Annotated in this window: 28 protein-coding genes and 6 pseudogenes; 30 read left to right on the top strand and 4 right to left on the bottom strand. The window is 60.5% G+C overall.

Annotated features, from left to right (window positions below):
• Positions 1-266: 266 nt before the first annotated feature.
• The 19 genes and pseudogenes from AWB81_RS25785 to AWB81_RS25875 all read left to right on the top strand — a co-directional run bounded on the left by AWB81_RS25785 (position 267) and on the right by AWB81_RS25875 (position 25614).
• On the top strand, positions 267-1142 hold the full coding sequence (locus tag AWB81_RS25785; protein WP_062639378.1) for a tyrosine-type recombinase/integrase: 876 nt from the start codon (positions 267-269) through the stop codon (positions 1140-1142).
• A gap of 9 nt (positions 1143-1151) precedes the next feature.
• Positions 1152-1343, top strand: a pseudogene (locus AWB81_RS25790) (transposase zinc-binding domain-containing protein); the annotation flags it as partial.
• Positions 1344-1512: 169 nt separating this feature from the next.
• Positions 1513-2760, top strand: coding sequence for a site-specific integrase (locus AWB81_RS25795; RefSeq protein ID WP_200821844.1), 1248 nt, complete (start codon positions 1513-1515; stop codon positions 2758-2760).
• Positions 2757-3665 carry a tyrosine-type recombinase/integrase gene (locus AWB81_RS25800; RefSeq protein ID WP_062639379.1) on the top strand — a complete coding sequence of 303 codons (909 nt, stop codon included), beginning with the start codon at positions 2757-2759 and terminating at the stop codon, positions 3663-3665. The genes AWB81_RS25795 and AWB81_RS25800 overlap by 4 nt, the downstream gene beginning before the upstream one ends.
• Entirely contained in the window at positions 3662-4651 is a 990-nt protein-coding gene (locus AWB81_RS25805) for a tyrosine-type recombinase/integrase (RefSeq protein ID WP_062639380.1), read from the top strand. Before AWB81_RS25800 ends, AWB81_RS25805 begins: the two co-directional genes overlap by 4 nt.
• Positions 4652-4743: 92 nt before the next feature.
• A pseudogene (locus AWB81_RS25810) lies at positions 4744-5757 on the top strand (IS91 family transposase); the annotation flags it as partial.
• 765 nt (positions 5758-6522) lie between these two features.
• Positions 6523-6851: pseudogene (locus AWB81_RS49150) on the top strand (transposase); the annotation flags it as partial.
• 33 nt (positions 6852-6884) lie between these two features.
• Positions 6885-7127, top strand: a pseudogene (locus tag AWB81_RS25820) (DUF6429 family protein).
• A gap of 497 nt (positions 7128-7624) precedes the next feature.
• Positions 7625-9244, top strand: a complete 1620-nt coding sequence (locus AWB81_RS25825) for an LssY C-terminal domain-containing protein (RefSeq protein ID WP_144444183.1) — start codon at positions 7625-7627, stop codon at positions 9242-9244.
• A gap of 190 nt (positions 9245-9434) precedes the next feature.
• A complete protein-coding gene (locus AWB81_RS25830; RefSeq protein WP_062639382.1) occupies positions 9435-10124 on the top strand; it encodes a response regulator transcription factor in 690 nt (229 codons plus the stop codon).
• Positions 10108-11415, top strand: coding sequence for a sensor histidine kinase (locus tag AWB81_RS25835; protein WP_062639383.1), 1308 nt, complete (start codon positions 10108-10110; stop codon positions 11413-11415). The genes AWB81_RS25830 and AWB81_RS25835 overlap by 17 nt, the downstream gene beginning before the upstream one ends.
• A 93-nt stretch (positions 11416-11508) precedes the next feature.
• On the top strand, positions 11509-12900 hold the full coding sequence (locus AWB81_RS25840; RefSeq protein WP_062639384.1) for a TolC family protein: 1392 nt from the start codon (positions 11509-11511) through the stop codon (positions 12898-12900).
• Entirely contained in the window at positions 12897-13961 is a 1065-nt protein-coding gene (locus AWB81_RS25845; protein ID WP_062639385.1) for a permuted SH3 domain-containing protein, read from the top strand. The genes AWB81_RS25840 and AWB81_RS25845 overlap by 4 nt, the downstream gene beginning before the upstream one ends.
• Before the next feature lie 66 nt (positions 13962-14027).
• Positions 14028-17137: pseudogene (locus AWB81_RS25850) on the top strand (efflux RND transporter permease subunit).
• Positions 17138-17392: 255 nt separating this feature from the next.
• Complete coding sequence (locus AWB81_RS25855) at positions 17393-21070, top strand: HAD-IC family P-type ATPase (RefSeq protein WP_235025919.1); 3678 nt, start codon at positions 17393-17395, stop codon at positions 21068-21070.
• Positions 21067-21300 carry a hypothetical protein gene (locus AWB81_RS25860; RefSeq protein WP_062639386.1) on the top strand — a complete coding sequence of 78 codons (234 nt, stop codon included), beginning with the start codon at positions 21067-21069 and terminating at the stop codon, positions 21298-21300. The genes AWB81_RS25855 and AWB81_RS25860 overlap by 4 nt, the downstream gene beginning before the upstream one ends.
• Positions 21301-21570: 270 nt before the next feature.
• Positions 21571-22776, top strand: coding sequence for an MFS transporter (locus tag AWB81_RS25865; protein ID WP_062639387.1), 1206 nt, complete (start codon positions 21571-21573; stop codon positions 22774-22776).
• Positions 22777-22803: 27 nt separating this feature from the next.
• Positions 22804-23404, top strand: a pseudogene (locus AWB81_RS25870) (phosphatase PAP2 family protein).
• 1118 nt (positions 23405-24522) lie between these two features.
• Entirely contained in the window at positions 24523-25614 is a 1092-nt protein-coding gene (locus AWB81_RS25875; RefSeq protein WP_062639388.1) for an ArsO family NAD(P)H-dependent flavin-containing monooxygenase, read from the top strand.
• Between the two features lie 103 nt (positions 25615-25717).
• Here the strand turns inward: AWB81_RS25875 and AWB81_RS25880 are convergent, their stop codons facing one another.
• A complete protein-coding gene (locus tag AWB81_RS25880) occupies positions 25718-28195 on the bottom strand; it encodes an arsenate reductase (azurin) large subunit (protein ID WP_062639389.1) in 2478 nt (825 codons plus the stop codon).
• A gap of 16 nt (positions 28196-28211) precedes the next feature.
• Positions 28212-28736, bottom strand: coding sequence for an arsenate reductase (azurin) small subunit (locus tag AWB81_RS25885; RefSeq protein ID WP_062639390.1), 525 nt, complete (start codon positions 28734-28736; stop codon positions 28212-28214).
• Between the two features lie 176 nt (positions 28737-28912).
• Here AWB81_RS25885 and AWB81_RS25890 point away from each other — a divergent pair, with 176 nt between their 5' ends.
• The 4 genes from AWB81_RS25890 to pstS (AWB81_RS25905) all read left to right on the top strand — a co-directional run bounded on the left by AWB81_RS25890 (position 28913) and on the right by pstS (AWB81_RS25905) (position 34040).
• Complete coding sequence (locus AWB81_RS25890) at positions 28913-29791, top strand: substrate-binding domain-containing protein (protein ID WP_062639391.1); 879 nt, start codon at positions 28913-28915, stop codon at positions 29789-29791.
• A gap of 10 nt (positions 29792-29801) precedes the next feature.
• Positions 29802-31259 (top strand): sensor histidine kinase, encoded by a 1458-nt coding sequence (locus tag AWB81_RS25895; protein WP_062639392.1) that lies wholly within the window; start codon positions 29802-29804, stop codon positions 31257-31259.
• A 14-nt stretch (positions 31260-31273) separates the two neighbouring features.
• Positions 31274-32611, top strand: a complete 1338-nt coding sequence (locus AWB81_RS25900) for a sigma-54-dependent transcriptional regulator (RefSeq protein WP_062639393.1) — start codon at positions 31274-31276, stop codon at positions 32609-32611.
• Between the two features lie 409 nt (positions 32612-33020).
• Positions 33021-34040 carry a phosphate ABC transporter substrate-binding protein PstS gene (gene pstS / locus AWB81_RS25905; RefSeq protein WP_062639394.1) on the top strand — a complete coding sequence of 340 codons (1020 nt, stop codon included), beginning with the start codon at positions 33021-33023 and terminating at the stop codon, positions 34038-34040.
• 253 nt (positions 34041-34293) lie between these two features.
• Here the strand turns inward: pstS (AWB81_RS25905) and arsB are convergent, their stop codons facing one another.
• Together arsB and AWB81_RS25915 are read right to left on the bottom strand one after the other, a co-directional pair.
• Positions 34294-35364: an ACR3 family arsenite efflux transporter gene (gene arsB / locus AWB81_RS25910; protein ID WP_062639395.1), complete on the bottom strand. Its 1071-nt coding sequence runs from the start codon at positions 35362-35364 to the stop codon at positions 34294-34296.
• Between the two features lie 2 nt (positions 35365-35366).
• Entirely contained in the window at positions 35367-35882 is a 516-nt protein-coding gene (locus tag AWB81_RS25915) for an arsenate reductase ArsC (protein WP_062639396.1), read from the bottom strand.
• A 249-nt stretch (positions 35883-36131) separates the two neighbouring features.
• On the opposite strand from AWB81_RS25915, the gene pstS (AWB81_RS25920) reads away from it, so the two are divergent.
• From pstS (AWB81_RS25920) to AWB81_RS25950, 7 genes are all read left to right on the top strand, one after another.
• The gene (gene pstS / locus AWB81_RS25920; protein ID WP_062639397.1) at positions 36132-37151 is read left to right on the top strand and encodes a phosphate ABC transporter substrate-binding protein PstS; all 1020 of its coding nucleotides are present in this window, start codon (positions 36132-36134) and stop codon (positions 37149-37151) included.
• Positions 37152-37214: 63 nt separating this feature from the next.
• Positions 37215-38246: a phosphate ABC transporter permease subunit PstC gene (gene pstC / locus AWB81_RS25925; protein ID WP_235025918.1), complete on the top strand. Its 1032-nt coding sequence runs from the start codon at positions 37215-37217 to the stop codon at positions 38244-38246.
• On the top strand, positions 38246-39103 hold the full coding sequence (gene pstA / locus AWB81_RS25930; protein WP_062639398.1) for a phosphate ABC transporter permease PstA: 858 nt from the start codon (positions 38246-38248) through the stop codon (positions 39101-39103). Before pstC ends, pstA begins: the two co-directional genes overlap by 1 nt.
• Positions 39090-39878 carry a phosphate ABC transporter ATP-binding protein PstB gene (pstB, locus tag AWB81_RS25935; RefSeq protein WP_087135197.1) on the top strand — a complete coding sequence of 263 codons (789 nt, stop codon included), beginning with the start codon at positions 39090-39092 and terminating at the stop codon, positions 39876-39878. The genes pstA and pstB overlap by 14 nt, the downstream gene beginning before the upstream one ends.
• Positions 39879-39887: 9 nt before the next feature.
• Positions 39888-40601, top strand: a complete 714-nt coding sequence (gene phoU / locus AWB81_RS25940) for a phosphate signaling complex protein PhoU (RefSeq protein ID WP_062639400.1) — start codon at positions 39888-39890, stop codon at positions 40599-40601.
• Positions 40602-40612: 11 nt separating this feature from the next.
• Positions 40613-41338 carry a phosphate regulon transcriptional regulator PhoB gene (gene phoB / locus AWB81_RS25945; RefSeq protein WP_062639401.1) on the top strand — a complete coding sequence of 242 codons (726 nt, stop codon included), beginning with the start codon at positions 40613-40615 and terminating at the stop codon, positions 41336-41338.
• Between the two features lie 453 nt (positions 41339-41791).
• Positions 41792-42133, top strand: coding sequence for an ArsR/SmtB family transcription factor (locus AWB81_RS25950; RefSeq protein WP_062639402.1), 342 nt, complete (start codon positions 41792-41794; stop codon positions 42131-42133).
• Positions 42134-42229 lie beyond the last annotated feature (96 nt).

The following is a 42229-nucleotide window of genomic DNA, read 5'->3' on the forward strand; positions in this document are numbered from 1 at the left end:
GAAGGCAAGACCAACGAGCAGGTAAGCAACCTGATGGGCTTGTCGAGCCACCGCACCGCTACGCGTCTGCGTCAAACAGTTGATGAAAAGGAGATATCGGACGCACAAGTTTAATGGCGGCCGTGCGGCCGGCTTCGGCCAGTGGACTAAACCGCTCGCGCGGTATGCACTTCGTTTGAACGTGGTGGTTCTTCATAGGAAACCCGTCCGGTTTCCTATGTTGAGTAATGAGGCGATCCGCCTCGTCACTCAACCGGAGCCCAGCCATGACCACTCCCAGCCCAAGCATCAGCCCGCTACGCCAGCGCATGATGGACGACATGCGCATGCGCCGCCTCGCGCCCACCACGCAAGCCAACTATCTTCGTGTGGTGCGAGAGTTCAGCGTCTTTCTCGAACGCTCGCCTGACACGGCCACCGTCGAGGACTTGCGGCGCTACCAGTTGCATCTCGTTGATCGCGGCGTGTCGCCGGTTTCCCTGAACGCCGCGATCACCGGGCTGAAGTTCTTCTTCGCCATCACCCTCGGTCAGGAGGCGTTGATGGCGAAGATGCGTCCGATTTATCTTCCGCGTACCTTGCCCGTCATACTCAGTCGCGATGAAGTGGGCAGACTGATCGCGGCAGCCAGTCACCTCAAGCATCAGACGGCACTCGCCGTTGCCTACGGCACAGGGTTACGGGCCAGTGAAGTGGTGGCCTTGAAGGTCGGTGACATCGACAGCCAGCGTATGACGCTGCGCGTTGAACAGGGTAAAGGTCAGAAGGACCGATACGCCATGCTCTCTCCGATCCTGCTTGAGCGGCTACGGGTCTGGTGGCGAGTCGCGCGGGCTCAAGGCAGGATGCTCGATGGCGGCTGGCTCTTTCCCGGACTCAACCCCATCGAGTCGCTCAGCACCCGTCAACTCAACCGGGCGATCCATGCGGCCGCCCTGGCCGCCGGAATCGACAAGCGCGTGTCCATGCACACCTTGCGCCACAGCTTTGCCACCCATTTGCTGGAACAGAAGGTCGATATCCGCGTGATTCAGGTCATGCTCGGGCACAAGAAGCTCGAGACCACAGCGCTCTATGCCCAGGTCGCCACCGACATCCTGCGTGAGGTGGTCAGCCCTCTCGAGAGCCTGCATCCCGCGTAGATAGCCGTCGTGGCGCATTGCGCGCTCGAGGTGGCGGACGTCTTTCGTTCTCTTGGCCCAACGTGGCGTCAATCCGCCAACCTGAGCCTCGGGCAACTGAAGGTCATGTCCGCGATCGAACAGTGCCGCAGCGCGGCGCTGGGAGGGCATGTGCTGCGCTGCGAAGGTTGCGCGCAGATCCAAGTCGCCTATAACTCGTGCCTTATGGGAAGTTCTGTCTAACGGGGAGTTGCAGATCAGATTCGACACGAATGCGACTGGCCGCGTCGGTTTGGTGCCTGGTTGGTCGCCGGTCAACTCCCCATAAAATCTCGATTCTCCTTTGCTATGGTTGTCTGGCCTTCCCCGGCAACCCTCATAGGAGGACGTGATGCTAGACACATACCTGGTAGCACCCAAAACCCTGAAACGCCTGCGCTCGGGGCCCAGCGGAGCCTTCATTGATGACTTTGCTGACGCGCTGGAACGGGACGGATACTCCGCGGCCAGCGCGATACGTTATCTGCGTGCCGCCGACCATCTGGGCCGCTTCATGCAGGCGCACGGCGGCACCCTGGCCGATGCGGATCCACAGACTCCAGAAATCTTCTATCGTCATCTGCTTACCTGCACCTGTTCGGAAGCAAAAGGAGGTAAAGCCAACCACCATCTGTATTTCGGTGCCAAGCGCTTTCGCGAATACCTGATTGAGATCGGCGTCTGCCAGGACAACAAGCCCTCGATTGCCGAGAATCGAGAGCCGGCAATCGTGAGCGGTTTCCGGCGATGGTTGCACACGCACCGAGGCGCAAAAATGTCGACCATTCGGCTCTACTGTCGTGATGCCGCAGCGATGGTGGAGGTGCTTGGTAGCGACGCGACCCAGTGGGACGCAAAGCACGTGCGCACGTTCCTGTTGAACAGTGCCTGCAACTGTGGCATCGGTACCGCAGAGAAGCGGGTCACGAGCACGCGAGCCTTCCTGCGTTATCTCGGTGTTCAGGGTTTATGTCGAGCCGGACTCGATCAAGCGGTTCCGGCGTTGGCGCACTGGCGCCTGGCGACACTGCCACGGTGTCTGAGCGCTGACGAAGTTGACCGTCTGATTGCCGCATGCGATGGCAATTTACACGGGCGCCTTCGCGATCGCGCGATTGTCCTGTTGCTGGTGCGACTCGGGGTTCGCGCTGGTGACCTGGCGAACCTTCGCATGAGCGATATCGAGTGGGAAACCGGGACGCTGCGCGTCTCGGGAAAGGGGCGCTATGAAGTTCGTCTGCCGCTGCCGCAGGATGCTGGTGAGGCACTTCTGCGGTACATCGAGTCGCGACCTCAAGTTGCCTGCAGCGACCACGTCTTTGTTCGAAACATCGCCCCCTTCAAGCCGTTTATCTCAGGCGATTGCATATCCTCGGTAGTGAAGCGTGCACTGAAACGTGCCGGGGTGAGTTCGCCCGCCAAAGGCGCCCATCTGCTGCGACACACAGCGGCGACCGAGATGTTACGTCATGGGCTTCCCCTCGACCAGATAGGCCAGGTCCTGAGGCATCGCGGCATCGACACCACGGCCTATTACGCCAAGGTCGACGGCGCGTTGCTCAGGCAAGTCGCGCAGCCATGGCCCGAGGTGACGAAATGATGCCGGCCGTTGAGTCCTATCTTGCCGCGCGGCGTGCGGCCGGCTTCAAACTACTGAATGCAGACTATCTGTTGCACAGCTTCGCGTGCTTTGCCGTCAAGCGCGGTGAAACGCACGTTCGCGCGCAAACCGCAATCGACTGGGCCGCTGAGGCTGGGTCGGTAGCCCAGCGTGACGCGAGGCTAAAGACGGTGTGTCGGTTCGCCCAGTATATGCGTACCGAAGATCAAAGTCATGAGTTGCCGCCCGCCCGATACTTTGGCTATCGAAAGACACGCCGTGTCCCGTTCATCTACTCGCGCGCCGATATCGAGCGCCTGGTCAACGCAGCCTTGCAATCAGGTCCTCGCGGCATGTTGCAACCACAAACGTATGCGACATTAATCGCCCTACTGTCAGCCACGGGCATGCGGATCTCTGAGGCCCTGAACCTGCGGCGTGCCGACATTACTCCCGAAGGATTACTCATTCGAAAGAGCAAATTCCAGAAGACGCGTCTGGTTCCACTGCACGAGACGGCGGCGGAGGGTTTGCAGAGGTACTTGACCCTGCGGCGGCAGTCCCGTCCGGGCGACGACCATGTGTTCGTTGATGACGATGGTCGCCCGCTCAGATATACGGTCGTTTACTGGATGTTCCAGAAGCTGTTGAAGATCGCCGGCATCGGCACCACCCACAACGGTCACCGTCCCCGCCTGCATGAGCTCAGGCACACGTTCGCCGTCAGGGCACTGGAGGCGAGCCCGGAAGGCCGGGACCGCGTTGGGCGGCACATGTTGGCCCTTGCGACCTACATGGGTCACGTCAACATCAACGCCACCTATTGGTATCTGGAGGCTACTCCCGAGCTTCTGAATGACATTGCTGTCGCCGCAGAGGGGTTTCTCACTGGAGAACAGAAATGATCCCGATCGCACCGCACATTGTGGCATTTCTTCGTCAAAACCTTGCTCATGAGAGAGGCGCCAGCCAACACACCTGCGACTCCTATGCTTGCACCTTTCAGCTCCTGTTCGAGTTCGCCGCCGGTCGACTCAGGATGACGCCGTCGTCGCTAGCGCTGGAGCAACTCGATGCGAGACTGATCAGCGACTTCCTGGAATATCTGGAAGATACGCGCCAGAACTCGCCTGGGACTCGCAATGTCCGGCTAGCTGCAATCAGGTCATTCTTCCACTTCCTTGAGTATCGCGAGCCCGCGATCCTCGAACAGGCGCGACGAATCCTGGGCATTCCCTACAAGAAAACTGATTCACGGTTAGTGCCGTATCTGGGCGAGGAAGAGGTTCGGGCTCTGCTCGATGCGCCTGATCCGTCAACGCGCGAGGGGATCCGGGACCGGGCGATGCTGCATCTGGCCATCTGCGCTGGACTGCGTGTATCGGAACTGACGGGTTTGCAAGCCGCCGATGTTGTGTTCCCGTCAATGAGCATCCGTGTTCACGGCAAGGGTCGGCGGGAGCGCGCGTTGCCCCTGTGGAAAACGACCGCTAATGCATTGCGTGCCTGGATAGTGGTACGGGGAACTGTTGCAGTACCGGAATTGTTCGTCAATGCTCGCGGTGAAGCAATGAGTCGCTGGGGTTTCGCGTACATCCTTAAATGCCACGCTGAGACCGCTCGTCATGCGTGTCCTTCGCTATCGAAGAAGCAGGTATCACCACACGTGTTGAGGCACACCTGCGCAATGATAGTACTACGAGGCACACAGGATATCCGGAAAGTGTCCTTATGGCTCGGGCATAGCGATCTGGCAACCACTGAAATCTACACTCGCGCTGATCCCACTGAGAAGCTCGAAGCCCTCAACGCGATCGTCCCACCGCATCTGCGCAGAGGTTCGTTTCGGCCGTCCGATAAGGTAATCGCCATGCTCAGGGCCAAGCTTTAATGGAGAGTTAAACGGGCGCGGAGTCCGCTCCGTGCTCGCTGCGAGACATCTTCTCCCCATAGGGAACCACTTCCCATAAGGCACGTAACGGAGTGCACTCCGTTACCTGCCGCAACCGGCATTGCCCGAAGTGCCAGGCTGCTGCTGCGCGCCGGTGGCTTGAAGCACGCGAGGCCGATCTCCTACCCGTCGAGTACTACCACGTCGTCTTCACGCTGCCGGCTGCGATTAGCGCGATTGCGTATTACAACAAGGCCGTCATCTATGGGCTGCTGTTCGATATCGCGGCCGAGACCTTGCGTACCATCGCCGCCGATTCGAAGCATCTCGGGGCACAGATTGGTGCCACGCTCGTCCTGCATACCTGGGGCTCCGCGCTGACGCATCATCCTCATGTGCATGGCATCGTTCCCGGTGGTGGGCTGTCGCTCGATCGCGCCCGATGGGTGGCGTGCAAGCCCGGCTTTTTTCTACCCGTGCGAGTCCTCTCCCGGCTGTTTCGCCGACGCTTCCTCGAAGAACTGGTGGCAGCCCATCGCCGGGGTCAGTTGCGCTTCTTCGGCGAGTACGCCCGGCTCAACGACGCCACCGCCTTCGCTGAGTGGCTGGAACCGATGCGAGCGTGTGAGTGGGTGGTGTATGCCAAGCGCCCCTTTGCGGGACCCAAGGCCGTGCTCGCCTATCTGTCGCGGTACACGCATCGGGTCGCGATCTCCAACCAACGTCTGGTCGCGTTCGACGAACACGGCGTCACCTTCCGCTGGAAGGACTACCGCGTGCACGGACGCGAACGCAACAAGACCATGACACTCACCGCGGATGAGTTCGTGCGCCGGTTCCTACTACACGTGCTGCCTGGCGGCTTCCACCGCATCCGTCATTACGGTCTGCTGGCAAATCCGTCGCGGCGCGCGAATCTCACGAAGCTACGCGAGTTGCTGAGCGTCGTGCCTGCCCGTTTCAAATCCGATGCCATTGTCGTAGCCACCGCCGCAGTGCCGCTAACCTTTGTTTGCCGACACTGTGGTTCGCCGATGATCATCATCGACATACTCCAACGCAGCAGACTGATCCGGGCGCCACCGGTTGAGCGAGCCTACGCATGACCACCATCGTGTCAGGGTCCATCGATCGACTGTCGGCTCTTCGGCAACGAGAGCCCATGGGAGACCCCTGCGCGCATCGTTCCAAACGGGCAGTTTGGTGCTCGCCAAACCCACCACATAGCGATCCGTCGAACTGCCGCTGCCACGATCCTGCCAATCCAGGTTCGGCATCACCCGCATTCCCATCCACTGCGTGCGTGATACAACCTGATAAATCCCCATAGCGGTGAAATGTTCCGGTCACATCGGAACACTCCGCGGTTTCCTCCCTTGGGGCTTGTAGGACGCCTGCCCGCCAGCTCCTGCGGGAATTCGCGTGCGCGCGGATCAGGGCAGGCGTCCTACAACCCTAAACATAAACGGTCATGAGCGAACAACAGCGACAAGACATCTGGCAGGCAGCTCGACCGCCGAAAGCGGACGGCCGTGCACTGCTGGACCGCTTGCTTCTTGTCGCTATAAGCCGGAGTCCTGCGCGCCGCGACGTAGAACGCATTAAAGATGTCAACGTTGCGACTATAAAGTCGTCAACTCGGGATTTCGGAGCGCCCGGTAGCGTGGCGAGCCTTACTCAGCATGCCTTTGCCGGAAGCGAAATAAAGTCGTCAACTTCCCCCTTGAGATGCGGACTTCGACGCACCGCGCCGACCGTGTTCAAGGAATATTGCCGCCGACGTATGCCAACCGCATCGGGCTGCACGCGGCCATCCACCGTCATTCGCATGCGCCGTCGCGCGGACGTTCGAACGTCGGGTTCGCCCACGACAGGCCTGTGGCAGGCGCGTGGCCAGCCTCGACCGCGAAGTCGAGACGGCCGCGCACGCGAGCGCAGTTTGGCCGGTTATCGAGGCGTTGATGGCGCTGCGCGGCATTGGTCTGCTCGCGGCTGTAAGGTGGTCGCGGAACTCGGCGATCTCGCACGGTTTTCCGGCGCGCCGCAACTGATGGCGTATCCGGGCTTGGTGCCTAGCGAACACTTCAGCAGCAAGCGCGAGCGTCGCGGCGGCATCATTAAGACCGGCAACGGCCACGTCCGGCGGGTACTCATTGAAGCAGCGTGGACCTATCGTTCTGGCCAGCCTCGAACGGTTTTGTGTGCGGGTCCGCAAGGCTGCGGCAGGAGGATCATGAATATCAATACCGACGCAATTGATGAAGTTTCCCCGGCGCTTCTCTACCTGACCCTGCATGACCGATACTCTGCATGAAAGGGCTTCGACTGGGATGTGCTGAACCGACTCCATGAACGAGGCTTCCTCGAAGATCCTGTCAACAAGACGAAGTGCGTGATCTTTACTGAAGAAGGACTGCGCGAGTCCAAGCGACTTTTCAATCAGCACTTTGTCATTCCGGAAAGAGCAGGGAATTGATCAAACGAACGTCTAACTCACGACACTCTAGGAACAGACGAAATGATTGGTAGTGCCAGTTTTTCAAGCACTGGTGGAATGCAGCTTATGCTGTTGACTGGGTGCATGACGGCAAAGCGGCGACTGATGCGTTGAAGAGCAAAGAGCATGTGCCGTCGTGTTAAATAGAACTCAATCTGCCAAGCGGGACGGTATCGATGTCCTTCTCTGAAGGGGACGGCTCTGGGTATTTTAACTTGATGAGCGGCTCGGCAATGCTGATATAGAGTGTCGTAGTTGGGAACTTCGGGACCGGGCGACGTTTTACAGGGGCGCAGCTTTTGCGTGTTCGCATCGTGCGTACTTGGTTTCGGCGACAAAGGACCGTAAGGGCACTTCTAGCGAAGGGAGGCCGCCTCGGATTAACTTGGGCTCGCCGCTCGGAGGGCATCGCAGGGGCGCGGGTGCGAGCCGCGACCTGGTCCGGTGTCGCGCCCAAATTCATCATTAGGGCATTTATGCTCCCCGCATTCGTCTTTTATACGTTCTTGTTCCTCGCGCTGGTCGTCGTCCCGGCAGGTTTGATTCTTGTCGCTCTGCTTTTTCTGGAGCACGAACGTCGGCTATGGCGACGCATCACACCGGCGATCGGACCGATTGGCCGGATGCTTGCACGAAGTTCTGCTGTTACTGGCTTCGGCGCGCGTTTCCCGCGCATTCTTGGATTCTTGGCTCATCGCCTCGACCCACGCGACTCTTGGGGACTGCCAGCGACACTCGCCGGCGCTGTCATCTTCGCGGGTGTATGGTTTTTCCTCGGCGTGCTGCAGGACATCGTGGCGAAAGACCCGCTCGTAATACTTGATATTCGACTCCACAACTCGGTCCCGCTTTTCCGGACGCCGGGGATGACTCGGTTCATGTTGTTGCTCACGGAACTGGGCGGCGCCACGGTTTTATCGCTTGTGGTCTTGGGCATTGCACTGCTCGCGCTTGCGCGGGGACGACGGAGGCTCGCAGCCACGTTTGTGCTCGCCCTAGCGGGTACCGGTCTCATCTCGACGATGTTCAAGGCGCTTGTCGGAAATGCACGGCCGATTGATGCAATCATCAGCGCGCACGAAGCGAGCTTTCCGTCAGGGCATATGCTTTCAGGAACGGTTGTTTACGGTTTGCTCGCCGCGCTCCTGTTGGGTAGCCAGGCACGCGACGGGGTACGCGCGTTTGGCACCACGCTGCTGCTCCTGGTCATGGTCGGCATCGGCCTGTCGCGCTTGTACCTTGGCGTGCACTGGCCATCTGACCTGTTGGGAAGTCTCGCGCTGGCGCTTATCGTTCTCGGAGCGCTGCTTTTCTTCCTGTACTACAACCGACCGATTCGCTGGATTGACTCCTTCAGACTCCCGCTTAGCGTTCGTGCCACGCGTATTGCAGGGGCCACCGCGTTAATTGCGGCCGTTGGACTCGCTGTTATGCTTTCCGGACGGGCTAAGATAGTCCAAGTCGAGCCGCCGGTGGCCACACACGCGCTGGATATGGAAGCGCTGCGAGCATCGCTGCCTCATGACCTGCCTCGCTGGTCCGAGGACCTTATCGGCGGCCGGATGGAACCTATCTCACTCGTTCTTATTGGTTCGCTCAACGAGATCGTGGACGTTTTCACCCGTGCGGGCTGGACGCGAGCCGACCTCCCAACACCCGTTCGAGTTTTGCAAGAGGGTATCGACGCAATACGTGATCTTCCCGAACCGGCGGCTCCAGCGACGCCTGCCTTCTTTATGGACCGCCCACAGAGCCTTACGTTTGAGAAACCCGAAACGGGTTCCCCGAGCATTCGCCGACGGCATCACACGCGGCTTTGGCAGACCCCGCATTGCCTCGCGCCCGACTGTCGTCCGATGTGGGTCGCGACTGCCAGTTTTGATGTCGGAATAGAGTTCGTACAGGGGCTATACCTTGTGACCCACCGCATTGACCCAGCCCTCGATGACGAGCGAACCCTCATCGTCGCAGACCTCACGAGGGTTGGGGCGACACATGCGGGCATCATTATGGTGTCACCACCACTGCACGCCAAGAACGCCGCCGGAGACCCGTTTTCGACGGACGGTCGCGCGGTTGTGCTCGTCATGCCTTAAAGCTGTGTGGGCCCCCGCATCTGCCACTCGGCGATCCGGCCTCGCTATTAGTTTTGGCGAGGCCGTCGTCAGGTATGCAAGTACGGGCGCGCTTCTCGACCCCGCATCACAGCTTGGCGGTACCATGTCGTCGTTTCCGCACCGCGATGATTATCTTGCGACACTGCCCACCCGCTTGGAAAGGCACTCGATGAAGGTATTGATTATCGAAGACGACACAGCCATCGCGACCAACCTGTACGACTACCTGGAAAGCGGCGGCTATGAGGTGGACCTTGCATCAGACGGCATGATGGGGCTGCATCTCGCTGTCTCGCAGCACTGGGACGCGATCTTGCTCGACCTGTCGTTACCGGGCATGGATGGCCTGACGATCTGCCGCAAGCTGCGCGAAGAGGCGCGTCGCGATACGCCGATTTTGATGCTGACCGCACGTGATACGCTCGATGACAAGCTGCAGGGGTTCGGGCGCGGCGCGGACGACTACCTCATCAAGCCGTTCTCACTCAAAGAGGTGGACGCACGACTCGGTGCCCTGATCAAGCGCTACAAAGGGCAGGTGACGCAGGCGACCCTGTCTTGCGCCGACATCCGTTACGATCCAGCGACGCTCGCCGTCGAGCGCGCCGGGCGGCCGCTCAAGTTGCCGCCAAAATGCCTGCATCTGTTGCGCATCCTGATGCAGGCGCCAAATCGCGTCCTCGGCCGCGCCGAGCTGGAAACCGAAATTTGGGGCGAGCAGTTGCCAGACAGCGATACGCTGCGCGCGCACATCTATACGTTGCGCCGCGCGCTGACCGCCAACGGCGAAGACGATCTGATCGAAACGGTCCACGGGCTCGGCTACCGGCTCGTGGTGGACGATGCGCACCCGCTCTAGCCTGCGCCTCAAAGTCGCGCTGGTTTTTTCCGCGCTGACTCTCCTCTTGCTCGTGGGGCAGGCTCTCGGCGTAAAGGCGCTCGCGGAAGCACAGGAAGAACGGCTCATCAGCGCGCTGATCGCCGACGACATGGCGAGCCTCCTTCAGAGCTGGCGATCGGAGCCAACGCTTGTGCCGCCGTTCGATCCGCGACTCGGCGCCCACGTATGGACAGGCGGTCGCGCAAGCTTACCGCTGCCCGCGTCGATCAGGGATTTGAGCGACGGCACCCACGAAATCATCGTGGACGGCCGCGAAATCCACGTGGCGGTCGCCCGGTTCGGCGATGCACGCGTTTATCGAATCTACGATTTCAGTGCGTATGAGCAGCGTTTTAAACAGGTGATTGACGCCCTGATGATCGGCACCGGTATATTTGGGCTACTAGGTTTCTGGCTCGCGTTCGGGCTTTCCGGCCTGCTAGTCCGGCAGGTTGCCGGTCTCGCCCGCCAGGTCAAGGCACTGAGACTCGGTGCATCGACCGTACTCGATGCAGGCAGGTACGATGAAGCGGAGGTCGTGGAGCTAGTCGAAGCGTTCAACGACTATCACCGGCGGATGGCGCAGATGATTGAGCGCGAAACGGAATTCACCGGTAACGTCAGTCACGAGTTGCGCACCCCGCTCACAGCGATCAAGACCAGCTGCGAGCTTCTCGACCACGACGCGTCGATCAGCGCGAAGTCGAGGGCGCGTCTGCAGCAGATCGATCGCGCGGCCGACAACATGATAGATCTGGTCAACGCGCTGCTGCTGCTTGCGCGTGAAGAGTCGGACGCCGATGTCGGCTCAGTGCGTCTTGTCAGCGCCATCGAGGACGCGCTTGATCCGATTACCGACACGCTGAAAGCCAAGGGGATCCAGACCCGGATTGACGTCAACGACCGCCTGCACGTCGAAGCAAACCGGTCCGCGCTCGCGCTCGTGCTGTCGAATCTGATCGACAACGCTGCACGGTACACCGACAGCGGTTATGTCAGCTGCACCTATGCGGACGGCTGGCTGCGAATCGAGGACACTGGACGCGGCATTCCGCCCGACGCGCTGCCGCGCGTGTTCGAGCGGTTCTACCAGGCCGACGCTGCACCCGCCGGCGCGCAGGGCTTCGGCATCGGCCTGTCGATCGTCAGGAAGATCTGCGACCGGTACGGGTGGTCGATCCAGCTCGACAGCGAGCCGGGCAAAGGCACCCGGGTCTCGCTCCGGTTGATGGCCGCGACCCGGATTTCCGCCGAGTTCACAACGAATTGACGTCTTCTTGACGAAAACTTCACAACCCCTTGCGTAGCATCCACGTCTGTCGCCGTCTCAACAGGCGGCCAACAAACCCATGGATGCTGTGCTATGCGCCGACCGTTGCTGCTCGCCTGCGTCATGTTGACGGGATGCGCGGCCTATCACCCGCGGCCCATCGCGCCGACGCAACTGGCCCGACACTTCGAGGACCGTACGCTTGCGAGCGCCGAACTGCACGCGTACCTCGCGCGGCAGTCCGGGCACGATATCGACTCTTGGCCTCTGCCACACTGGAACCGAGAGATGCTCACCCTCGCGGCTTATTACTACAGCCCGGCACTTGATATCGCACGAGCCCAGTGGGGCACCGCGAAAGCGGGCATCGATGTCGCGGGCGCGATTCCGAACCCGGTGCTGCAACTGTCTTTCCAGTACGCGACGCCGAACCCGGGACCGGGTGCGCCATGGATCGCGGGCCCCGCGCTCGACATTCCGATCGAGACCGCGCACAAGCGCGGCTATCGGATCGACCAGGCCTCACACCTGTCGGAAGCCGCGCGCCTCGCCCTCGGCAATGAGGCGTGGAAGGTACGCACACAGGTGCGTGACGCACTAATTTTGCTCTACGCCGCCCAACAGCGCGCTGCATTCCTGTCGCGCAAAGCCGAGGCCCGACGACAGGTCGTCGCAATGGTGACGAAGCGCCGCACGGTCGGCGAAAACTCCGGACCCGATGTCGACGCGGCAGTGCTCGCGTCCTCCCAGGCACAGGCCGATCTTGCCGCCGCGCACAATGCCCAACAGGACGCGCGCGCGCAATTGGCCACGGCGATCGGCGTGCCGGTGGCCGCGCTCGACGTCGTCCAGCTCGATCTCGACGCATTCGGCACCGCCCCACCTGCACCACCCGCCTCTGACGCGCGGCGCGAGGCGGTTTTCCATCGCGCCGATCTGCTGGCGTCGCTCGCCGAGTACGCGGCCGCCGAATCGGCGTTGCAGCTTGAGGTCGCGAAGCAATATCCGGACATCCATTTCGGCCCCGGCTACACGTACGACACGGGTACGAACAAGATCGGGTTCGGGCTGGCGGGCATCACGCTGCCGGTTTTCGACCAGAACCAGGGCGGCATCGCACAGGCCGAGGCGAAACGCAAGGAGGCGGCCGCGCGCACCGCGGCCTTGCAGGACACGATGTTCAACGACCTTGACCACGCGCTCGCCCACTACCAGGCGAGCCTTGATGCCGTGCAACTCTCTGTCGCACATCTCGCCACCGCGCGAAAGCAACTGGACAGCCAGTTCGCGAGCTTCGCAGCCGGCACCACTGACCGTCTCATGTTCACGCAAGCCAGGGCGGACTACCAGGCGAGCGAGATCGCCCATCTGGACGCTGTGGTCGCCGCGCAGCAGGCAGCCGGCACGCTCGAGGACGCGATGCAGCACGCCCTCGCGCTGGAGACCGTCAATCCTACCGTGACCCAAACAGAGATATCGCGATGAAACGCCCATTGGTCATTCTGTCTGTTGTCTCCGTGCTGCTGGCGGCCGGCGCCGGCTGGTTCATCTACCAGACACTCGTTGCCAGTCCGCCGAGGCCGGGCGCGCCTGCGCAGGCCACTGCTCAGCCGTCCGTGCAGACGGTGAACGGCGAAACGGTGGTTGTCGTTGCCGCCGATGTGCAGCGCGCCAGCCACATCGATGTCGCGCCGCTCACGGCCGTCGCCATCCAACCCGAGAACACGGCATACGCGACGGTCGTCGACCTGCAGCCGTTGTTCGATCTGCGTAATCGGCTCGCGGCCGCGCGGGCGGACTACGAGGCGCTACGCGCACAGGCCGGCAACTCGCACGCACAGTACGAGCGTAGCCGTGTGCTGTTCGAAGACGACCGCAACGTCTCGCAGAAGAGCCTGCAGGATGCACGAGCGGTCATGCAGGCCGATCAGGCGAAGCTCCAGTCGGCCAACGCGGCGCAAAGCGGGCTGGATGCGACGATGCGCCAGCAATTCGGGGAAGTGCTCGCAAGCACCACGATGATGCCGGCCTCGGATCTGTTCCAGCGGCTGCTCGCTGGACGCGCAGTGGTGTTGCGCGTGACGCTACCCGCCACCTACAGCAGCACCGCGCCCGCGCGCATCACGGTCGACGCGCCGGACGGCCAGCCGGTTGCGGCGCAGAAACTCTCGGCCTCACCGCAAGGCGATCCGGCGGTCCAGGGCAACCCGTATTTCTACGCGACCGGGCGCGCGCTGCCTGTGGGAACCCACACCACCGCGCACGTGCCCGCGTCGAACCAGAGCGCGTCCGCACTCGTGATTCCCGAAGCGGCCGTGATCTGGTACGGCGGACAGCCGTGGGTCTACGTGCGCACTGCACCCGATCGCTTCACGCGACGCTACGTGCCCGCATCCGCTTCCGGCGATCAGGGCTTCGTCGTGACGAGCGGCTTTCACGCCGGCGACGAAGTGGTGATGCACGGCCCGCAGTTGTTGCTCTCCCAGGAACTACGGCCGCAGGGCATCGCGACGGCATGCAAGGATCCGCCCGAATGTGACGACTGATCCGTAGATCGGTTTGCCCACTTCGGGTCTGTCCACTTCGCCCTCACCGCACACTCCTGGTAATCGATGCTCTACGCCATCATCCGATTCTCGCTGCGCTTTCGCGGTGTCATTTACGCGCTGGCGGTGCTGCTGGCCGGCTACGGCCTCTATACAATCACGCGCGCGAAACTCGATGTGTTTCCCGAGTTCGCCCCGCCGATGAGCATCGTGCAGACCGAGGCGCCGGGCCTGTCCAGCGAGCAGGTCGAGACGCTCGTAACCCAGCCGGTCGAAAACGCGCTAGCCGGCATGGTCGGCCTGCAGTCGATGCGTTCAAAGTCGCTGCAGGGTTTGTCCGCGATCACGGTGGTGTTCGACAGCCATGCAAACCTGTTGCAGGTCCGCCAACTGGTATCCGAGCGCGTCAACGCGCTGGCCGCGACCCTTCCCGCGGGCGTGCAGCCGCCGAAGCTGCTATCGCTCACGACCACGACGAGTGTGGTGCGCACCATCGGCCTGACCTCAAAGACGCGCTCGCTGATGGACCTGTACGACATCGCGCAGTGGACGGTCAAGCCTCAACTGTTGAGCGTGTCGGGCGTCGCAGACGCCATCGTGTTCGGCGGCGACACGCGGCAGCTGCAAATTCAGGTCGATCCAGCCAAGCTGATGCGCTACGGCCTGTCGATCCAGGACGTGATCGCCGCGGCCCGGACGTCCACCGGTGTGCGCGGTGCGGGCTTCATCGAGAACGCGAATCAGCGCATCGCCATCAATACCGATGGCCAGATTAGAACACCCGATGCACTGGCCGGCGTGGTGTTGCGCTGGAGTAATGGCGCAGCCGTGCGGCTCGGCGATGTCGCGACCGTCAGCTGGGGCAGCGCACCTCCGGTCGGGGCGGCATCGATCATGAGTACGCCCGGGGTAATGCTGGTCCTCGAAAGCCAGTACGGCACCAACACGCTCGCCGTGACGAGGGACATTGAGAAGACGCTCGCCGCGCTCAAGCCCGTACTGACCCAACAAGGCGTCGAGTTGAACATGGATGTGTTCAGACCCGCCAACTTCATCGACGCGGCCGTGGGCCATCTGCGCATGGCGTTGCTGGTCGGCGCGGTGCTGGTGATCGCGGTGCTGTTCCTGTTCCTGCTCAATGTTCGCACCGCGGTCATTTCAGCCGTCGCGATTCCGCTCTCGTTGCTGGTCGCAATCATCGTGCTGAGCTCGTTCGGCGTGAGCCTGAACACGATGACACTCGGCGGCCTTGCGATCGCACTCGGCGAAGTGGTCGACGACGCGATCATCGACGTCGAGAACATTTACCGGCGGCTGCGGGAGACCGCAACCGGCGCGAGCCATTGGCGGCATTCCGTGTGGTGCTGCGCGCCTCGCTCGAGGTCCGAAGTGCGGTCGTATTCGCGACCTTCATCGTGATGCTGATTTTCCTGCCGGTGCTGACGCTATCAGGGATAGCCGGCAAGCTGTTCGCGCCACTGGGCGTCGCCTATATCCTCGCGGTGCTGGCATCGCTCGGTGTCGCGCTTACGCTCACACCGGCGATGGCGCTGGCGCTCCTTACGCGCGGGCCGCTGCCAGATCATGAACCGCGCCTGCTCACGTGGCTGAAGACACGCTACACCGCGTTGCTGCTGAAGGTCGAGCAGCGTGTGAGGACGATCATGGTGGTGGTCGCCGTGATGTGCGTAGCGGCGCTCGCCGCGCTGCTGTTCCTGCGCGGCAACTTCATTCCTGAACTGCGCGAGGGGCACTACATCGTGCACATGGGCCTCGCGCCCGGGACATCGCTTGCCGAATCGATGCGCATTGGTGCGCAGGTTTCGCAGGCGCTGATGCATGTGTCGGGAGTGCGGCTGGTCGCTCAGCGCGCCGGCCGCGCCAACGGCGTCGTCGATCCGGTCGGCGTGCAGTTGAGCGAGTTCGAGGTCGAGCTCGCTCCGATGAGCGCGGCCCGGCAGACTGCAATCTTGCACCGCATCCAGGAAGCCCTCGCCCGCTTTCCCGGCCTCACCACGTCGGTCAACACGTTCCTTGTCGAACGGATCGACGAGACGATTTCGGGTGTCACGGCGCCCGTTGCGGTCAACGTCTTCGGCGACAACCTCGATGTGATCGATCGTAAGGCGCAGGACATCGCGCGATTGCTGGGTACCATCCGCGGCGCGGCGAGCGTGCGGGTGGAGTCGCCTCCGGGGATCCCGGAGCTCGACGTCAGACTGAAGCCTGACCAGTTGAGCCGCTGGGGCTTCCGGCCGGTCGACGTGCTCGATGCTATCCAGAGCGCCTATCTGGGAAGCACGGTTGCACAAACCTATGAAGGCAGCCGGACCTACGATGTCACCGTCGTTCTCGCGCCCGATGCGCGCAAGAAGCTGAGCGACGTCGGCGCTCTGATGTTGCGCAATCCGGATGGGCTGGCCGTGCCGTTGCGCGAGCTGGCGACCATCGGCCAAGTTTCCGGCCGGTATCAGATCACGCACGACGGCGGCCGACGGATGCAGACAGTCTCGGTCAATCTTGGCAACCGCGCGGTGAGCGACTTCGTGAGTGAAGCCCAGGCGCGCGTGAATCGCGACATTGTGATGCCCAAGGGCACCTACGCGGTGTTCTCAGGAGAAAGTGAGGCGCGCACGCAGTCACAGCGCGACCTGCTCGCGTACGGCGCGATGTCCGCGGTCGGCATCGCACTGCTGCTATTTCTCGCCATGAAGAGCCGGCGCGGGGTCATGCTGGTGATGGTGAACCTGCCGTTCGCGCTGGTGGGCGGTGTGCTGAGTGTGCTGCTGACGGGCGGCGACCTGTCACTCGGCGGCATGGTGGGTTTCGTCACTCTGTTCGGCATTTCGTTGCGCAATTCAATCATGCTGATCAGTCACTACGAGCACCTGGTGCACGTCGACGAAATGCCCTGGGGCATGGAGGCGGCCGTGCGCGGCGCGTCCGAGCGGCTGATCCCGATCCTGATGACGGCGCTCGTGACCGCCCTCGCACTGCTGCCGCTCGCACTGACCAGCGGCGCGGCCGGTAACGAGATCGAGGGGCCGATGGCGATCGTCATTCTCGGCGGACTGGCCACCTCCACGATCCTGAACCTGATTGTTCTGCCGACGCTCGCGCTGCGCTATGGCCGCTTCGAGCGCGACACGATGACCGAACCGGGAGCGGCGATCTGATGAGCGGCTCAATTTCGCCGGACTGCCACCGCTGCAATCGGCGGCTTGATATCCGGACGTTTTCGGTGTGACTGGCACAGGGTGAGTTTCATGATAAGGTTTCCTACAGATGACCGTTCTTTTCGAACTCGGTGCCCTGCCGAGTCGCTTTTTTCGTAACGGGTGATCTCTTGGACATCGTGAGCCGCAACAAAGCGGGAGCCAATCGTGGCGACACCATTTGAAGGCCTGAGCGCATCGGACGTCGAGCTGCGCGTGCATCGAGGCCAGATCAACCGCATGGCGCGGCGGACCAGCCGCAGTCTTGGCGAAATCGTTCGGGCCAACGTCTTGACGCGATTCAATGCGCTGCTGGGTTCACTGTGTGTCGTCGTGCTGGCCGTCGGCACCTGGCGGGACGCGCTGTTCGGAGGAGTGCTGGTCGCCAACTCGCTGATCGGCATCGTTCAGGAACTGCGCGCGAAACGCAAGCTGGATCATCTCGCGCTGCTGCAACAGCCACGCGTGCACGTGCGGCGATCAGGCCAAACGAGCCAGATCGATATGGCCGATATCGTGGTCGACGACCTGATCGAGATCCATTCGGGCGATCAGGTCGTCGTCGACGGAGTCGTCGTCGCCGCCGATGGGCTTGAGATCGACGAATCGTTGCTGACAGGCGAATCGGATCCGCAGACGAAAGCGTCGGAGCAACCGGTGCTATCGGGCAGCTTTGTCGTCGCGGGTCACGGAATGTATCGCGCAACGAGCGTCGGCCCGGACGCGTATGCGCACCGGCTCGCGGCCCAGGCGCAGCACTTCGTCCCCCCGCATTCCGAACTGGGCGCCGGCATCAATCGCATTCTGCGCTATGTCGGCTGGGCGATTGCACCGGTTTCCGCGCTGCTCCTGATGAGTCAGCTCCTGCGGCAGGCACCCCTCGCGCAAGCGGTGCTGTTCTCGACGGGCGGGGTGGTGGGCATGGTGCCGGAAGGACTGGTGCTCCTGACGAGCTTCGCGCTGGCGGTGGGCGCCGTGCGCCTCGCGCAACGCGGCGCCCTGGTGCAGGAGTTGCCCGCTATCGAGACGCTGGCGCGTGTCGACGTGATCTGTCTCGACAAGACGGGAACGCTCACCGAAGGCGAGCCAACGATGGAGCGGGTGGAGCTGCTCGTCGAGCACCGCGACGCGCTGGACGCATTAGCCGCGCTGGCTCTGGGAGATCCTGCTCCGAACGCGACGTTGCAGGCCATCGCTTCGCGCTACTCAATGCCATTGGGATGGGTCGCCTCCGGCGCGGTACCGTTTTCTTCAGCCCGCAAATGGGCAGGCGCGTCGTTTGGCGAATTCGGGACCTGGGTCCTCGGTGCGCCCGACGTGATCCTGGCAGGCATCGCGGACGAAGGCGACGTGCGGCAAGTGGTGTCCGGCTATGCGGAGCAGGGGCGCCGGGTACTGCTGCTCGCGCATGCGCGCACCTCTCTGGCCGACAAAGCGCTGCCCCCGGATTGCAAGCCGGTCGCACTTGTCCTGCTCATCGAGCGCATCCGGGACGACGCAGCGGCGACGCTCGCCTACTTCGCGGCTCAAGGCGTGAGCGTGAAAGTGATCTCAGGAGACCATCCGGGCACGGTGGCCGAGGTGGCGAGACGGGTCGGCATGCCGGACGTGCGCATGGGCGTCGACGCGCGCGAGTTGCCTGACGACCCGGCTCGCCTCCAGTCGATGATGGAACAGGCATCGGTATTCGGTCGCGTATCGCCGCAACAGAAAAAGGCCATGCTGGCGGCGCTTCGCGCCGGCGGGCACGTGGTGGCAATGATCGGCGATGGGGTGAACGACCTGCTCGCGCTCAAGGAAGCCGACATCAGCATTGCAATGGGAGGCGGCAGCAGCGCTGCTCGCGCGGTTGCCCAGGCGGTGCTGGTGGACAACCGGTTTGCCAGCCTGCCCGCGATTGTCGGTGAAGGCCGACGCGTGATCGGCAACGTCGAGCGGCTTGCCACTCTGTTTGTGACGAAGACCGTGTATGCGATGCTGCTCGCGTTCTCGGTCGGCGTAGCGGACCTCGCTTTTCCATTTCTGCCGCGACACCTCACGCTCGTCGGTTCGCTAACAATCGGTATCCCGGCTTTCTTCTTGTCGCTGGAGGCAAGCGCCGAGCGGGCGCGCAGCGGGTTCGTCGAGCGGGTGTTGCGCTTTGCGGTGCCGGCCGGCGTGCTAGCCGCCATCTCGACGTTTGCCTCATATTCAATCACGCTCAGCTATCTGGGCGGAACCCTCGATCAAGCCCGCAGCGCCTCCGCGACGGTGCTGTTCGGCGTCACGCTATGGATACTCGCGCTTCTCGCGAGGCCGCTAACCCTCTTGCGGGTGACGCTCGTCGCCGCGATGGCGGCAACGTTCGCCGCCGTCGCGGCGTTGCCGCCGTTGCGTGGCTTCTTCGTGCTGGAGACGTTGCCGCTGCGCATATGGCTGGGAGCCGCAGTGGTTGCGGTACTCGCCTGCTCGGGTATGGTCGGGATCACCGCGCGGGCGGGCCCCGCCCATCCGCCGTCGCACGACGAACACGGGTGGCGCATCAGATCGATCCCCCATGCGCTGCTAAGACTGTGGCACCGGCATGTACTGCTGTTCACGTCGGCAGCGCTCTTCATCGTGGCCAGCGGCTGGCTGTTCCTCGGCGTGCTGGAGGACGTGCTCGCGAAAGACCCGCTCGTCCAGATCGACTTGATTGTCTACCGTTATCTGCAAGACGCGCGGCTGCCTTCGCTCGATTCCGTGCTGGTCGCGGCGTCGGAGCTCGGCGACGCCGCCGTAATCCTGCCAGTAGTCCTGGTTGTCCTGGCTTGGTTTATCTGGCGCCGACTCTGGCAGTCCGCGATCTATTGGCTAGCTGCCATTGGAGGCGCCGAGATCATCGTGAAGCTGCTGATGCTGGCGCTTCACCGGGCACAGCCGAATCCATTCTCCTCCGGCGCGGAAAGCTTTTCGTTTCCCAGCAGCCACGCGACGCTCAGCGTCGTCGCCTACGGGTTCCTCGCCTTCCTGCTATGCCGTGCCGAACGGCCCGGCGTGAGGACCGCGGTCGTGCTCACCGCGGCACTGGCCATCGCGCTCATCGCGTTGTCGCGGCTGTATCTCGGCGTGCACTGGGTCTCCGATGTTCTCGCGGGCATTAGCTTCGGGCTTGCCTGGATTGCCGTGCTGGCCATCGCGTATGTGTTGCGCGTGCATGAGAACATTCAGCCGGAGCGGCTGGCGCTGATGTTCGCCGCCACGTTGGCTACAGGCGGATCACTTCACATCGTGCGGCAGCACGCCCACGACCTGGCGCTCTACGCGCCTTCACGGAGCGTCACCGAAATGACGGGGGACCAGTGGGCATCAGCGGGATGGCAAGCGTTGCCGGTTGGCCGAAGGGTTATTCCGGGCGAGATTGACGAGCCCTTTACCGTACAGTGGGTCGGGACGACCGCGCCGATCGAAGCCGCGTTGCGCGCTGCCGGATGGAAGGCGGCGCCTGGCTGGTCGCCGCTCGCGATACTGGACGATTGGTTGGGACGTGTGCCGTCATCCGTGGCGAACCCGGTGCGGTTCAAGTTTCATGAGGGATCGCCTGCGAAGATGGTGTTTGTCCGGCTCGTCTCTCCTGAAACCCGCTTGGTGATTCGATTGTGGCCGAGCGGTTTTGTGATTGGTCGGCCAGGCGGTGCGCCCAGTAGCGTTCCGATCTGGGTCGGCAGCGTCAGGCGTGAGCGCGTAGCGGACGCCCGCGCGTTGCCGTTTTCCGGTCCGCCAGATGATGACGATTTTAGCGCGTCGGGGTCGACGCTCGCGCAACAGTTTCCGGATGCCCGGTGGGTCACGCGCAATGTCAGTCCGCTCCCAAAGTGGGACCGGCGTGTTTTGTTGCTGTGCTCGAAAGAGTCGCTGGCGTGTCCTCGCCCATGACTGTGGTCCTGTACGCGACCGCCGAATCGGGCTTCGTCATCGTGGCGCTGCCTCTGGCGGCAGAACTACTTATGAAGACCAGCGAGAGAAGAATGGACCGGCGCTGGCGGGCCACGGCGCCGCTGCAGTACCAAAGCTATCGCAACCTCGATGAAGGCGCTGCCGTCACAGCTGCGCAGGTCGCTGACTCGGGATCGAGTGCTGCCCTTGCGACCACCGCACAGCATTGAAGACTGCCGGCGCGCGACTTGCGGAGCAGGAAAGCGGCAGGCTGATGAGACGGACCTGTGTAATCGCCAACCAACCCGCGAATATCAGACCCACCGCCGACAGTTACTGCTGCGCCGCCCTCAGGAAATCGTGACCACAATGAACCAATGAACCAGCTGCAAACCGATCCCTATTGACACGGGGACTCATATCAACAGGGCGGCAGGCACTCTCCGCTGGCTGGCTGGCGCAAGTGTGTCGCGATCTGACTCCTCCACTCACGACAACCTATGACCCCTGACACACCTTCAGTCACCAAGATCGCCATTCCGCGTACGGTCTGGGCGCTCGGTTTCGTGAGCCTGTTCATGGACCTGTCGTCCGAACTCGTGCACGCCTTGCTCCCGATTTTCCTCGTGAGCACGATGGGCATGAGCGTGACCGCGCTTGGTGTCCTCGAAGGCGCGGCGGAAGCAACCGCGATGATCGTCAAGGTGTTCTCGGGACCGCTCAGCGACTATCTCGGGCGGCGCAAGGGGCTGTTATTGCTAGGCTATGGGCTGGCTGCGCTCACGAAGCCGCTGTTTCCACTCGCGACCACACCCGCCTGGGTCGTAACCGCCCGCCTGCTTGACCGTGTCGGCAAGGGCATCCGCGGCGCGCCACGCGATGCGCTAGTGGCCGATGTCGCTCCGCCGGAGATTCGCGGCGCGTGTTTTGGGCTGCGTCAGTCGATGGACACCATCGGCGCTTTCGTCGGCCCATTGCTGGCGATCGTTCTGATGCTCTTATTCGCCGACCATATCCGAACGGTGTTGTGGTTTGCCGTTGTGCCGGCCTTCATCGCGATCGGCCTAATCGCGTTCGGCATCGACGAGTCGGGCCATGCGCCGGCGCAGCGTACTTTCCGTTCGCCCCTGCACTGGCGCGCGCTGCGCGAATTCCCGGCGCGCTACTGGTTCATTGTCACCATCGGCGCCACCTTCACGCTGGCGCGCTTCAGCGAAGCATTCCTCGTGCTGCGCGCGCAGCAGACCGGTCTGGACCTCGCGTGGATTCCCGGCGTGATGGTCGTGATGAGTCTGGCCTATTCGCTGTCGGCTTATCCGGTCGGGGTGCTCTCGGACCGGCTGGATCGCCGCCTGCTACTGGCGCTCGGCATGGTGCTGCTGATCGCGGCCGATCTGCTGCTCGGCATGGGAACGTCGGTCGTATCGGTATTCGTCGGTGTCGCCGTGTGGGGCCTGCATATGGGTTTCACGCAAGGCATCCTCGCCGCGATGGTGTCCGAAACGGCCCCCTCGACACTGCGCGGCACCGCGTTTGGCGTGTTCAACCTCGCAAGCGGCGTGTGCATGCTGCTCGCGAGTGCCATCGCCGGCTGGCTATGGGATCGATTTGGCGCGTCGACGACCTTTCTCACCGGCGCGGCGCTCGTTGTGGTGCCGCTCCTCCTGTGCTGGTACGCGCCGCGCCAGGCGGCGTCCCGGGCCTAATGGATTTTTATCAACGACTCCACTGCGATGAATACACTCGAAGCATTCAATCAGGCGCTTTTCCTCCTGATCAACGGCACGACCGCGACACTAGGGTGGGAGACCAGCCGCAATGCTGATCGCCGACTACGTGATCTATCTGATTCCTTTGCTGCTGGCCTGCATGTGGCTGTGGGGCAACGAAGCGCAACGGAGTCTGGCCATCCGCGCGTGTCTGGTGGCGATGCTCGGCATCGGTGTGAATCAGCTGATCGGTCTGGCGTGGGAACATCCGCGGCCGTTCATGATCGGTCTCGGCCATGCGTTCCTGCCCCATACCCCTGACTCGTCCTTTCCGAGTGACCATGCGACTGTATTCGTAGGCATCGCCCTGACGCTGTTGCTGGGAGGCGAGCGCTGGCTGGGCGGACTTACGCTGCTGGCCGGAGTCGCGGTCGCTTGGGCGCGGGTCTTTCTCGGCGTTCACTTCCCACTGGACATGCTCGGCGCTGCCGCGGTGGCCTGCGTGGCTTACGCGCTGATCGCGCCGCTCTGGCACCTCGCTGGCAGCGCTGTGACGGGATGGGCGATCGACGTGTACCGCAAACTTTTGGCGCGGGCGATCGACCTCGGCTGGCTGCGGCGCTGATTATCACTGCGGTGAAGAAACCTGCTACGAAATGGTGAGAGACGCCCGGGCCGATGCCAACGCCGCAAGCCATCGACATTCCGCTTAACCTACGAAAAGATCCGTTTCTTAAGGGCACCCCGACGTATGCCGACCGCATCGGGCAGCACGCGGTATCACGGTCTCTCTCCATCCGATCGCGTCGGCACACGCGACGACGACCGGCGATCAGCGCGCCAGCGATTAAAAGACATGACCACAGGTCGATTTCTGCAGGAAACGCTCGTTCGCAAGGGCGAAAGCCAGACCACATTCCTCGAACCTTAGGAGCCGCTTAACACCTTGCTTGTGCGACATTCGCCCCTACCGCTCTAGCGTTCGAAAGTTCGTCTTGGGGCCGAGTTAGTTATGGTTTGTTCGATGCTGCCATCTGCAGCAAGAATGTGAGCGCGCCACCGCGCATTGCTGGCAGGCGTCGTAGAACGCAAGATGTCAACGTTGCGACGATAAAGTCGTCAACTCGGGACTTCGGAGCGCCGATAGCGTGGCGAACCTTACTGATCACGGGTTTGCCGGACGCGAAATAAAGTCGTCACTTCGCCCTTAAGATGCGGACTTCGACGCACGCGGGCGCCGATGGTGTTCGAGGAATATTGCGGCCGACGGATGCCGACTGCATCGGCTGCACGCGGCCAGTTCCGGTCATTCACCTTGGCGACAATCGAGACGTTCAACCGGCGGGACTGCCCACGACACCGGTCGTTCATCCGAGAGAGAGCGAACGGGGCGCCGCCCTACGGTCGGCAAGTTCACGCAGATCGACGGCAGTGAGAGCTTGTCTAGTACGCTACTGAACCACTAACCCGCACAGGAATCGTGCTTGGACCGCTTTCTTCGGCTGGGCACCAGGTCGGAGGACGCTGCCATAGGTAATCGATTCACTGGCGCCGAGCGTTGCTTCGCGGAACGCAAAAAAGGGGTGTTCACTCCCGCCATTTCGCAATTTGTGCAGGAGTACCTCATTAATATTTGGAGGCGCGCAGCGGGCGCCGGGCTCCGGGCCTTTCAACCCGTCGGACCACCGTCTCAAAAGCGACGCATATCTTGTATTATCAAAAATGTGACTTATATGACTCGCTATGCCGCACCACAATTCCTCGCCGCCTGTTCCAATTGATGTCGCCATAGTTGGTGGCGGCCAATCGGCGCTCGCGACAGCGTACTTTCTGCGTCGCGCCGGCTTGGAATACATCGTCCTCGATGACCAGCCATCCCCCGGCGGAGCGTGGCTGTACACATGGGACTCGCTTCACCTCTTTTCGCCCGCCCAATGGAGTTCGCTTCCCGGCTGGTTGATGCCCGCCACGCCGGAGCAATACCCGTCGCGAGACCATGTCGTTCGCTATCTTGCAGAGTATGAGAGACGCTACGGGGTGCCTATCCTTCGGCCTGTGGATGTGACGTCGGTATCGCATCGGGACGCAGGGCTCCTTGTGTCGACCGACCGCGGCGACTGGCTGGCGAAAGCCGTCGTCAGCGCCACTGGCACCTGGAGTCGTCCCTACATGCCTGATTACCCGGGACAAAGCAGCTTCGAGGGTGGCCAGTTGCATTCAGCGCATTATCGCAGGCCCGACTCGTTTCGCGGAACGGATGTATTGATTGTCGGCGGCGGGAACTCAGGCGCGCAGATAGTCGCCGAACTGTCGCAGGTATCTAATACAACATGGGTTACGTTGGAAGAACCCACGTTCCTGCCGGATGACGTCGACGGGCGTGCGCTCTTCGAACGTGCAACCGAACGATGGAAGGCCCGCGCTGAGGGGCGCCCCGACCCTTCCCCGACTGGTGGTTTGGGCGATGTCGTAATGGTCCCGCCTGTACGCGCGGCACGCGAGCGCGGAGCACTGAAGTCGGTGCGTCCGTTCTCACACTTCACGCTGGAGGGCGTCGTATGGAAGGACGGCTCTCATTCGCACGTCGATACCGTCCTCTGGTGTACCGGTTTCCGCCCGGCACTCGAACATCTACGGTCGCTGCATGTCCTTAACGATGCGGGTCGGGTCGACGTAGTCGATGGCCGCGCCGTCCAGGAGCAAAGACTCTGGTTGGTTGGGTACGGCGAATGGTGCGGATTTGCATCAGCGACGCTTATTGGCGTGATGCGCACCGCGAGGGCGGTGGCGGCGCAAATTACCAAGCACTTGAAGCAGCCAACCGCGTCAAAATGATTCTTACCGGCGCCGAGATTCGGAGCGTGATGGAAAACGCCGGAATAGAGTTCTGCAACTGAGACTCGAACAAAAGCGGCCGACAATGCCGACCGCCCTTCGCTCACGTGTAGCGGCGACTCTTGAAGCTGACCGTTTGCTTGTAATCTTCAATCGACCCGACGCGACGAAGATTCGCCCACGTGCCCTTGTAGTAGGGAATCACGTTGCGGTCCGTCCATGTGGTCGTGACATTGTCTTGGATACCATTGACGTGGCCGAACACCATGAAGGTCTGGTTATGCTTTAGTTCGGCTGCAGGGTACGCCATCGCGTATGTCGACCCAAAGTCGTTATAGACCTCAACGATGTCGCCCGCACTGACCCCGAGCTCTTGCGCATCGGCAGGGTTGAGTTCGATATACGCCATTGGGTCTCGTGCACGGACGAACTCGTTGTACTGGTCGTGATACACCGTTTGCCACACCTCATTCGTGCGGCCGTTGTTAATCCAGAACCGGTATTTCGCCTTCTGGTCGGCCACCGTCTTCGGCAAGCCAGGCCACGCTGATGGTTTGAACTGGGCCTTGCCATCCGGGGTGTCGAATTTGCCGTCCATGTACATCATTTCGGTACCAACCAACTTGCCCCCGTCCCACGCCTTGGCGGGTAATTGCACCCCGTTATTGGCCATGATGCGCAGCCGTTCGTATGTCACCAGGTTTCCGGTATCGCCGCCTTGGCTGTCTATTTTTTCCACGCCCGGTTGTCCTGCGCGACGGAACCCATCATTGAATGCATCTTCCTCAGTCTTCCAGTCGAATCCATCAAACCGAGAAGCCATCTTCGTGTTGCCATCCTTTCGATACATGTCACGCAGCGTGTTGGCGACGCGCGCGGCGATAAGGCAGTCCGGCATCGCAGTTCCGGGCGGGTCCATGAACCGCTCGGAGAGGCGCATGCGGCGCTCACCGTTCATCGACGTCAGATTCATCTCGCCCGGGTGCGTTGCGGGCAGCATGAGGTGCGCGGCCTCCTGGAGCTTTGTCGGATAGATGTTGATGTTTGTCACGAACAGCCCGCCCTTGCTGGTCGCGTCGTAAATGACGTCGACCAACTGCTCCGTGCTCGCACCACGTGCACCTTGCATCGCATCTTTCACGATTTGCGAGCGACGCAAGACTACCTCGCGCAGTCCCTGCGCGTTGTTGCTCGTCTGGAAGTTATTGCACGCCCACCACGTCATCATCCGTCCCTTGCCATGAATGAGTTCCTGGTCGATGTATATCTTTGTGTTACCGGGATATGGCGGCCTCGTGTATCCCTCCTGGTGCCCGCCCATTCGCACGCAGCCCGTGCCTCGACGACCGACATTGTGAGTGGCCAGCGCAACGTCCAGTAGCGACGACTGAATTAGATAGTTGTCGTTGCCCCAGATGATGCCCTTTTCGTAGGTATGCATCGTTCTCGGAAACTGCCCCGGCCCCTTCGGCTTATATGACCATTCCGCTGCGGTCTGAATCTTCTCAACAGGAACGCCCGTGATGTTGCTGCACTCGTCGAGTGACAGCTTGTTGGCCTGGACAGCTGCGTCAAACCCATTCGTATGGGCGGCAATGAAGTCTTTGTCAATCCATCCTTGCTGGACCACGTAGGTAAAAATCCCGTTGAACAATGCGATGTCAGTGCCCGGCTGAATGTCCAGATGCAGCACGTTGTCTTTTCCGGCTACTTGCTCGGCGACCGCGACGGTCGCCGTGCGCCGCGGGTCCACGAACACAACTTTTGTCTTCGGGAACGCCTCGCCTGGGAAGCGTTGCTTTTTCTTGTCGAGCGTCCCGCCCTGCAGGTTCGGCACCCAGTGGTTGAGGAAGTAGTTCGTCTGTGTTTCGTACGAGTTCGCGCCGATGGACCAGATGACATCGGCCAGCTCGGCGTCCTCGTACGAATTGTTCAGCTCGCCAATACCCATCTCGCGGGTCGCGTGGCACTCCGAGTTGTACGCGGGGCGGTTGTGGATGCGGACCATCGGGGTCTGCAGCGCCGTAAACATCAGCTTGCCGGAGCCCCACGTGTTCTCAAAGCCGCCACCCGCACCACCATGATCGAAGGCAGAAAAGACAATACCGCTCGGACCGTCCTTGTCCAGCACCTTCTTCATCAGGCCCGCGTAGAGCGCCATCGCCTGGTCCCAGGTCGTATCCACCCACTGGTCGCTTAGATAGATGCGCGGTTGTCTCAGCCGTTCCTGGGTGATTCCGTCCGCTGCGTACATGTACATCGCCATCTTGCCGCCGCGTGTCGAACTCAAGCCACTGTTCACGACGCAGCTCTTGTCCGGAACAATCATGATGGTGTGGCGCGAGCCGTCGCGGTCGGTGACCACGTTTTCCATGGCAGGCGTCATGATGAGGGAGAGTGGCGGCACCTGTTTGCGAAAATCAACACCAAGCGCATTCTGGTTGGAAGCGCGGCCACCTTCCTGGTCTTCCGGCCATTTGTACACGTGGTACCCGCATCCAACGATGCAGAAATGGCAGGTCATATTGGTTCGCTGGGCCGTGACCGGCGGTAGCGCAATGCGGTCCTTATCGGTAGGCATTTTCAGCTCCTCGAACTCAAAGAACGTTGGCCTGGCGGCCGTATATCAAACCTTCCACGCCGACTGCTGACACGGTGCCTGTCTTCTCGTCATACTGAAGCCGCACCCGAGGCAGATTTTCGGTGGCCTGCCCGACAATCATCTGCCCGGCCTTTTCTGCGTCGAACATGCTGAAGTGGCAGGGGCACTTGAAAACCTTCGTCGTCGGCTCATAGATGACGGGACAGCCCATGTGCGTACACATGGTGCTATAGGCGACGATGTCGCCATCGGGGCCGACGCCACCCGCAACACGGCTCCCAAGCTTGAGAGCTGTGCAGGGTGATGCAGCATCCGGATAGGAGAATGTGAGAGGGGTGTTGACCGTCATGCGTCCCACCTGTCCGACGGCCTTTTTTGGGTAAGGGAGCTTCGTCTTGCTGGTATCGACGGGATTTGCGCCCGAGGCCACGGTCGGTACCAAGGCGGAAGCAGCGGTTGCAGCAATTGAGCCACCGCCCAGCTGCAGGAATGTGCGTCGCCGGATTTTGAGTTCGGACATGGTCTCCTCCTCGCTTGAATCTTGCTCGTGTAATCGTTAGCATCGAGCTAAGGGCAAGAGGTATGCCATGCGGTCCGACGTCCGCCGAAAGGCTTGCGCCAACGGGATTTGAATTCAGCAGACCTGAAGGACGCCATTACCGTTCGGTAACGGTTCGTGATGGGGAGTGAGCCGTTATGTCACCAATTCGTAACATCCGGCGGCGGCAAGTTCTACGCTTCGCGCTAGGCCTTCCACTGCTCTCTTCCTTCAAGCTTGCGGCCGCCGGCGAAAAACCTACCGTTGCGTTCGGCACGACCGCGGTCTTCCTCGATAACGAAATCAGCCTGCTCGACCGTTGGAGCCGCGAGCTCGGAGAGGTATGCAGCGCTGATGTGAGGTTTGTGCAGCGCAATAGCTATCGCGAGATTGATGACCTGCTTGCTGAGAACCGGCTCGATGTGGCTTGGGTATGCGGGTTTCCATACGTCACCAACTCACAAACGATGCGCCTGATGGCGATACCGGACTATCAGGGCAAGCCGCTTTATCGTTCATATCTGCTTGTCCCGAGAAGCGATACGCAGACCACCCATATCACGCAGCTTCGAAATCGCGTGTTCGCATTCAGCGACCCGCAATCAAATTCCGGCTTCTTGGTCCCGACCACTGAGCTGATGCGTGCGGGTATCCGGCCGACCCGCTTTTTCAAGAAGGCCTTCTTCACGTATGCGCACAGAAAGGTCGTTGATGCAGTGACGACCGGACTTGCGGATGCGGGCGAGATTGATGGGTACGTCTACGACACTATCGGGAAGCAGTACCCGGAACGTACCCGCGACGTCCGGGTGGCGTGGCGTTCTCCCCAGTATGGCTTTCCACCGATTGTGGCGCGCCGCTCGCTCGATGACGAATCGTTTCTTCGTATCCAGAGTGCGTTGCTCGGGATGAAAGACCGTCCTGAAGGTCGGGATGTGTTGCAGCGATTGAACCTTGACGGCTTCGTGCCGAACGACGACAAGGTGTTCGACGGCATCCGCAGCCTGGTCGCGATTCTGAACTCCGGGCCAGTTTAGGGCCGCGCAGATGCTGTCCCATCTCAGCTACCGCTACAAGATTCCGCTCGCGCTGAGCGCAGTTATCCTGCTGACGGAGATACTCGTGACCTTCGCGCTCGTAAGCGTTGCGGTGTCCGATGCCAGAAATGACCTCGAAAGCAGCGCCCAGAATCTGTGCCGCGTTCTCACCCTGTCGGTTCGCGACCCGATGGTCAAGGACGACCTATGGCGTGCCTTCGAGGTAATTCGGACACCGGTGGCGGTCAGGGAACCCTCGAATCCGCTGAAGGAAATCGTTCTCTTTGATGCCAGGGCTCGCGTGTACGCGTCAACGTCTCCCCGAAAGGAACCCGTCCAGCGGCCGGTCGCCGAGCTTCCTGCCCAGTTCGGTACGGTCATCGCCCATTTGGCCGGCTCCGGCGAGCCCTTCTTTTTCGACTTCCCGGGATTGCTCGCCAGCCGCGATGTCACCGCCGGCATGCCGGTGAATTCCGACGACGGGAGCCGCCTTGGCTATGTGGTGCTGGTCTATGACGCCAATACCTTCTACGGCCGCGTTCGGTCGACGCTGCTCAAGCTCGCCGTAGCCACGGTGCCCGCTTTATTGCTACTGATACCGTTAGGCTGGGTGTGGGGCGACCGGATGGCAAAACCGCTCCTTCGCCTTACCGACGCCATGGGACGAATTGGAAAGGAGCACCCTGAAAAAGTTGGTGCGGGTATTACTGCGCAGGGGAACGACGAAATAGGTCAGCTGGAACAGCAGTTCCGGGCGATGCTCGCGGAACTGGCGCAAAAACAGGACCTAGAGCGCGAAGTTGTCGTCTCCGAGAGACTTGCGGCCGTAGGCCAGGTCGCAGCCGGCATCGCGCACGAAATCAACAATCCACTGGGCGGCATGCTGAACGCAATCGACACGCTCAACACTCACGGTGAGCCTGACGCTCAAACAAAAAAGACGTTGGGGTTGCTCGAACGCGGCCTCGGCCAAATCCGTGCGACCGTCGGCGCGTTGCTGTTTGAGGCGCGGCTGGATTCACCGGCGATGAGTCTGTCGGACTGGCAGGATTTGAAACTGTTGATAGCGCCTCAGATACAGGCGAAGCAGGCGACGTTTCATTGGGACATTGAGCTGGACGAGGCGATAGCACTACCCGCACACCTCGTGCGCCAGCTTGTGCTCAACCTGCTGCTGAACGCCGCGAAGGCGGTGGAAGTTGGCGGACGCGTTGACTGCCTGGTTGCAGCCAACGGAATTGGACTGCAAATAACGGTATCGAACACCGGTCAGCACATATCGGGCGTTGCGATGGAGCATCTGTTTGAGCCCTTCGGGTCGGTTGCTATGGCTGAGGGGCGGCGGTCGTATGGCCTCGGATTGTGGGTGAGTTATCAAATCGTAACGCAGCTTGGTGGCACAATTTCAGTGGATAGCGCACCGGGGCGGACGTACTTCGCCGTGCTGTTGCCGCTTTCTTCTCCGTGAAACAGGAGAGCATCATGTCGACCACGCTTATCTGTGTTGTCGAAGACGACCCCATCATGGGAGAGTCCCTGGCTGACCGCTTCCGTCTGGAGGGATTCGACGTGGACTGGCATACGGATGGCGAATCCGCGTTGGGCGCTCTGCAGAATCGCCCGTATCAGGCCGTCATCAGCGATATCCGGCTGCCTGACATTTCAGGCGAGGACCTGTTCTCACGGTCGATGGCCACACACACGTCAGTGCCGCCATTTGTTTTCATCACGGCCTACGCATCGGTCGATACGGCAGTTGCTCTCCTCAAAAGCGGCGCAGCAGACTACATCACGAAGCCGTTCGACATTGGCGCGCTGGTCGACAAGGTCAGACTTCTCACAGGGACGGGCATACCCGACCGCGCCATGCCCGCGCAGAGCGAGCTAGGTGTGTCCGAAGCGATGCGGCGCCTCGCCGAACTTGTGCCGAGAGTCGCAGGCCGAGCCAAATCGATTCTGATTACCGGCGAATCAGGTGTCGGCAAGGAAGTGCTCGCGCGGTTCATTCATCGACATGCGCCTGGCGACGCATTTCCGTTTGTGGCAGTCAACTGTGGTGCCGTTCCGGAGACGCTTCTCGAATCCGAATTTTTCGGCCACGAGAGGGGAGCCTTCACTGGTGCGGACCGGCAGAAGAAAGGGTACTTCGAGCAGGCCGAGGGTGGCACGCTCTTTCTCGATGAGATAGGCGACTTGCCTCTGTCGATGCAAGTGAAGTTGCTGCGGGCGCTGCAGGAGCGACGCGTCACGAGAGTCGGCGGTGAGAGAGGGTTCGAATCCACCTTTTGGCTGGTCTGCGCGACGAATCGGGACCTCGGGGAACTGGTCCGGGTCCGGAAATTTCGGGAGGACCTCTTTTATCGCATCAACATCCTCCAGCTACGGATGCCTGCACTTCGCGACAGGCCCGACGATGTCCTATGGCTTGCTCACCGCTTCGTACGCGATATCGCCAGCCGGCTTGGTGAACCCACGAAACTGTTTCATCCGTCTGCCGAAGCGCGACTCGCGACCTACGGCTGGCCCGGAAACGTCCGGGAACTGCAAAATCGCCTTGAGCGTGCATGCATCGTGTGCTCCCGCAATATGCTTTTCTCGTCCGACATTTTTGAAGAAGATGGTTCTCAGGCTGCGGCAGAGCCGGACGTGGACGTGCCACTCGACGGCTACATGGCCGCATGCGAGAGCGCCTTCATTCGCGCGGCACTGCTGCAGCACCAAGGACACATATCTGAGACCGCGCACGCGTTAGGCATTTCCAGGAAGAGCTTGTGGGAAAAGATGCGAAAGCATGCGATTGCGGCTGAACCGCTGCATTGAATTTCCTTCGAAGTTGGTCGACGCGCAACAGATAAAGTCTCAGGGTAAGGAGGCGTTACTTGAGACCTTGCCATTCGTGCGCTTAGAAGAACAGGGTGACAGGCGCCGGGGAGGCCCACATACGCTACGCGGAGAACTAGGCGTCACGCTGGGTCCGTAGCCTAATGGGGTCGGTGGAGGCGCACGGCACCGGTGACGCCAATGTTCATTCCGACATCGCGATATATGCGACGGCATGTTCAACCGTGGCGAGATGCAAACGCAGAACGCTCCGCGCGAGAGCAAAGCCGCGCTATCTGATGTCGTGTGCATTCTATCGATGGAGCCTCTCGAACCGTATTCTTTTATAACAATATCATCAACACATCTAGTATTATCGAAGTAACGGTTCTTTAGTGAGGATGACGCGATGAGCAATCAGCTCGAGCAATGCCTGGCGGGTGCTGTCGTGGCTGTAACTTTTGCGTCCACTGCCTACGCGGCGGATATCACGGGGGCCGGTTCTACGTTCGTGTATCCCATCCTCTGGAAATGGGCTGCGGACTACAACCATGCGTCGGGCAACAAGGTCAACTACGAGTCCATTGGTTCCGGCGCCGGTATCGCGCAAATCAAGGCGGCCAAAGTAGATTTCGGCGCGACCGACAAGCCAATTTCCAGTAAAGACCTGAAAGACAAAGCACTTGGGCAGTTCCCCACCGTCATCGGCGGGGTCGTGCCAGTCGTTAATATCGACGGAGTTATGCCGGGCAATATTCGTTTCACTGGGCCGCTTCTTGCCGACATCTTTCTGGGAAAAATCAGGACGTGGAGCGACCCGGCCATCAGCAAAATCAATCCGGGTTTGAAGCTACCGAACGCGGATATCACGGTGGTGCATCGCTCGGATGGTTCGGGTACGACATTCAATTGGGTTAACTACCTCTCGAAGGTCAGCCCGGAATGGAAGGGCAAAGTCGGCGAAGGCATCTCTGTCGCATGGCCGGTTGGTGTAGGTGGAAGCGGCAATGAAGGTGTCGCCACTTATGTGACCCACGTCAAGAATTCCATCGGTTTTGTCGAGTACGCGTATGCCCTGCAGAATAAAATGACGTACGGCTCCATACAGAACAAGTCTGGCAACTTCGTTGCACCGAGCGGAAAGTCATTCCAGGCGGCCGCCGCGACCGCTGACTGGGAAAAGGCGCAAGACTTTGACCTCGTCATGACCGATGCAACCGGGCCGGAAGCTTATCCGGTAACTGCCGCGACCTTTGTCGTCATGTACAAGCAGCCAAAAAACGCCGCGCAATCGAAGGCAACCATCGATTTCTTCAAGTGGGCACTGGAAAAGGGTCAACAGCAGGCTCAGTCGCTTGGCTACGTCCCGTTGCCGGATTCGCTCGTCAAACAAATCGAGGCTTATTGGTCATCCAACTTCAAGTTCTGAAATTCCGGGGGAATCAATTAACAAAAACGAGCGGCATTCGCTACGCAGCGTCACGAAAGCGCCGGTCGATCAGTATGTGTCGCTGCGAAACGTCAAACGGGCCTCCCGTACTCCGAGAGGCCCGTCATTGTGATGAGCAACTGCCCAATAGTGCGGTCGGGCCGTCATCGCTTCCTAGACATTGGCGCTCAGGCAAGCACAAACAAAGTGACGTCGATGGCTCGCACCCTTGAGCGACGCCAGCTAACCAGTGTCACGACGTACGTTCGTACCAGCGACGCGAGGAGTTGACTACCTTGACGACAGCGAGCATCAACGGCACTTCAATGAGTACACCGACGACAGTCGCCAACGCTGCGCCGGATTTCAGACCGAAAAGGCTAATTGCTGTCGCGACTGCCAACTCGAAAAAGTTGGACGCCCCAATCAAGCAGGACGGCGCCGCCACCTCGTGCGATACGCCTAACCGCCGATTCGCGAGATACGCGAGCGAAGCGTTCACTACCACCTGAATTAGGATGGGCACTGCAAGCAGCAAAATAATCATCGGCTGCGCAATAATCTGTTCGCCTTGAAACCCGAAGAGTAAGACGAGAGTCAGCAGGAGGGCCGCAATCGAAAACGGTCCAATCTTCGCAAGCGCCCGCTGGAACGCTTGCTCGCCGTTGCGGAGCAGGACCTTTCGAAGTATCTGGGCAATGATGACCGGGATGACGATGTACAAGACCACGGACGTCAGTAGCGTATCCCACGGCACGGCGATGTTAGAAATGCCGAGGAGGAGACCGACTACCGGCGCGAAGGCGAACACCATAATCAGGTCATTCAGCGCGACCTGCGACAGCGTGAAGTACGGGTCACCTCTCGTCAGTTGGCTCCATACGAAGACCATGGCGGTACACGGGGCGGCCGCGAGCAGAATCAGGCCAGCGACGTAACTGTCCAGCTGGTCAGCGGGCAGCAAGGGGGCGAACGCATGCCGGATAAATACCCATGCGAGAAACGCCATGGTGAACGGCTTCACCGCCCAATTGATGAAGAGCGTGACCCCGATGCCTTTCCACTGGCTGCCCACTTTGCTGAGGGACGCGAAGTCAATGCGCAACAGCATGGGGATAATCATCACCCAGATGAGGACGCCGACAGGCAGGTTCACATGCGCGAATTCCAGCGCCGCTATCGACTGGACAGCGCTAGGCATCGCTTTACCCAAAAGGATGCCGACTACGATACAGAGCGCTACCCAAATCGACAGATAGCGCTCGAAGAAGCCGATGCGAGCTGGTTTCGCCTCGCATGCGGCCGCTGATTGAAAATCAGCCATACTCACTCCCCTTTGGCGCTAAGCGTAGTGCCGATGCTTTGAATCTGTTCCTGTGCGCCGAGCCGGTCGAGCTTCCCGAAAGGGAGATTTACGAACAGCTCGATGCGCTTGCGCAACTGCACGAAGGTCGCAAGAAACGCCTTGCGCTTTTCTTCATCTCCACCCTGAACAACGGACGGGTCGGGAACGCCCCAGTGCGCCTTGGCCGGATGACCGGGCCAAATCGGGCACACCTCACCAGCCGCGTTGTCGCAAACGGTGAAGATGAAATCAATCTCGGGCGCCCCGTCGACAGCGAATTCATCCCAGCTTTTGCTTCGCAACCCATCGACATTGATGCCACGAGACCGAAGCAAATCAATTGCGAACGGGTTTGGCTGCGTGCCCGGATAGCTACCGGCGCTGTAAGCCGTAAAGCGGTCGCCGGCCAAGTCATTCAAGATGCCCTCAGCCAAGATTGACCTGGCTGAGTTATGGGTGCACAGAAAAAGTACGTTGTGTTTTCCGTTGTCTGCCATGAATTTTCCAGGATGCATGAAGCCGCGCAAGCGGCGATATATCAACATCTCCAATATAGTGGAAATGACGTGTCTTGGCAATGCCGCGGGAGCAACGATGCCTTATCCCGCGGGCGCGCGGCGCGATGTCACGAAAAATTCATCCGCGTCTGGCTTGTCACATCACTGTCACGAACTATACTCAAAATCCCGACAGTCGTAACGTATCTAGATTTATCGAGATATATGGAACCACTGAGGAATACCGATATGAAGAAGTCGTTCGTACATTGTTTGGCCGGCGCCGCGTTCGTGGTCTCCTTTGCTTTCGCCGCTCACGCTGCAGAAATTACGGGGGCTGGCTCGACTTTCGTGTATCCAATATTGTCGAAATGGTCTTCCGACTACAACCAATCGACCGGCAACAAGGTGAACTATCAGTCCATCGGGTCGGGTGGCGGCATCGCACAAATCAAGGCCGCAACCGTAGATTTTGGCGCGAGCGACATGCCAATGTCCGTCGACGACCTGAAGGCAAAGGAATTGGGGCAGTTTCCGTCGGTTATTGGTGGCGTTGTGCCGGTTGTGAATATCGAAGGAGTTGCACCGGGGAAGCTTCGATTTACAGGTCCGCTCCTAGCGGAAATTTATCAAGGCAAGGTTACGAAGTGGAATGACCCCGCCATCGCGAAAATTAACCCTGGCCTGAAGCTTCCAGAGGCAAATATTACGGTCGTTCACCGGTCGGACGGCTCGGGGACCACCTTCAACTGGGTCAACTATCTCTCGAAAGTCAGTCCGGAATGGAAGAGCAAGGTGGGTGAAGGTACTTCAGTTGCTTGGCCGACGGGCGTCGGCGGAAAGGGTAATGAGGGCGTCGCCGCCTACGTCAACCGCTTGAAAAACTCTATTGGTTACGTCGAGTACGCCTATGTCCTCCAGAACAAAATGAACTACGCCTCGGTCCAGAACAAGGCGGGGAACTTCATCGAGCCCAGTGCAAAATCATTCCAGGCCGCAGCGGCGACAGCGGACTGGGCAAACGCCAAGGATTTCAACTTGGTGATGACTGATGCCGGTGGCGCGGAAGCTTATCCCATCACCGCGACGGTCTTCATCATTATGTACAAGCAGCCCAAGAACGCGGCGCAGTCAAAGGCCACGTTGGACTTCTTCAAGTGGGCATTGGAAAAGGGCCAGCCGCAAGCGCAATCTCTCGACTACGTCCCATTGCCGGAGCACCTCGTCAAGCAGGTCGAGTCGTACTGGTCGACGAACTTCAAGTTCTGACACTATCGCAACCATGGCGACCTCGAGCCAGTCGCTCGGCGTCGCCAAGTTCAGGGAAAGTTCATGCGTCCCACTGCGGAAGAACTTGCGGAAAACGCACCGAGCGAACGCCGTAAGGGCATGATGCTTGGAACGGAGTTGACGTTTCGCGCACGCAAGCGAAGACTACCGGACGAACTCGCTGACCGGTTGTTCTGGCTTGCCGCAGCGTCAGCGGCCGTGGCCGTGCTAGTGATACTTTCCGGCGCCGCGCTCTCCATGCTGTGGGGCGGGCGCCTTGCATTCGAAACGTTCGGCTGGAAATTCTTCACGAGCGCCGATTGGGATGCGGTGGCGCATAAGTTTGGCGCGCTTATTCCGATTTACGGCACGTTGGTCAGTTCGTTTCTCGCATTGCTCGTCGCGGTGCCGATAAGTTTCGGCATTGCAATGTTCCTCACTGAGATTGCTCCTGGCTGGATGAAGGTCCCCGTCGGCACGGCCATCGAATTGCTCGCCGCGATTCCAAGCATCATTTATGGGATGTGGGGCTTGTTCGTGTTCGCGCCAGTACTGGCCGACTATGTTGAACCGTGGCTCATCGATAAGCTCGGCAATGCGTGGCTAATTGGTCCACTGTTTTCCGGTGCGCCTATTGGGCTTGGGATGTTGCCGGCGGGCCTTATCCTCGGCATCATGATTATTCCCTTCATCACCGCCGTGATGCGCGATGTGTTTGACGCAACGCCGCAGATGCTGAAAGAGTCGGCGTTCGCGCTCGGCGCGACACGTTGGGAGGTCATCCGCAAAGTAGTACTTCCGTACACGCGCTCGGCCGTTGTCGGCGCCATCTTCCTCGGGTTGGAACGGGCACTGGGAGAAACGATGGCGGTGACCTTCGTGCTCGGTAACGCGCACGAGCTCAGTGTCTCCCTACTTGCTCCCGGCAATTCCATCGCGGCAACCCTCGCCAACGAATTCACCGAGGCAGATTCTCCAATGTATCTCTCGTCCCTCATTGCGCTGGGCTTCGTGCTCTTCATCGTGACGTTCATCGTGCTTGCACTCGCGAAACTGCTGCTGTTGAGACTTAATCGCATGGAAGGAGCAAAGTAATGGAAGGCTTCGACATGGCGAAGTTTCGCCGTCGCCGAATTACTAACAACATCGTATTCGTGCTGTCGGTGCTGGCAACACTCTTTGGTTTGTTCTGGTTAATTTGGATTTTGATAACGACCGTCATAAACGGCTTTGCGGCGCTCGGCCCGAGTCTGTTCACCCAGATGACGCCGCCGCCGGGGCAGCAAGGCGGGCTGCTGAATGCGCTGTACGGCAGCTTCCTGATGCTGGGGATTGCCAGCGCCATTGGAGTGCCGATTGGCCTTCTGGCGGGGACCTACCTCGCCGAGTATGCGCGGAGCACGAAGCTCGGTTCGGTCATCCGCTTCGTCAACGACATTCTGCTGAGCGCACCATCGATTGTCATCGGACTGTTCACCTACGAACTCATCGTCCGTCAGGTGGGGCATTTCTCGGGCTGGGCCGGGGCTGTGGCGCTGGCCATCATCATGTTGCCGGTCGTCATCCGGACCACCGACGAGATGCTTCAACTCATCCCCGATAGCATGCGCGAAGCGGCCCTCTCGCTTGGCATACCACGCTGGAAAATCAATTTCCGCATTCTACTGAAGGCCGGTAGCGCCGGAATCGTGACAGGCGCCCTGCTTGCAATCGCGCGTATCAGTGGGGAAACCGCACCGCTTCTCTTCACGGCGCTAAACAACCAGTATTGGTCGAGCACCCCGAACGGACCGCTAGCAAACATCCCCGTCGTCATTTTCCAGTTTGCGATGAGCCCGTATGAAGCGTGGCACTCGCTCGCTTGGGCAGGAGCTTTCCTGATGACCGTCTTTGTGCTCGCCCTGGCAATCCTGTCCCGCACCTTCTTCAAGCGCGCTCATGCCTCCCGTTAAGATGCCATCTGCTCGGTCGACCAAAGCGCGCATCAGTGTGCGCGGACTCAACTTTCATTACGGCCGCCGGCAAGCTCTGTACGACGTCAACGCCGATTTCCCGGACCGCGAGGTAACTGCGATTATCGGGGCGTCCGGCTGCGGAAAGTCGACGCTGCTGCGAGTCATGAATCGGATGTATTCGATATACCCGGACCAGAACGCAACCGGCACCGTCGAACTCGACGGCCAGAATATCCTGGACCCGCACTTCAAGCTGAACCAACTTCGACAGAAAGTTGGCATGGTGTTTCAGAAGCCGACCCCGTTCACGATGTCGATTTACGACAACATTGCGCTGGCCATCACACATCACGAGGCACTCACGCGGAGCGAACTGGACGAGCGGGTCGAATTCGCCTTGCGTCAGGCGGCGCTCTGGGACGAAGTCAAGGACAAGCTGCAGCAGAGCGCGCTTGCGCTGTCGGGCGGCCAGCAGCAGCGCCTGTGCATTGCTCGCGCGCTGGCCATTGACCCTGAGGTATTGTTGCTGGACGAACCGACCTCTGCGTTAGACCCAGTGGCTACAGGCAAGATTGAGGAACTACTGGATACGTTGCGCCAGCATTACACGGTGGTCATCGTCACCCACAACATGCAGCAGGCGGCTCGCGTCTCGGAGAACACAGCCTTCATGCACTTGGGCAAACTCGTCGAGTTTGGCTCCACCGAACGCATTTTTTCGAAGCCGACACAAAAGGCGACCGAGGATTACGTCACAGGCCGCTTCGGCTAGGGAGTGGCGATGCCGGACAAACATCTCTCCAGTCAGTTTGATGCCGACCTCAGTCTTCTTTCATCGAAGCTGCTTGAGATGGGCGGACTTGTCGAATCTCAGATTGCGCATGCGATGCAGGCGCTCAGCACGTTCGATTTGGCACTTGTTCAGCAAGTTGTCGAGGACGAACATCGTCTCAATGCCATGGAAATCGCTATCGACGAGGAACTGCATAACGTCATAGCTCGCCGACAGCCCGCCGCCCGCGACCTCCGGCTACTGATGGCCACCTCGAAGTGCGTAACCAACCTAGAGCGCGCCGGCGACGAGGCGCGGAAAATTGCGAAGCGGTCGCGCCGGATTTCCGCCGACAGTGCCGCGCGAGCCATCGATATTGCAGAGCTTAGGGTCTCTGGAGACATGGCTATGCATATCCTCCGCCGGGCACTCGATGCATTCGCTCGGCTGGACACCGTTTCCGCAGCGCAGATTATTCGTGATGACGAGGCCATCGATGAGCAGTTTCGCGCATTTGTGAGAAAGCTAGTGACCTACATGATGGAAGACCCACGGACCATCTCGGTCGGGCTTGACTACCTGTTCGTCGCCAAGGCTATCGAGCGAATCGGCGACCATGCGACGAATATCGCCGAATTTATCGTCTATGTCGTTAGAGGAACCGATGTCCGTCATCTATCGCGTGAGCAACTTGAGCGCGCGGCCCTGGACAGTGAAGAATAGAAGGAGACGCAATGCCCGCTAGCATTCTGATAGTGGAAGACGAGCCTGCGATTGCCGAACTACTGGCCGTCAACATAAAACACGCCGGCTACTACCCGCTGCAGGCTCGAGATGTCGACGGCGCCAACTCACTGGTGTCGGAGGTGCTTCCCGACCTCATCGTGCTGGACTGGATGCTCCCGGGCGAATCTGGTCTAGCCTTTCTCCGTCGGCTACGGGCGGATACAAGGACGAAGGAAGTACCCGTCATCATGCTGACAGCGCGCACGGAAGAACGGGACTTGGTAGACGGACTTGAGGCCGGAGCTGACGACTACATGGCGAAGCCTTTCTCGCCAAAGGAACTGGTCGCTCGCATTAAGGCAGTCTTGCGCCGACGGCTCCCTCAGCTTACGAACGACGCCGTCAACATTAACGGCTTGACGCTCGACCCATCAACACGGCGGGTACATGCGCAGGTAGTGGGTGTTGAGCAACCCGTACATCTCGGCCCGACTGAGTTCAAGCTTTTGCACTTTTTCCTGACACATCCGGAACGGGTTCACACTCGCTCGTTCGTTTTGGACCAGGTATGGGGCGACCATGTCTTCATCGAGGAGCGAACGGTCGACGTTCACATCAAAAGGCTTCGGTCGGCATTACGGACAGTGGGCTATGAGGCCATCATCGAAACGGTGCGCGGGAGCGGATACATGCTTTCGCGAGTCCCCCTAGCGCAGGCCATACAGACTGCGTGAAAGTTGCCAAGAAGTGGGCGTCTAATTATGAAGGCGGTAAAACATCACAAAGGCGCCGCGTCAGAGCGCGCGCCTGTTGAGAAAAGAGGCGTAGGCGTCGACGGTGCGTCTAGTTCCTCGAGTGGCATGTATTCATTTCTCTGGGGACCGCTCCGACTCGCGCTTGGGATTCTGCAGATGGTATTCGCCGGGGCGGCATTGGTCAGCCTGTGCCTTACGGGGCTGTCACACGCGACGCTTGACTGCGCCGCAATTGGAGGCGTCGCGACGCTGCTGAGTCGAGTCTTGTTCCACCGCCGCCGTCGAAAGTGTTGAGGAACGGTGTGCCGAACCGCCGGCCGCCGGCTTTAGATTACACGATGCCGTAGAAATGACAGCCGGAAAAAAACTGTGTCGTGCCGTTGTCATCTCAATAGCGTTAGAATTGTCGCTAATCTCGACGACCTGCGCGATATGAAGGAAAAAGACGCCATCAAAGCCTTGTCCGCGTTGGCCCAGCCTACGCGTCTCGGTATTTTTCGCCTGCTCGTAACGGCTGGCCCAGACGGGCTTAGCGTGGGCATCATTCAGGAACAACTCGAACTTGCCAGCGCGACGCTGTCGTTCCACCTAAAGGAATTGACGCACGCGGGCCTGGTCTCCTCACGCCAGGAAGGCCGGTTTGTGTACTACGCGCCCGAAATCGAGCAAATGAACGAGTTGGTAGGGTTTCTAACCGAGAATTGTTGCCAGGGCGTGGATTCGGACGCGTGCAAACCGCGAAAGAAGGTGAAGTGCAAGCCAGTGACGGCCTGAACAGCATGAGGTCCCAGCGCCCATGGGGTGCGGCGCCCAGAAGCGGCGACGCAGCGGAACAGGTGCAATCCACTCGGCAGGATATACAGAACAGCG

It is taken from the genome of Caballeronia arationis, from assembly GCF_001544975.2.
Taxonomy (GTDB): domain Bacteria; phylum Pseudomonadota; class Gammaproteobacteria; order Burkholderiales; family Burkholderiaceae; genus Caballeronia; species Caballeronia arationis.

What these genes read in the sequence shown, in the direction of transcription:
- AWB81_RS25825 (WP_144444183.1), top strand. Translation starts at nt 7,625, where the DNA reads ATGCTCCCCGCATTCGTCTTTTATACGTTCTTGTTCCTCGCGCTGGTC.
- AWB81_RS25915 (WP_062639396.1), bottom strand. Translation starts at nt 35,882, where the DNA reads ATGGCAGACAACGGAAAACACAACGTACTTTTTCTGTGCACCCATAAC.
- AWB81_RS25830 (WP_062639382.1), top strand. Translation starts at nt 9,435, where the DNA reads ATGAAGGTATTGATTATCGAAGACGACACAGCCATCGCGACCAACCTG.
- pstA (WP_062639398.1), top strand. Translation starts at nt 38,246, where the DNA reads ATGGAAGGCTTCGACATGGCGAAGTTTCGCCGTCGCCGAATTACTAAC.
- pstS (WP_062639397.1), top strand. Translation starts at nt 36,132, where the DNA reads ATGAAGAAGTCGTTCGTACATTGTTTGGCCGGCGCCGCGTTCGTGGTC.
- AWB81_RS25885 (WP_062639390.1), bottom strand. Translation starts at nt 28,736, where the DNA reads ATGTCCGAACTCAAAATCCGGCGACGCACATTCCTGCAGCTGGGCGGT.
- AWB81_RS25880 (WP_062639389.1), bottom strand. Translation starts at nt 28,195, where the DNA reads ATGCCTACCGATAAGGACCGCATTGCGCTACCGCCGGTCACGGCCCAG.
- AWB81_RS25795 (WP_200821844.1), top strand. Translation starts at nt 1,513, where the DNA reads ATGCTAGACACATACCTGGTAGCACCCAAAACCCTGAAACGCCTGCGC.
- AWB81_RS25950 (WP_062639402.1), top strand. Translation starts at nt 41,792, where the DNA reads ATGAAGGAAAAAGACGCCATCAAAGCCTTGTCCGCGTTGGCCCAGCCT.
- AWB81_RS25895 (WP_062639392.1), top strand. Translation starts at nt 29,802, where the DNA reads ATGCTGTCCCATCTCAGCTACCGCTACAAGATTCCGCTCGCGCTGAGC.
- AWB81_RS25805 (WP_062639380.1), top strand. Translation starts at nt 3,662, where the DNA reads ATGATCCCGATCGCACCGCACATTGTGGCATTTCTTCGTCAAAACCTT.
- pstB (WP_087135197.1), top strand. Translation starts at nt 39,090, where the DNA reads ATGCCTCCCGTTAAGATGCCATCTGCTCGGTCGACCAAAGCGCGCATC.
- pstS (WP_062639394.1), top strand. Translation starts at nt 33,021, where the DNA reads ATGAGCAATCAGCTCGAGCAATGCCTGGCGGGTGCTGTCGTGGCTGTA.
- arsB (WP_062639395.1), bottom strand. Translation starts at nt 35,364, where the DNA reads ATGGCTGATTTTCAATCAGCGGCCGCATGCGAGGCGAAACCAGCTCGC.
- phoB (WP_062639401.1), top strand. Translation starts at nt 40,613, where the DNA reads ATGCCCGCTAGCATTCTGATAGTGGAAGACGAGCCTGCGATTGCCGAA.
- AWB81_RS25875 (WP_062639388.1), top strand. Translation starts at nt 24,523, where the DNA reads ATGCCGCACCACAATTCCTCGCCGCCTGTTCCAATTGATGTCGCCATA.
- AWB81_RS25835 (WP_062639383.1), top strand. Translation starts at nt 10,108, where the DNA reads ATGCGCACCCGCTCTAGCCTGCGCCTCAAAGTCGCGCTGGTTTTTTCC.
- phoU (WP_062639400.1), top strand. Translation starts at nt 39,888, where the DNA reads ATGCCGGACAAACATCTCTCCAGTCAGTTTGATGCCGACCTCAGTCTT.
- AWB81_RS25785 (WP_062639378.1), top strand. Translation starts at nt 267, where the DNA reads ATGACCACTCCCAGCCCAAGCATCAGCCCGCTACGCCAGCGCATGATG.
- AWB81_RS25865 (WP_062639387.1), top strand. Translation starts at nt 21,571, where the DNA reads ATGACCCCTGACACACCTTCAGTCACCAAGATCGCCATTCCGCGTACG.
- AWB81_RS25840 (WP_062639384.1), top strand. Translation starts at nt 11,509, where the DNA reads ATGCGCCGACCGTTGCTGCTCGCCTGCGTCATGTTGACGGGATGCGCG.
- AWB81_RS25860 (WP_062639386.1), top strand. Translation starts at nt 21,067, where the DNA reads ATGACTGTGGTCCTGTACGCGACCGCCGAATCGGGCTTCGTCATCGTG.
- AWB81_RS25900 (WP_062639393.1), top strand. Translation starts at nt 31,274, where the DNA reads ATGTCGACCACGCTTATCTGTGTTGTCGAAGACGACCCCATCATGGGA.
- pstC (WP_235025918.1), top strand. Translation starts at nt 37,215, where the DNA reads ATGCGTCCCACTGCGGAAGAACTTGCGGAAAACGCACCGAGCGAACGC.
- AWB81_RS25845 (WP_062639385.1), top strand. Translation starts at nt 12,897, where the DNA reads ATGAAACGCCCATTGGTCATTCTGTCTGTTGTCTCCGTGCTGCTGGCG.
- AWB81_RS25890 (WP_062639391.1), top strand. Translation starts at nt 28,913, where the DNA reads ATGTCACCAATTCGTAACATCCGGCGGCGGCAAGTTCTACGCTTCGCG.
- AWB81_RS25800 (WP_062639379.1), top strand. Translation starts at nt 2,757, where the DNA reads ATGATGCCGGCCGTTGAGTCCTATCTTGCCGCGCGGCGTGCGGCCGGC.